General features: G+C 43.5%; 47 protein-coding genes and 1 tRNA gene (2 of these 48 cut by a window edge). 40 read left to right on the forward strand and 8 right to left on the reverse strand.

The window, feature by feature from the left end; translation table 11 throughout:
* From pflB to BAU14_RS08290, 5 genes are all read left to right on the forward strand, one after another.
* A protein-coding gene (gene pflB / locus BAU14_RS08270; protein ID WP_161899614.1) for a formate C-acetyltransferase crosses the window boundary here: on the forward strand, nucleotides 1–961 show its 3' portion. It extends 1,319 nt beyond the left edge of the window; 961 of the gene's 2,280 nt are visible here — the last part of the coding sequence; its start codon lies beyond the left edge, outside the window; its stop codon occupies nucleotides 959–961.
* A 185-nt stretch (nucleotides 962–1,146) separates the two neighbouring features.
* Nucleotides 1,147–1,929 carry a pyruvate formate-lyase-activating protein gene (gene pflA / locus BAU14_RS08275; RefSeq protein WP_161899615.1) on the forward strand — a complete coding sequence of 261 codons (783 nt, stop codon included), beginning with the start codon at nucleotides 1,147–1,149 and terminating at the stop codon, nucleotides 1,927–1,929.
* Between the two features lie 91 nt (nucleotides 1,930–2,020).
* Nucleotides 2,021–2,950, forward strand: coding sequence for a manganese-dependent inorganic pyrophosphatase (locus BAU14_RS08280; RefSeq protein ID WP_161899616.1), 930 nt, complete (start codon nucleotides 2,021–2,023; stop codon nucleotides 2,948–2,950).
* A 209-nt stretch (nucleotides 2,951–3,159) separates the two neighbouring features.
* Nucleotides 3,160–3,993, forward strand: a complete 834-nt coding sequence (locus BAU14_RS08285; RefSeq protein WP_161899617.1) for a DUF1803 domain-containing protein — start codon at nucleotides 3,160–3,162, stop codon at nucleotides 3,991–3,993.
* A 210-nt stretch (nucleotides 3,994–4,203) separates the two neighbouring features.
* Nucleotides 4,204–4,653 carry a hypothetical protein gene (locus BAU14_RS08290; RefSeq protein ID WP_237580433.1) on the forward strand — a complete coding sequence of 150 codons (450 nt, stop codon included), beginning with the start codon at nucleotides 4,204–4,206 and terminating at the stop codon, nucleotides 4,651–4,653.
* Nucleotides 4,654–4,772: 119 nt separating this feature from the next.
* Here the strand turns inward: BAU14_RS08290 and BAU14_RS08295 are convergent, their stop codons facing one another.
* A complete protein-coding gene (locus BAU14_RS08295) occupies nucleotides 4,773–5,408 on the reverse strand; it encodes a hypothetical protein (protein ID WP_161899618.1) in 636 nt (211 codons plus the stop codon).
* Between the two features lie 123 nt (nucleotides 5,409–5,531).
* Complete coding sequence (locus BAU14_RS08300; protein ID WP_202622195.1) at nucleotides 5,532–6,068, reverse strand: DUF2179 domain-containing protein; 537 nt, start codon at nucleotides 6,066–6,068, stop codon at nucleotides 5,532–5,534.
* Between the two features lie 528 nt (nucleotides 6,069–6,596).
* Here BAU14_RS08300 and glgB point away from each other — a divergent pair.
* From glgB to BAU14_RS08340, 8 genes are all read left to right on the forward strand, one after another.
* A complete protein-coding gene (glgB, locus tag BAU14_RS08305; RefSeq protein WP_161899620.1) occupies nucleotides 6,597–8,528 on the forward strand; it encodes a 1,4-alpha-glucan branching protein GlgB in 1,932 nt (643 codons plus the stop codon).
* A gap of 64 nt (nucleotides 8,529–8,592) precedes the next feature.
* On the forward strand, nucleotides 8,593–9,735 hold the full coding sequence (locus tag BAU14_RS08310; protein WP_161899621.1) for a glucose-1-phosphate adenylyltransferase: 1,143 nt from the start codon (nucleotides 8,593–8,595) through the stop codon (nucleotides 9,733–9,735).
* A complete protein-coding gene (gene glgD, locus BAU14_RS08315) occupies nucleotides 9,725–10,870 on the forward strand; it encodes a glucose-1-phosphate adenylyltransferase subunit GlgD (protein ID WP_161899622.1) in 1,146 nt (381 codons plus the stop codon). Before BAU14_RS08310 ends, glgD begins: the two co-directional genes overlap by 11 nt.
* 1 nt (nucleotide 10,871) lies before the next feature.
* Nucleotides 10,872–12,302 (forward strand): glycogen synthase GlgA, encoded by a 1,431-nt coding sequence (glgA, locus tag BAU14_RS08320; RefSeq protein ID WP_161899623.1) that lies wholly within the window; start codon nucleotides 10,872–10,874, stop codon nucleotides 12,300–12,302.
* A 284-nt stretch (nucleotides 12,303–12,586) separates the two neighbouring features.
* A complete protein-coding gene (locus BAU14_RS08325; RefSeq protein WP_202622196.1) occupies nucleotides 12,587–14,998 on the forward strand; it encodes a glycogen/starch/alpha-glucan phosphorylase in 2,412 nt (803 codons plus the stop codon).
* 5 nt (nucleotides 14,999–15,003) lie between these two features.
* Entirely contained in the window at nucleotides 15,004–16,827 is a 1,824-nt protein-coding gene (locus BAU14_RS08330) for a glycoside hydrolase family 13 protein (protein WP_161899625.1), read from the forward strand.
* Nucleotides 16,828–16,903: 76 nt separating this feature from the next.
* Nucleotides 16,904–17,713 (forward strand): hypothetical protein, encoded by an 810-nt coding sequence (locus BAU14_RS08335; RefSeq protein ID WP_161899626.1) that lies wholly within the window; start codon nucleotides 16,904–16,906, stop codon nucleotides 17,711–17,713.
* A gap of 49 nt (nucleotides 17,714–17,762) precedes the next feature.
* Entirely contained in the window at nucleotides 17,763–17,948 is a 186-nt protein-coding gene (locus BAU14_RS08340) for a hypothetical protein (RefSeq protein ID WP_161899627.1), read from the forward strand.
* Nucleotides 17,949–18,056: 108 nt separating this feature from the next.
* Here BAU14_RS08340 and BAU14_RS08345 read toward each other — a convergent pair whose 3' ends face one another.
* Entirely contained in the window at nucleotides 18,057–18,248 is a 192-nt protein-coding gene (locus BAU14_RS08345) for a hypothetical protein (protein ID WP_161899628.1), read from the reverse strand.
* Nucleotides 18,249–18,423: 175 nt separating this feature from the next.
* On the opposite strand from BAU14_RS08345, the gene BAU14_RS08350 reads away from it, so the two are divergent.
* Together BAU14_RS08350 and BAU14_RS08355 are read left to right on the forward strand one after the other, a co-directional pair.
* Nucleotides 18,424–18,507 (forward strand) — tRNA-Leu (locus BAU14_RS08350).
* Nucleotides 18,508–18,774: 267 nt separating this feature from the next.
* Nucleotides 18,775–19,989, forward strand: coding sequence for a pyridoxal phosphate-dependent aminotransferase (locus BAU14_RS08355; protein WP_161899629.1), 1,215 nt, complete (start codon nucleotides 18,775–18,777; stop codon nucleotides 19,987–19,989).
* Between the two features lie 93 nt (nucleotides 19,990–20,082).
* Here BAU14_RS08355 and BAU14_RS08360 read toward each other — a convergent pair whose 3' ends face one another.
* The gene (locus BAU14_RS08360) at nucleotides 20,083–20,262 is read right to left on the reverse strand and encodes a DUF2187 domain-containing protein (protein WP_161899630.1); all 180 of its coding nucleotides are present in this window, start codon (nucleotides 20,260–20,262) and stop codon (nucleotides 20,083–20,085) included.
* 553 nt (nucleotides 20,263–20,815) lie between these two features.
* Here BAU14_RS08360 and BAU14_RS08365 point away from each other — a divergent pair.
* The 15 genes from BAU14_RS08365 (at nucleotide 20,816) to BAU14_RS08435 (ending at nucleotide 40,217) form a co-directional block, all read left to right on the forward strand.
* Nucleotides 20,816–21,649 carry a helix-turn-helix domain-containing protein gene (locus BAU14_RS08365; RefSeq protein WP_161899631.1) on the forward strand — a complete coding sequence of 278 codons (834 nt, stop codon included), beginning with the start codon at nucleotides 20,816–20,818 and terminating at the stop codon, nucleotides 21,647–21,649.
* 137 nt (nucleotides 21,650–21,786) lie between these two features.
* Nucleotides 21,787–22,935 carry an N-acetylglucosamine-6-phosphate deacetylase gene (gene nagA, locus BAU14_RS08370; RefSeq protein ID WP_161899632.1) on the forward strand — a complete coding sequence of 383 codons (1,149 nt, stop codon included), beginning with the start codon at nucleotides 21,787–21,789 and terminating at the stop codon, nucleotides 22,933–22,935.
* Between the two features lie 333 nt (nucleotides 22,936–23,268).
* A complete protein-coding gene (locus tag BAU14_RS08375) occupies nucleotides 23,269–23,970 on the forward strand; it encodes an ABC transporter ATP-binding protein (RefSeq protein ID WP_161899633.1) in 702 nt (233 codons plus the stop codon).
* 12 nt (nucleotides 23,971–23,982) lie between these two features.
* Nucleotides 23,983–27,384, forward strand: a complete 3,402-nt coding sequence (locus BAU14_RS08380) for an FtsX-like permease family protein (RefSeq protein WP_161899634.1) — start codon at nucleotides 23,983–23,985, stop codon at nucleotides 27,382–27,384.
* 54 nt (nucleotides 27,385–27,438) lie between these two features.
* The gene (locus BAU14_RS08385; protein ID WP_161899635.1) at nucleotides 27,439–27,576 is read left to right on the forward strand and encodes an OadG family protein; all 138 of its coding nucleotides are present in this window, start codon (nucleotides 27,439–27,441) and stop codon (nucleotides 27,574–27,576) included.
* Entirely contained in the window at nucleotides 27,569–28,699 is a 1,131-nt protein-coding gene (locus tag BAU14_RS08390) for a sodium ion-translocating decarboxylase subunit beta (RefSeq protein WP_161899636.1), read from the forward strand. Before BAU14_RS08385 ends, BAU14_RS08390 begins: the two co-directional genes overlap by 8 nt.
* Nucleotides 28,700–29,171: 472 nt before the next feature.
* The gene (gene truB / locus BAU14_RS08395) at nucleotides 29,172–30,104 is read left to right on the forward strand and encodes a tRNA pseudouridine(55) synthase TruB (protein ID WP_161899637.1); all 933 of its coding nucleotides are present in this window, start codon (nucleotides 29,172–29,174) and stop codon (nucleotides 30,102–30,104) included.
* Complete coding sequence (ribF, locus tag BAU14_RS08400) at nucleotides 30,104–31,063, forward strand: riboflavin biosynthesis protein RibF (protein WP_161899638.1); 960 nt, start codon at nucleotides 30,104–30,106, stop codon at nucleotides 31,061–31,063. The genes truB and ribF overlap by 1 nt, the downstream gene beginning before the upstream one ends.
* 217 nt (nucleotides 31,064–31,280) lie before the next feature.
* Nucleotides 31,281–32,312 (forward strand): polysaccharide deacetylase family protein, encoded by a 1,032-nt coding sequence (locus tag BAU14_RS08405; protein WP_161899639.1) that lies wholly within the window; start codon nucleotides 31,281–31,283, stop codon nucleotides 32,310–32,312.
* A gap of 174 nt (nucleotides 32,313–32,486) precedes the next feature.
* Entirely contained in the window at nucleotides 32,487–33,644 is a 1,158-nt protein-coding gene (gene hemW / locus BAU14_RS08410; protein ID WP_161899640.1) for a radical SAM family heme chaperone HemW, read from the forward strand.
* A 384-nt stretch (nucleotides 33,645–34,028) separates the two neighbouring features.
* Nucleotides 34,029–35,078, forward strand: coding sequence for a heat-inducible transcriptional repressor HrcA (gene hrcA / locus BAU14_RS08415; protein WP_161899641.1), 1,050 nt, complete (start codon nucleotides 34,029–34,031; stop codon nucleotides 35,076–35,078).
* Between the two features lie 27 nt (nucleotides 35,079–35,105).
* Entirely contained in the window at nucleotides 35,106–35,654 is a 549-nt protein-coding gene (grpE, locus tag BAU14_RS08420) for a nucleotide exchange factor GrpE (protein WP_161899642.1), read from the forward strand.
* Between the two features lie 76 nt (nucleotides 35,655–35,730).
* Nucleotides 35,731–37,569: a molecular chaperone DnaK gene (gene dnaK / locus BAU14_RS08425; RefSeq protein WP_161899643.1), complete on the forward strand. Its 1,839-nt coding sequence runs from the start codon at nucleotides 35,731–35,733 to the stop codon at nucleotides 37,567–37,569.
* Nucleotides 37,570–37,908: 339 nt separating this feature from the next.
* Nucleotides 37,909–39,072, forward strand: a complete 1,164-nt coding sequence (dnaJ, locus tag BAU14_RS08430; RefSeq protein ID WP_161899644.1) for a molecular chaperone DnaJ — start codon at nucleotides 37,909–37,911, stop codon at nucleotides 39,070–39,072.
* Between the two features lie 80 nt (nucleotides 39,073–39,152).
* A complete protein-coding gene (locus BAU14_RS08435) occupies nucleotides 39,153–40,217 on the forward strand; it encodes an iron-containing alcohol dehydrogenase (protein ID WP_161899645.1) in 1,065 nt (354 codons plus the stop codon).
* A 61-nt stretch (nucleotides 40,218–40,278) separates the two neighbouring features.
* On the opposite strand, the gene BAU14_RS08440 is transcribed toward BAU14_RS08435, so the two are convergent.
* A complete protein-coding gene (locus BAU14_RS08440; protein ID WP_161899646.1) occupies nucleotides 40,279–41,016 on the reverse strand; it encodes an amino acid ABC transporter ATP-binding protein in 738 nt (245 codons plus the stop codon).
* 3 nt (nucleotides 41,017–41,019) lie between these two features.
* Entirely contained in the window at nucleotides 41,020–42,450 is a 1,431-nt protein-coding gene (locus BAU14_RS08445; RefSeq protein ID WP_161899647.1) for an amino acid ABC transporter substrate-binding protein/permease, read from the reverse strand.
* 399 nt (nucleotides 42,451–42,849) lie between these two features.
* On the opposite strand from BAU14_RS08445, the gene uvrB reads away from it, so the two are divergent.
* The 7 genes from uvrB to BAU14_RS08480 all read left to right on the forward strand — a co-directional run bounded on the left by uvrB (nucleotide 42,850) and on the right by BAU14_RS08480 (nucleotide 53,762).
* Nucleotides 42,850–44,844 carry an excinuclease ABC subunit UvrB gene (uvrB, locus tag BAU14_RS08450; protein ID WP_161899648.1) on the forward strand — a complete coding sequence of 665 codons (1,995 nt, stop codon included), beginning with the start codon at nucleotides 42,850–42,852 and terminating at the stop codon, nucleotides 44,842–44,844.
* A gap of 144 nt (nucleotides 44,845–44,988) precedes the next feature.
* Nucleotides 44,989–47,817 carry an excinuclease ABC subunit UvrA gene (uvrA, locus tag BAU14_RS08455; RefSeq protein WP_161899649.1) on the forward strand — a complete coding sequence of 943 codons (2,829 nt, stop codon included), beginning with the start codon at nucleotides 44,989–44,991 and terminating at the stop codon, nucleotides 47,815–47,817.
* A gap of 159 nt (nucleotides 47,818–47,976) precedes the next feature.
* Nucleotides 47,977–48,711 carry an amino acid racemase gene (locus BAU14_RS08460; protein ID WP_161899650.1) on the forward strand — a complete coding sequence of 245 codons (735 nt, stop codon included), beginning with the start codon at nucleotides 47,977–47,979 and terminating at the stop codon, nucleotides 48,709–48,711.
* A 244-nt stretch (nucleotides 48,712–48,955) separates the two neighbouring features.
* On the forward strand, nucleotides 48,956–50,389 hold the full coding sequence (locus BAU14_RS08465; RefSeq protein ID WP_161899651.1) for a glycoside hydrolase family 1 protein: 1,434 nt from the start codon (nucleotides 48,956–48,958) through the stop codon (nucleotides 50,387–50,389).
* 282 nt (nucleotides 50,390–50,671) lie between these two features.
* Nucleotides 50,672–51,325 carry a DUF1648 domain-containing protein gene (locus tag BAU14_RS08470; RefSeq protein ID WP_161899652.1) on the forward strand — a complete coding sequence of 218 codons (654 nt, stop codon included), beginning with the start codon at nucleotides 50,672–50,674 and terminating at the stop codon, nucleotides 51,323–51,325.
* Nucleotides 51,326–51,783: 458 nt separating this feature from the next.
* On the forward strand, nucleotides 51,784–52,944 hold the full coding sequence (locus BAU14_RS08475) for a nucleotidyltransferase (protein ID WP_161899653.1): 1,161 nt from the start codon (nucleotides 51,784–51,786) through the stop codon (nucleotides 52,942–52,944).
* Nucleotides 52,945–53,042: 98 nt separating this feature from the next.
* Nucleotides 53,043–53,762, forward strand: coding sequence for a YebC/PmpR family DNA-binding transcriptional regulator (locus BAU14_RS08480; RefSeq protein ID WP_161899654.1), 720 nt, complete (start codon nucleotides 53,043–53,045; stop codon nucleotides 53,760–53,762).
* A 101-nt stretch (nucleotides 53,763–53,863) separates the two neighbouring features.
* Here BAU14_RS08480 and BAU14_RS08485 read toward each other — a convergent pair whose 3' ends face one another.
* Nucleotides 53,864–54,469, reverse strand: a complete 606-nt coding sequence (locus BAU14_RS08485; RefSeq protein WP_161899655.1) for an FUSC family protein — start codon at nucleotides 54,467–54,469, stop codon at nucleotides 53,864–53,866.
* 137 nt (nucleotides 54,470–54,606) lie between these two features.
* Between BAU14_RS08485 and BAU14_RS08490 the strand changes: the two genes are divergently transcribed.
* Nucleotides 54,607–55,575 (forward strand): aromatic acid exporter family protein, encoded by a 969-nt coding sequence (locus tag BAU14_RS08490; RefSeq protein WP_161899656.1) that lies wholly within the window; start codon nucleotides 54,607–54,609, stop codon nucleotides 55,573–55,575.
* Between the two features lie 68 nt (nucleotides 55,576–55,643).
* On the opposite strand, the gene BAU14_RS08495 is transcribed toward BAU14_RS08490, so the two are convergent.
* Nucleotides 55,644–56,594 (reverse strand): Gfo/Idh/MocA family protein, encoded by a 951-nt coding sequence (locus BAU14_RS08495; RefSeq protein ID WP_161899657.1) that lies wholly within the window; start codon nucleotides 56,592–56,594, stop codon nucleotides 55,644–55,646.
* Nucleotides 56,595–56,890: 296 nt separating this feature from the next.
* Here BAU14_RS08495 and BAU14_RS08500 point away from each other — a divergent pair, with 296 nt between their 5' ends.
* Both BAU14_RS08500 and BAU14_RS08505 read left to right on the forward strand, forming a co-directional pair.
* Nucleotides 56,891–57,406 (forward strand): hypothetical protein, encoded by a 516-nt coding sequence (locus BAU14_RS08500; RefSeq protein WP_161899658.1) that lies wholly within the window; start codon nucleotides 56,891–56,893, stop codon nucleotides 57,404–57,406.
* Nucleotides 57,393–57,671, forward strand: the 5' portion of a protein-coding gene (locus tag BAU14_RS08505; RefSeq protein WP_161899659.1) for a M15 family metallopeptidase. The gene runs 687 nt beyond the window's last position; the window shows 279 of its 966 coding nt (coding positions 1–279); its start codon is at nucleotides 57,393–57,395; its stop codon lies off the right edge, out of view. The genes BAU14_RS08500 and BAU14_RS08505 overlap by 14 nt, the downstream gene beginning before the upstream one ends.

The raw sequence follows: 57,671 nt of genomic DNA on the forward strand, positions 1-57,671 counted from the left end.
GGCAAAAGCTTTGTTGTATGCGATCAACGGTGGTGTGGATGAAAAGAGCAAAACACAAGTTGGTCCTAAATATCGTGGAATCACTGGTGACGACGCTTTGGACTTTAATGAAGTCATGGAAAAATATGACGACATGTTGGAATGGTTGGCAGGCATGTATGTAAATACATTGAACTGCATCCACTACATGCATGACAAATATTACTATGAAGCTGCGGAATTGGCATTGATGGATAGTAATTTGAAACGGACGTTTGCAACGGGGATTGCCGGATTCTCTCACGTAGTAGATTCATTGGCTGCTATCAAATACGCAAAAGTTTACCCAGTTCGTGACGAAAATGGCTTGGCAATTGACTACAAGATTGAAGGAGACTTCCCTAAATACGGTAACGACGACAATCGTGCCGATGACTTGGCAGTTTGGTTGTTGAAGACCTTCATGGAAAAATTGGAACACTACCACACTTACCGTAACTCAGAACCGACAACTTCGATTTTGACAATCACTTCAAACGTGGTTTACGGAAAAGCAACTGGTGCATTGCCTGACGGACGTCCTGCTGGTGAACCATTGGCACCAGGCGCAAACCCTTCATACGGAGCAGAAACTCACGGGTTGTTGGCTTCATTGAACTCTTTGACTAAACTGCCTTATGAATTGGCATTGGATGGTATTTCAAATACTCAAAGTATCAACCCTGACGCATTGGGTCATGATGAAGATGAACAAATCGAAAACTTGACTCACGTTTTGGATGGTTACTTCGATCAAGGTGCTCATCACTTGAACGTGAACGTCTTCGGTAAAGAAAAACTGATTGATGCGATGGAACATCCGGAAAAAGAAGAATATGCAAACTTCACAATTCGAGTATCCGGTTACGCAGTTAAGTTCATTGACTTGACTCGCGAACAACAATTGGATGTTATCAGCCGTACATTCCACGATCACATGTAAGCTGATTTAACGAACAAGCCCATAAAAGGCGGATGGACATTGTTCATCCGCCTTTTGTTATAATGGTTGTGCGGGACTTCACATTTTATTGTTTGTCGCGCTGAGAAACCTTGCATTTCACTGAAACCTTTAATTTCAAGCGCTGTTGCCGTGTTTGAATCACTATATATAGGAGGATCAGATCGATGTCTGAGAAAACCAATCAAGAAGAGGTCTATGGAATCGTACATTCTACCGAAAGCTTCGGCTCTGTTGATGGCCCCGGCGTGCGCTTTATCGTCTTTTTACAAGGATGCAAGATGCGCTGTCAATTCTGTCACAATCCGGATACCTGGATGCTGCAAAATCCCAAAGCTCGCAAGCGTACGGCTGACGATGTCCTGGAAGAAGCGCTGCATTATCAAAGCTACTGGGGAAAAAAAGGCGGAATCACGGTCAGTGGTGGCGAACCCTTGCTGCAAATTGACTTTTTGATCGATCTCTTCAAAAAAGCCAAAGCTCAAGGAATCAATACAACTTTGGACACTTGTGGCCAGCCTTTTACCAGAGAAGAACCTTTCTTCTCCAAGTTTAATGAGTTGATGACATACACGGACCTGCTTTTGTTTGACATCAAACAAATTGATGAAAAAGCCCATAAAATGCTGACTCGTCAATCCAATAAAAGCATTCTGGATATGGCACAGTACTTATCTGAAATCAATAAACCAGTCTGGATCCGCCACGTTTTGGTACCGGAACGCAGCGATTACGACGAATACTTGATCCGTCTAAATACATTTATTAAGACATTGAACAATGTCGATAAGGTAGAAATTTTACCTTACCATACGATGGGAAAATACAAATGGGAAGAACTGAATCTGGATTATCCTTTGGAAGGTATCTTGCCACCGACAGAAGATCGGGTAGACAATGCGAAAAAACTGCTTCATACCGAAGATTATGTCGGCTATTTGACCCGCTGATAAAACGACAAGAGAGGGAAAGAATGATTTCTTTCTTTCTCTTTTTTTGTTATGATAATTAAGAATTCAACTAAAGGAGCGAACTTAAATTATGTCGAAAGTTTTGATTTTTGGTCACCAAAATCCTGATACCGATGCCATCGGGGCTGCCATCGCATTTGCTCAGCTGCAAAAAGCTATGGACGTGGATGCTGAAGCTGTTGCGTTAGGTACCCCTTCAGAAGAAACGCAATTTGCACTGGATCATTTCCAGTTAACTGCCCCACGAGTAATCACTGCGGTTAAACCTGAAACCAGCGATGTTATGCTGGTGGATCACAATGAATTCCAGCAGAGTGTTTCTGATATTGCCGAGGTGAATATTTTATCTGTAGTGGATCATCACCGCATCGCTAACTTTGAAACTGCCAATCCATTGTATTACCGTGCGGAACCAGTGGGCTGTACCAGTACAATTATCTACAAAATGTATCGGGAAATGGAAGCAGAAATCACAAAAGAGATTGCCGGGATCATGTTGTCAGCCATCATTTCAGATACTTTGCTGTTCAAATCACCGACGTGTACCCCTGAAGATGTCAACGCTGCTGAAAAACTAGCTGAAATTGCTGAAGTTGACTTGGAAAGCTATGGTCTGGCTATGTTGAAGGCAGGGACTAATTTGTCTGATAAATCAGCAGAAGGATTGTTGGACTTAGATGCTAAGAGTTTTCCAATGGCAGATAAGACGGTCCGGATTGCGCAAGTGAACACTGTTGACTTGAAAGAAGTCTTTGATCGCCAATCCGAGCTGGAAGCTGCTATGAAAGCTGAAAGTGAAGAGAAAGGCTATGACTTGTTCTTGCTGATTGCTACGGATATCTTGAACAGCAATTCTGAATTGCTGGTAACTGGCGAACCGGTTGCCAAAGTTGAAACAGCTTTTAACACCACGTTAACGAATAATCGTGCGCTTTTACCGGGCGTTGTTTCTCGCAAAAAGCAAGTTGTCCCACAATTAACAGCGGCTTTTAACAACTAATCAAGCTATTTTAAGCTGTAAAGTAAAGCAGAGAGTCGATCCTGTGAAGATTCTGCCAAACGCTGCTGCCTGCTTTTCTCATTAGAGTTTAGGCAACAGCGTTAGAACCGGACAATCCACCTATCCTTAATTTTGGGTAGAGGGTTGCAGTGGTTGCGGTATGAAGCTAACGGGAGCGGCTTTTTTTACTAGAAAAGGAGTCAATGATCGTGATATTGATCTGTGAAGCATCTGATAAACAAAAGATTCGCCTATCTCGCCAGCACTATTTTGACAGTTTAAGTGATTATTTGTATCAGCATCCGCAAGTGACTTTGCGGGATCTGGTGAAAGTTTTTTCTGAAGCGGGATTTTCCAGGTACTTGGAAGCCTGCATCGAAGCTGGGTTAATCCTTCGTGAAGAACGGCGTTATCGTTTGGCACTGCCGGTCTTCACTCGAGAAGAACAAGAGCAGATTCGTTTAAGTGAAGCGGTTCAAAGTACTCTTGGTGCTTGGGGAAAAGAAGCAGAAACCATCGCGGGAATCTTCGAAGAAAAGCGCATCGCATTGACAGAAAACTTTGCCCCTTACTTTGTCGAAAACGGGACAACGCTGCTTCGTTATAGTCGTGTGGCTGATGAGGACTTGGCGTTGTGTTCTGCAAGTGTGGGAGATCTGCAGGAAAAAGATCTGGCAGGTTATTTTTCAGCTAATCGAATAGTGTCTGAACCAGAAGTTTATGCTCCTTTACGCCGACTAATTGGAGATGTGGATGAAGATTATTTCATGCAACAAACCGGCTGGATTGTCAGCCGTGTGCTGCGTGGTAAAAAGCCACGAGATTCAATTTTTCTAAATGCTCTTTTAATGACAGAAATTGTTGCAGAAAGTGATGGCTTTTTTCTTAAAATCCCGCATTTAATAAAAACTGACCTGTTGGAATCACCAATAAATAGAGAGAGAGTCACAGCAAAATCTCATTTTGAAAAAATATGTATGTATAGCGAGCTGTGTAAAGCTTATGCAGGAGGCCTGCAACAGTGGTTGGTCAAAATAAAGTAGGCTTTTGAAAAAGAATGGTGATAAAAATGAGAAAATAGTAAGTGTTATTGTTGTTAATCTAATAAATGCGTGATAAACTTTAATTAGTGAGTGAAGTGCAAGAGAAAACGAGCCGATACAATTTATTTTGGAGCAGTGAAAGCAATAAGCTGACCAACAATCACTGTTTTCTTTGCAGGATCGCAGAGACGAATCAAAGGAGGCATTTATTTGGAAAAGCTACAGAATAACTCAGTTGAAATGCAAGGGAATAAACGAGAACAAGGTGATTTAATCACTTTTGTTTCGATGGTGGAAGTGGAAAAGGCTCGCAGAGAATTGAAATTGAGCCAAATTGATGAGTCGAATTTTTCCGACGCAGAAATTGTGCTGGCCATCCAAAAACAAAAAGAAGTAAATGCATCAACCGTAGTACCTATTGTGCTGGATTGGCTAGTAGAGGCCAACTTTATCGTTTCAGGCTCTCAGGCGGCGGCCTACATTCGTAAAAATGGCAAATACGCTGTCGAAGGTTTCCAATACAAGACAATTGGTGAAATGGATTTTGACAGCAACGGCAATTACTACCTGGTAATCGCTTCAAGTACTCACAAAAAGATGGAGTGCATCTACAAGGTCTATACAAATGGTGAAATCAAAGAATTAGTTGTAGAGGCATAATACTTCTCTACACGCAAAAGGCTGAAACGAGTTGTGATTACAAAACAACTACTCTAAAACAGACTACAGTTTTGAAATAATTTGCGCCGCCAGCAATTATCGAGAATATAGTTCGTTTATCAGGAGATGTGGGGATGAGTAAAAACTTTTTTCTCTTTACGGATTTGCACTAAAGTAAACAAAGTCAAAAAGCTGATATTGAAGACCGCCGACAGGATGCTGCCAAAATTCGGTAAGATGAATTCAGCAGTGAAGACGCTGTAAATCACACTGGCTAGATACATCATCATATTGACTGCCATTAAAAAGGCTAAGAAATAGTATCGGCGATTGTTCAAAAAGGAAATTAAAAAGAACAACATCGCAATCAGAGTAATCAAAATTTGTAGTCCCGCTGCCAATATATATGGAAAAGATTCGGGATTGAAGACAAACAGAAACGTCCGTAACAGCAAGATGACGTATGCAAAAAAGTAAAACGCTGAAGCTTCCTGAAATGAATCGTTCTTTGTGGCTTTGTAATATCGCCACAAAAAACCGCTGAAAATCGTGGCAAACAAGATGAAGAGGTGATTGAAAACTAACGTCAAGGCACTCTCATCGAAAAAATTATGCTGCAATAGTTGTATTTCCAAAAAATCGACGGCATAGCGGTTAGCCAGTATTAGATAGAGTACAAAAAAAACGACAGCAACAAGACCGCTAGTCACTGTGAGTAAGCCAAGCTTGCTATCAGATGTGGATGGTTGTTCCATTTTATGACCTCAGTTCCTGAGAATTTTATATCAAAATAATAACAAAATGATAAGTTAATGTCGATAGCATCTAATAAAAAAGTGGAAAAAGTATTTCAGATCCCGAAAAAAATGCATATTTTGTTATTTTACAGCATTTTTATCACGATTGCGGACTTTCTTTGTCCAAAAACCACCGGAAATATATTTTGGCTCATAGGAGATGACAAAAGCCCGAGCTTCAATATCTTTAATCAATCGATAAAGCTCCTGTTCATTTTTTCGAGAAGAGAGGATCTCCAATAAAATCCGTTCCCCCTCCAATCCCTGGGCGACACTTTGCGTAACACCATAACCGTGGTCTCGAAGTGTTGCGGGCATTTGGCGGTCGACTTCGCTATCTGAAGGAAGGATGACGGTCACCATAATATAGCCAAGCGCTAACCGGTCTTCAATTTTAATTCCAACACTGATTCCAACGGCATAACCAAGAGCATAAACTAAAAGATTCAGCGGATCATCTAAGCGATCCAGCACTAACGAAAGTCCCAAAATGTAAACGGTAATCTCAACCATGCTCAAAAGCGGTGCAATGATTCGGTACCCTTTCATCGTCAATAAAAATCGTAAAGTGTTCAAAGTAACGTAAACAAAGTTGATTCCAAAAATCATGCCTAGCATTTTTATATCCAAAACAGCCACACTCCTTTATTTCTACCTTACCTTATGGTGCAGGGGAAAACAATCAAAGCGTCTTTTTCAGAAAAAAGGTATGGACATTACAGTAAGATGATTGAAAAATCTTATAAATCGCTATTGTTGTTGAATTACAACGTTTTTCACTGAGATAAAGTCAATCTATGTTATTTTCTTAATGAATAATGGCTTTTCCTACATAAATTTTAATTAATTAGCACAAGTTTGAAAAAACGTCAACAAGAAATATTCTGAAAAGTGATGAAACTTGATAAAACCCGTAAATTAACATGTAAGCGGTTTATTTACGAAGGTTTGAAAACGAGAATAAATAATGCTTTTGAGTCAAGTGAACAATTTTATCTTTTTTGAAGGTTTATACTTTCCAATGATTAAGATTATGTTATTATTATATTAGAAAACGTTGGTTCCCGCAGTTGAAGGTGCTGTTGCTACCTTTTTTAGGGAAATGGATGTTTTGGACAGAATTACGCAGAAAGAAAGGGAAATGGTATGGTTGAAGAAGTTGAAGGACAAGTACTCGAAGCAGAAGCCAGGTTTTTATCCGGTGAAAATTTCTATGCCCAGCATTTCTTAGGGTGTCACAAGCTTTCCTCCGGTGAGTATGTTTTCCGAGTATGGGCACCGAATGCACAACAAGTTTGGCTGGTGGGTGATTTCAACGCTTGGGATGATTCTTTGCCAATGCAGCGGCGAAACGACTCCGGCATTTGGGAGATTGTTACAGCCGTTGCCGTGACAGGACAGTTGTACAAATTCAAAGTTCGTCAAGCAAATGGACGCGAGATTTTTAAGATTGATCCTTTTGCAGTCTTTTTTGAAAAAAGACCCCACGATGCTGCGGTAGTTTATGATATTCCTGAAAAGAAATGGAAAGACGGTTTGTGGATGGGGCGTAAAAAGCGCTCGAATCAGTTTAAACGACCGCTGAACATTTATGAAGTCCATGCCAGTTCTTGGAAGCATCATGATGATGGCACACCATATTCCTTTGCTGATTTGACTCGCGAATTGGTTCCCTATGTCAAGGAGATGGGCTACACCCACATCGAATTCATGCCGCTGATGGAGCATCCTTTGGGAATGAGTTGGGGATACCAGCTGATTGGTTACTTCGCGCTTAGCTCTTATTACGGCACGCCAGAAGAATTTCAAAATTTTGTAGAAGCCTGTCATCAAAACAATATCGGTGTCTTGGTCGATTGGGTGCCTGGTCACTTCTGCATTAACGATGATACCCTCCCTTATTACGACGGGACACCGACATTTGAATATGAAGATCCAGATCGGGCCAAAAACATCCGCTGGGGCTCCATCAATTTTGATTTAGGTAAGCCACAAGTCCAGAGTTTTCTGATTTCAAGTGCCATGTTTTGGATCGAGATGTATCATTTGGATGGGATTCGGGTAGATGCTGTTTCTAACATGCTCTACCGGGATTACGACGAAGGGCCCTGGACCCCCAACCACGAAGGCGGTAATCGCAATTTTGAAGGTTTCTATTTTCTGCAAAAGCTAAATGCGGTTGTGAAGCTGGCCCATCCCGAGACAATTATGGTTGCCGAAGAGTCTTCTTCTGAAACAAAAGTGACAGGGATGATTGAAACGGGTGCGTTGGGCTTTGATTACAAATGGAATATGGGCTGGATGAATGATGTGCTCCGCTTTTACGAAATGGACCCCATCTATCGCAAAGATCACTTTAATCTGCTGACCTTTTCTTTCATGTATATGCTCAATGAAAACTATATCCTGCCATTGTCTCACGACGAAGTAGTCCACGGGAAAAAGAGCCTGATGCATAAAATGTGGGGAGATCGCTACAAACAGTTTTCACAGCTGCGTAATCTCTTTACCTATATGATTACACATCCCGGCAAAAAGCTGCTCTTTATGGGAAGTGAATGGGGGCAATTTTTGGAGTGGAAATATGATCATGGCCTGGAGTGGGTCGATCTTAAGGATCAGCTGAATAAAGACATGCAGCACTTCACTGCCACATTGAATCAGTTGTATAAAAATGAAAAAGCGCTGTGGGAACAAGAAGACAGTTGGGATACGATTGAAATTATTGATGCCGACAATACCGATGATTGTGTGCTTTCCTTTATCCGTAAAGGTAAGACCAAGAAGGATTTTCTGGTAATCGTCTTAAATCTGGCACCGGTGGAACGGCAAAACTTCGCGGTTGGAGTCCCTTATCCAGGAACTTATACCGAGGTGTTGAACACTGAAATGAAAGAATTTGGTGGAACCTGGACTAAGAATAATCCAGATTGTGTCACGGAAAATATACCTTTCAAGCAATTCGACCATCAGATTCAAACGATTCTTCCCGCTCTGGGCGCATTGATTATTCGACCGCAAGAAGTGAATACTCGCAAACCGGCACAAAAAGCAACGACGAAGAAGATAAAAAAGTGACTGCTAAATCAGCAGATAACGAATAAAACGAGAGGGGGAAAGGTGAGAACTCATCACCGAAGAAATGAAAACAGAAATGTTAGCTATGATCCTGGCGGGAGGTCAAGGGACCCGCTTGGGAAAACTTACCAAAAATATTGCCAAGCCGGCGGTGCCGTTTGGAGGACGTTACCGGATCATCGACTTTACTCTGAGTAATTGTGCCAATTCCGGCATCAAAAATGTTGGCGTCGTGACCCAATATCAACCACTGGCGTTGAATAGCCATATTGGAAATGGCGCCAGCTGGGGATTGGATGGCATTAATTCCGGCGTGACAATCCTGCAGCCTTATTCCAGTTCAGAAGGAAGCAAATGGTTTGAAGGAACAGCCCATGCAATCTACCAGAACATTGCTTATATCGACCAAATGGATCCGCAGTATGTGCTAGTCCTTTCTGGCGATCACATCTATAAGATGGATTATGAAGAAATGTTGGAGAATCATAAAAAGAACAACGCTTCATTGTCAGTGGCAGTTATCGAAGTACCAATCCATGAAGCTTCCCGATTTGGGATTATGAATACGGATGAGAATGATCGAATCATCGAGTTTGAAGAAAAACCTGAAGAGCCTAAAAACAATTTGGCCTCCATGGGGATTTATATCTTTAATTGGGGCCGTCTGCGCAATGTCTTGATGAATAGTTACAGTAAAGATGGACAGATGATTGACTTTGGTAAACACGTAATTCCATCTTATTTGGAAAGTGGCGAAAATGTCATTGCTTATCGTTTCCAAGGCTATTGGAAAGATGTAGGGACCATCGATTCACTTTGGGAAGCCAATATGGAATTTATCGAACAAGACATGGAATTGGATATCCGTGATAAATCTTGGCGTGTTTATTCTAAAAATCCGATCTCACCACCGCACTTTTTGACTGCAACGGGTTCAGTAAAAGACTCTTTGATTACTGACGGTTGTTATATTGCGGGAGATATTTCCCACACGATTCTTTCCGAAGATGTTCAAGTTAAAGAAGGATCACAAATCAGTGACAGTGTCATCATGCCGGGAGCGACAATCGGTAAAAATGTTCGGATTCACCGGACGATTGTGGGAGAAAATGCCATTATCGGGGACAATGCCGTGATCGACGGAACGGATGAAATCGCCGTAGTGGGTTATTCAGAAGTGATTGGAGTGACTGTTGATGAGAACTAATAAAATGTGTGCGATTTTGGGGAATTTGAACCGCTTTAAAGGCTTACTTCCTTTAACTGACAAGCGTCCTTTAGCGACCTTGCCCTTTGATTGCAAATACCGTTTGATTGATTTTAATCTGTCCAGTATTGTCAATGCGAATATCAATACTGTTTTCATGGTTTTTAACGAAGATGAAACGCAATCGGTATTCGACCATATCGGCGGCGGGAAAGAGTGGAATCTGGACGGGGTTCAAAACAGGTTCTTCATCCACGTTTATCAAGACTTCCTTAAACGTAAAGCAGAGGACAAACACTATTACGACACTGTGATTGACTACTTGCAAAAGTCTAAGTCTGAATACACGGTCTACATGGGCAGTAAAATGCTGTGCAATATCGATTTGCGAGCATTGTTGAAAATCCATCAAATGCAAAACAACGATATGACAGTCGTGTACAAACGAGTTGGGAAAGAGAACATTCACCCAAGCGATCTATTATTGGATGTCGCTGAAGACGGTACGATTCAAAAAGCCATTTCTGCTCAGGATACAATCTTAGGCGAAGTGAATAATTTGTGTGCGGATATTTATATTGTCCAAACACAAGCTTTGATCGATGCATTGCGTAAAGGGCAAAATGAAGGGGAGTCCGTCAACATGGAGAGCTTCCTGCGTTCCAAGATTACTGAAGTTGACAGCTCGAGCTATGAATATACTGGCTACCTGAGCAATATTTACGATATGAAGACCTATTATCAAGCCAATATGGATATGTTGGATACGCAAAAGTTCAATTCTCTGATGTATTCCAGTCAAAAAATCTACACCAAATTGAAAAATGAAGTCCCGACCTATTATTCTGAAGCCTCCGATGTTGAGAACAGTCAGTTTGCCTCCGGAAGCGTAATTGAAGGCAGCGTCAAAAACTCATTGGTTTCCCGCCAAACACAAATTAAACCACAGGCACAGGTAGATTCATCAATTCTAATGGCTAATAATCAGATTGGCGCAGGCGCTGTCGTCCGTTATGCAATCTTAGATAAAAATGTGGTTGTAGAACCGGGTGTGAAAATCATTGGAACAAAAGAAGAGCCAATCGTCTTGAAAAAAGGCAGCCATGTCATCTCGGATATTTATGGAGGCGAATAACGTGAAGGTATTGTTTGCAGCAGCAGAATGTGCCCCTTTTTTTAAAACCGGCGGCTTAGGGGATGTGGCTTTTGCCCTGCCAAAAGAACTGGTCAAAAAAAAGGTGGATTGCCGAGTAATTCTACCTTTTTATCAAAAGATGCCTGAGGTGTATCGAGAAAAATGTGAAGACCTCTTCAACTTTACAGTGGCGGTAGGCTGGCGCAAGCAATATTGCGGGTTGAAACGTCTCATTTTGAACGAAGTCACCTACTATTTCATCGACAATCAGTATTATTTTGGACGTGAGGGAATATATGGTTATGGAGATGACGGGGAGCGCTATGCTTTCTTTCAATTAGCGGTAATTGAAGCGATGGAGCGTTTGGAATTTGTGCCGGATATTCTACACAGCAATGACTACCACACGGCGATGCTGCCATTTCTTCTCAAAGAAAAATATCGTTGGATAAAAGCATACTCCGGTATCAAAACAATTTTGACAATCCACAATATCGAGTTTCAAGGTTGGTATGAAGGTGGCAAGTTAGCTGATTGGTTTGGTGTCGGTATGGAGCGCTATGAAGACGGCACTGTGCGGATGAATAATTGTTTGAACTTTATGAAAGCGGGCATTTTGTACGCAGACCGAGTCAATACGGTAAGTCCCTCCTATGCAGAAGAAATCAAAACACCGGAATTTGGTGCGGGTCTTGATATCATCTTGCGAATGGAGTCGGGTAAGCTTTCAGGAATCTTAAATGGGATCGACTATGATCTAAATGATCCGGAAACCGATCCGCTGATTACCCATCATTTTTCCGCTGACGATCTCAGTGGCAAAGCAGCAAACAAGGCGGAGCTGCAACAAACGATGGGCCTGCCAGTAAGGGAGGATGTGCCATTGATGGCAGTCGTCAGTCGTTTGACTCGCCAAAAAGGGTTCCATCTGCTTTTAGAAGAACTGCCGAATTTATTGCTGCAAGATGTCCAACTGGTGCTTTTAGGGACTGGTGATCCGGATTTTGAAGAAGGCTTCCGTTATTTTGCAGCCCAGCATCCGGATAAGCTGTCGGTGAGCATTTCCTTTGATGTCAAATTGGCACAACAGATGTATGCCGGAGCAGATATTTTCTTAATGCCTTCTGCTTTTGAACCTTGTGGGTTGTCGCAAATGATGGCGATGCGCTATGGTACATTGCCGGTTGTCCATGAAATCGGCGGGTTGAAGGATACCGTAATTCCTTTCAATCCCGTCACTGGTACTGGAACTGGTTTTGGTTTTAGTGATTTCTCCAGCTATCAATGCATGAAGGCGATGGAAAAAGCAATCACCTTGTACCATCAATCACAGCCTGCGTGGATGCGGCTGATGAAACAGGCGATGAGAACAGATTTTAGTTGGCAGACTGCCAGTGAAGAGTATTTAACACTTTACCAAAGTGTCAACTAACACATTAAATGAAATAAGCGAATAATGGCGACGGGTCCATTGTGCTGTAAAACAGCAGTGATTTGTTCGGATCAGATGAGAAAAGAGCTGTGGCATTTGCTGCATGCAGCGCTTTTGTTACTCAATGATCCGAATACTTCTGCTACAGCACAAGTGAGGACCTTGTCACCATTTTTTCGAAAACAAGTACGTTTATAAAACAACCGAAAGTGGCCAACGTTGTGCTACTTTTGGCAATGGGCCAAAACGGTGATTCTCGGACAATTGGAGTGGTGAAAATGACAATGACGGTTAAAGGTTTTCAAAAAGAGTTGAAGCAGCGTTTAAGAGAAAAATATGCAATGGATATCAAAGATGCCTCCCCCCAGGAATTGTTTTACGTATTAGGTAGCGTGGTAAAAAAATACTATTCCAACGCTTGGACAGATACCTGGAAAGATTATCTGACGGCTGAGCAAAAACAGGTTTACTATTTTTCCATTGAGTTTTTACCTGGAAAAATGCTGAAAAGTAACTTGTTGAATCTAGGAATCCTTGACACAGTAACAAAGGGTTTGGAAGAGTTGTCGATTGATTTAAATGATCTGGTGGCAGTAGAAAAAGATATGGCCTTGGGAAATGGGGGCTTGGGTCGTTTGGCTTCCTGTTTTATGGACTCCATCGCTTCTTGTGGACTGCCCGGCAATGGCAACGGCATCCGCTATGATTATGGCCTGTTCAAACAGCGCTTTGTTGACGGTTATCAAGTTGAGTTGCCGGATGAGTGGCTGCGAACCGGTAATATCTGGGAGGTGCGGAAAGATTCCAAGGCAGTAGATGTTCGTTTTGGTGGCAATGTTTGGATGCAGGAAATGGCAGACGGCAGCTTGAAGCCGGTTTACGAAGATGTTCGTACCTTACGGGCAGTTCCCTATGATACAGCCATTTTGGGTTATGAAAATCAGATTGTTAATACATTGCGCTTGTGGAGCGTAGAGATTCCTGCATCTGAAGAAGACAAATACCGCAGCATTGAAGATCGACGACAGTTTGAAGACTTAACAGCTGTCTTGTATCCAGATGATTCCAACGAGCGGGGGCGACTGGTACGTTTAGCTCAAGAATACTTCTTTGTCTCGGCCGGGGTACAAAGTATTATGCGCTACTTCAAAAAATTGAATAAGCCTTTGACTTTGTTAAATGAGTATATCGCGATTCACATCAATGATACCCATCCGGCTTTATGTATTCCGGAGATGATGCGCATTTTGATGGACGAGTATGACATGAGTTGGGAAAAGGCTGTTTCGGTTACCACCAAGGTCATGAGCTATACTAACCACACCATCATGGCAGAAGCTTTGGAAAAATGGTCAGTGGAGCTGATGAAAACCACCTTGCCGCGTATGTATCAGATTATTGAAGAATTGGATCGCAGGTTTGTGGAGGAGTACAGTCGCTTCCATGATGATGAGCTGATTCAGCGAACCCGCATTATTCAAAATGGTCAGGTACACATGGCGCATCTGTCGATTATTTATAGTCACAGCACCAATGGCGTGGCGAAACTTCACTCTGATCTGTTGAAAGAAGTCGTCTTGCACGATTTTTATGTCCTGTTTCCGGAGCGCTTCAATAACAAGACTAATGGCATTGCGCAACGTCGCTGGTCCCAATTAGCCAATCCAGCCCTGTCAACAGTTTTGGATGAAACAATCGGTACCAGCTGGCGCAAAGACAGCGATGACCTGAAATTGCTGAAAAACTATGCCGATGATGCCAGTGTCTTACAAAAGTTGGCAGATGCAAAATTGGTTAACAAAAAAGCATTGGCCCGCTATATCAAAGACACAACGGGAATCGAGGTTTCAGCAAATGCCATTTTTGATGTCCAGATCAAAAGGCTCCACGCTTACAAGCGGCAATTACTGAATCTGTTGCATATCTTGAAGCTTTACTTTGATTTGAAAGAAGATCCCCAAAAAGCAATCAATCCTCGGGTATTCATCTTTGGAGCCAAGGCTGCACCAAGTTATACCTATGCTAAGTCAATCATCAAGGTCATCAACGAATGTGCAAATCTGATCAACAATGACCCGGACATCGACGGCAAACTCAAAATTGTCTTTTTGGAAAATTACAATGTGACCTTGGCGGAGCACATTATCCCGGCAGCAGATGTCAGTGAACAAATCTCATTGGCTTCTAAAGAGGCTTCTGGAACCAGCAATATGAAGCTGATGTTAAATGGCTCAATTACCGTCGCTACTCTAGACGGAGCCAATGTCGAAATTCGTGATGCAGTAGGTGACGAAAATATCGTAATTTTCGGTCTGACAGAAGAAGAAGTGTATGCCTACTATGAAAACAACGACTATTCTGCGCTGAAAATTTATGAAGACTCTCCTATCCTGCAGCGCGTCTTGAATGCCTTCATTGACGGCTCCATTCCCAACATTCATTTTGAAGGACAGGAAATTTACGACTCTCTTTTGAAGTACAATGATGAGTATTTTCTGCTGCGGGATTTTCAGTCGTACGTTGAAGCACAGGAAAAGATCGATTGTTTGTATTCGGACAAAACCCGTTGGCAGGAAATGAGTTTGATTAATATCGCCAATGCAGGTCGCTTCTCCTCAGACGACACAGTGATGCGCTATGCTGATGATATTTGGCAGATTGAACCCGTGGCAACCTTCACGAAGAAAAAGAGGTAAAAAAGATGGGGAAAATCTATTTCAATCCATGGCAAAAGCAATTCAAAAGTCCTTTCGGTGCAGTTGCCGAAGGGGCCTTTGTCCGCTTTGCTATCCAAGCAGACGACCCTGGAATCGCCCGCGTTTTTCTAATCATCACTCCTGAAGGAAAGCAGACCCATCGCATTCAAATGGAACCAGCTGAAGAAGGATTTTACGAGTTTGAATTCTTTTTCAATGATGGCAAGGGGCTGTACTTTTATCATTTTGAGTTGGAGTATTTGGCTCACAATCAACAGCGCTTTATTCGGTATTATTGTTGGAGTGGCGAAAATGGTCATGGCCATTTGGTAGACCACTTGGAAGAAATCAAAGAGTATCAGGTCACCTGCTTTGAAAAGGCAGAAACTCCGCCAGCCTGGTATCGGGAAGCAGTGTTTTATCAAATTTTTCCTGACCGTTTTCGAAACGGAAATCCAGACGGGAGCATCAACTCACCCAAGTCAAACACGTTTATATATGGCAAGGTGACTGATGAACCACTGTATGTCAAAGATACACAAGGTGAAATTTTACGTTGGGACTTTTACGGAGGCAATTTTGCCGGCATCAAAGAGAAGATTCCTTATCTAAAGGAATTAGGCGTCAATGCCTTATACTTGAATCCTATCTTTGAGGCCCGCAGCAATCATCGCTATGATACAGCCGATTATCTGAAAGTCGACGGAATTCTTGGTACTGAAACGGAATTTTCTGAGCTGTTGGAAATTCTTCACAACGAAGGGTTTCATGTGATCTTGGATGGTGTGTTTAGCCATGTGGGTCGCAATAGTCGCTATTTCAACTACGACGGTACTTATGGCGAAGACGTCGGTGCCTATCAAAATATCCACAGTCGTTATTTCCCATGGTTCACGTTTACCTCATACCCGAATGATTATCGCTCTTGGTGGGGGGTCAAAGATCTTCCAGAAGTAGATAAAGACAATGAAGAGTTTCAGGAATTTATTTATGGAAAAGACGGTGTTTTAAGCAAGTGGAACAACTTGGGGGTGGACGGATGGCGTTTAGATGTAGCCGATGAACTACCCGATGGTTTTATCGCTGGGATTCGCGGAAATCTCGACTCTTTTTCAGACCAGATTTTGTTGGGAGAAGTTTGGGAGGATGCCTCAAATAAAATTTCTTATGGTGTGAGACGGCAATACATTTTAGGAAATCACCTGCAAGGGGTCATGAACTATCCGCTGCGAACCGCCACGATTGCCTTGTTGACAGAACAATGCGCGCCAAAAGATGTCGCGCTGGACTTTACACGGCTGCAGGAGAATTATCCCAAAGATGTCTTTTACAACAGCTTGAACAATGTCGGGACCCACGATACCGAGCGCATCTTGACCCAGCTGGGCGGCAATCGGGACAAATTGTCTTTGGCTTTTGCGTTATTGGTGCTTTTTCCGGGGGTTCCTTGCGTCTATTACGGAGATGAAGCTGGCCTGACTGGCGGTAAAGATCCTGATAATCGCAAATTTTTCCCCTGGGAGACCATCGATGAGGTATGCTATCAAGCTTGTCAAAGCTGGCTGAAACTGCGACGAGAGAATCGGCTCTTGCAAACTGGTGAATTTGATTTGATCTTCAGTGAAAAACTGTTTGGTATTTTGCGTTACGATAAAACTGATTTTGTTTTGGCGGTATTGAACCCATTGGATGTCGATGTTGTTATCAATGCAGCTGACTTTGCCAGCTACCGTCAGTTACCTCTGGACCAGGAGCGCTTAGAGGAGTTGCTGGATGGGCAGTTTATTATGGCCAATCATTCATATGTGATTACCGGGAGATTCGATTGAAGATTTGCGCTAAAAGTCCGCGAATCGCGAAGTTTTGTGATAGAATGAGGGAAATCAGAAACAAAGGATGACGAGCATGAGCAACTATTCAGATATCAGACGGAAGCACTACCGCTTTCCTGCCTATAATGATGACGAGGGAGTCAAGATCCAGCGAGAGGAAAAGCGCAATCTCTTTGCTAACGATCGGAGCTGGCTGATCACGGATGAAAAAGACTTCGATCGTCAACCAGACCCAGTTGAACGCAAACGGGAAAGTGCGTTTTCAAAACGCTCCGAAGCACCAGATCGTACATTGCGGCGTTCGCGACGAGAAACGATGGATAAACGTGGACTGACGATTAATCAGAAAAAAGAGCTGAAAAAGCACCGTGACAATTTGCCGGATTATAGTCGGAAAGCGCCAGTAGAGGTCGATGCAGTAGGCCGCACCTCGCTTTTTGGCAAAGAGCCTCGTACGTCTTCGCTACGAAATCCCACGACCAGGGCGGAACGCAGTGGAGCAGATGGTTCTTTGAAGCGGCAATATTCTGGGCGCTCCTACTTTGTACCGAAGTATATCCCGGCTTCAGTGATTCCTGAGAAAAAAGAAGGGGAAGTCTCTAAAGCGGAATTGCTCGCTTCAATGGAGAAGCCTAAGGAAAACTTTTTGACTTTTGATACCGAAGTAGCTGCTTACCAGGAAAAAAAAGAAGATGCTCCTTCTGTCAGTAAGTTTCCTGCTGAAGAAGTTGTAAATACGAAAAACACTTCAGCTGATAGCAAGCAAGAAACTGTGTCAAGTGATGAACGACGACGCAGTGTATTGGATCGTAGTCTTTCGGGAATGATTGAAGAAGCCGACAATTCCGATAAGAACGGTTATTTTTCGAGAAAAGATCGCTGAGAAGATGGCTATCTCGAAAGTGGAATCTTGAAAAAGGCAGGGAAATGTTATGGAATCCTACGAAACGCAGTTGGATAAACTGAAATCCGGTGAAATCGATCAAATTGAAGTTTCCCATGAGCAGTTTATGCTGTTTCGAGAAGCATGGTTGAAAAGAGAAGACCGCAAGTATTTTGTTGGTGAGGCTCACCACGATGGCGCGGTGACGTATCGTTTCGATCCAACCGTCTTGTAAGAAAAAAACAGACAGGTGCGCCCACAGTTCAAACTATGGGAAAGCACTTGTCTGTTTTTTCTTTTTTAATTGGCTGCTATTTCATTTTCTTTTTGATCAAAGGGTTCTTCAAGAGTTTTGATTTTTGTCATTTCTTTGGTCCAGCCATAAAAGGATGATATTTGCAAGCCAATCCAAAGCAATCCCAAGAATGATGCCTGTCATCAGACCATAAAGCAAATTCTCACAAATCAAGCCGATTCCCACTCCGGCTAAGATACCGATGAAGTTGAACTCTCCGTCAAATTGTTTTTTATCCAAGGGACAATCCTCCTTTTCACCATCTTATGACTTTTGTCTATAGTGTAACACATCTGTTTCTTAGTAGTAGTCTGGCTCGTTAAGAGAAAGTAGTGGGCTTTTTGACAGTTATCCTTGACAAAGACTGCCGCCATTGGTAAGATTATGAAGTCGCTGAGATAACAGGGACAGTGTTGCGGAAGTGTTGGAATTGGCAGACAAGCAAGACTAAGGATCTTGTGGGCGCAAGCTCGTGTGGGTTCGAGTCCCATCTTCCGCATAATGATCAGATAACGACTTTGCCATTAGAGCAAAGTCGTTTTTTGTCGACAAGAAGAACAATTGGAAATGCTTGTTGCAATTTTGCGACAGCTCGATTAAAGTTGGTATAAGCTACGATTAGCGGGAAGATATCAGCAACCGCTATTATTGTGCTTAGTGAATTCGAAGACAGCAATCGACGTATCGAGGGATTTTTCTTGATAGAAAACTTAGTAAGACAGCATCAGATTTAAAAGTAAAACATAACTGTTAAGGGGGATTTCAGATGAAGCATTTTGAAAAGTCAACTAAGCTGGATGGTGTCAGCTATGATGTTCGTGGACCGGTTTTGGAAGAGGCCGAACGGATGCAGGAAGCCGGAATCAGCATTCTGAAACTGAATACCGGAAATCCGGCACCCTTTGGATTTGAAGCACCAAACGAGATTGTACGAGATTTGATCATGAATGTTCGAGAATCAGAAGGCTATTCTGAGTCAAAAGGAATCTTTGCCGCTCGCAAGGCAATCCAACAGTATTGTCAGCTGAAAGGCTTTCCAAATGTTGGAATCAATGATATTTATACAGGTAACGGCGTCAGCGAATTGATCACGATGTGTATGCAAGGGCTTTGCAACAATGGTGATGAGGTTTTAGTGCCGACACCAGATTATCCGCTGTGGACGGCTTCTGTGTCATTAGCAGGAGGAAAACCAGTACATTATATCTGTGATGAGCAGAGTGAATGGTACCCTGACATCGAGGATATTCGCAGCAAAATAACCGCCAAAACGAAAGCTATCGTTGTGATCAATCCCAACAATCCTACCGGGGCTCTGTATCCAAAAGAAATTTTGGAAGCAATCGTGGATGTCGCCCGCGAACACGATCTTTTGATTTTTTCTGATGAAATCTACGACCGCTTAGTGATGGATGGGCTGGTGCATATCCCAATCGCTACCTTAGCACCGGATCGCATGGTCGTTACGTTAAACGGTTTATCAAAATCCCATCGTGTCGCAGGGTTTCGGGTGGGCTGGATGGTGCTTTCCGGTGATAAATCTGGTGCCAAGGACTATATTGAAGGGCTGAACATGTTGTCTTCCATGCGCCTGTGTTCGAATGTTTTGTCGCAACAGATCATTCAGACTGCCTTGGGTGGCTATCAAAGTGTTGATGAGTTGCTGTTGCCTGGAGGCAGGATTTATGAGCAGCGGGAATATATTTACAATGCGATCAATGATATTCCGGGTCTTTCTGCGGTTAAACCGAAAGCCGCCTTTTATATTTTTCCCAAATTGGATATCAAGCGATTCAATATAACAAACGATGAACAATTTGTTCTTGACTTCTTACATGAACACCATATTTTATTGGTTCATGGGGGCGGCTTCAACTGGCAGCAACCGGACCATTTTCGAATTGTTTATCTGCCGAAGTTGGATGATTTAAAAGAGACAGCCCAAAGCATGCGGGCGTTTTTGGCAGATTATCGTCAATAAGGACTAGATTGAAAAAACCGTTTTTTCTTGATCTTGTAGCTGTAGAGCAGCGAGGATCAGAAAAAGCGGTTTTTTTGATTTTTTCGATAGGTATCAGTCAATGTTTCGACAAGCTTTTTTGCTCACGACGACGCGGTTGGCGAACTTCTCGGCAATTTCTTTGTCGTAAGGTTCAATAACATTGATTAGAAAAGCATTTTGATATTCTCGTTCCACCTGTCCTTTAAATGTTTGTTCATGCCATTTAAAAATAACGTTCTCTTTTGCTTCCATACAAACCCCCCATAAACATACAAGTCTCTACTTAAAATCCCTCGATAAAATGAAGAACTTTTCGATAGTATGTGTGAAAAGTCGTAAAAGAGCAAATGCGAATACACATAAGTGAATCTGATCGTTTTGTATTGGAACTATTAAAAAGGAGTTAAAGTGGTGCGACTAGTCAAATCCCGGATTTTCCTTGGAAAATAAGTATTCTCGCGTTGATGATACTTAAAAGCGAGGATATTACAAATGTGTAAGTGGTTACAAATGCAGTGCAATAGTATACTGGGCTTGTAAGCAGAAGTAAAACATCCTGTCTTGAAAAGTTGTATGAGCAGGGGGAAGTTTTAAAAACAGAAACTATCACTCCCTCGACAAAAAGGCTAAGCGAAGGGACCTTCATAAAAACGAGGACTCTACGCTCTTATGTGGTACAGGTTGATTGAAAAATTTCTAATAGTCGTTCTACTTAATAATGACTATCAAAAGCACATTACTATGTGATAAAATGAACAAAGGAAACATGTAATTTTTACATATTTTTGGGGGAGGCGGCGTAACTGTGGAAAAGGAAAAATTATCTTTCGGTGAAGTGATTAAAACAATCCGTAAACAACGGAAAATGACCCAGAAAATGTTGTCACAAAATATTTGCTCACAAAGTGTTTTGAGTCGAATAGAAAATGACGGTGAAATTCCGAATGTGTTGGTCATGGCGCAATTGTGCCAGCGAATGGGTGTGACTATCGATCAAGTGATGTCGATGCATTCAACAGAAGTCCAGCACCTCCATGAACTCTTGGAACAAATGGCATATTGCTTTTTTCATAAGGATTATGACAAGCTGCAGCACTTGTTGGAAAAGCCCAATCTCTTAAATCATCTGTATTTGGATACGGATCTACAACTTTACTATTACTATCTGGGGAGTTGCCGCTTTTTTAAAGACCAAGATCACGAACTAGCGCTAGAGGATCTCAAACAAGGACTGGCTTATACTTTTCGCCTAGAAAAAGCCAACGTGTCTGCCACTGAAATTCAACTGATCAGCTGCATCGGGCGGGTATATGAGGAACTTGGTCAAGAACAGACGGCCAGAGAAAATCTAGCCTATAGTTTGCAGCTTTTTTATGAGCTTCCGCCGGAACGAATGTCCAATATGGCGGCCAAAGTTTTTTATAACTATGCCCATTTTTTACATAATCAAGGGGAGTACTCACAAGGGTTGAAAATTGCCAAAGAGGGGATCGAGGTTGCTCGAAAACAGAAAAGCTACTATTATTTAGATGAACTTTTTTTACTAGCAGGGTTGATCTATGAAAAGCTGGGAAATGACGGAGAAGCAAAAAAATACTTTGAGGCTTCTGGGGATGTGCATTATATCAGAAGCATTTAAAATTTCAAAAGTGGTGTAGACCTTTCTTGACTTAAAAAAAAATTAGGAGTACCTTTAAGAAAGAAGGACGGACCGGTTAGAGGAAATATTTTCTGCCGGTTATCCCAACAGATTTTTTATAAAGGAGCGGTTTACTCATGAGACGTTTTGTGTATGCAGACAAATTTTTTATGAATTCTGATACTCGCGGAGCCGGCTATTTGGAATTGGTAGACGGAAAATTCGGTGACTATTTTAAGGAATTACCAGAAGCAACGAGCGAAGTAATTGATAAATCCGGTTACTGGATCGCACCAGGACTAGTAGATACCCATATTCACGGGTATAAAAACCACGATGTGATGGATAACGATGCAGACGGTTTGAAAGTCATGTCTGAAGGATTGTTAGAATGTGGTGTTACATCATTTTTGCCGACTACATTGACTTCAACAAAAGAACGTTTGAAAGATGTTGCAGCTACTATTGGTACGGTTCAAAACGACGTAACAGGTGCTAAGATTCAAGGAATTTATTTTGAAGGCCCGTTCTTCACTGAAGAACACAAAGGCGCTCAAAACCCTTCTTATTTCAGCGATCCGGATTTGGCTACTTTCCATGAATGGCAAGAAGCTTCTGGTGGTATCATCAAGAAAATTGCTTTGGCTCCAGAACGAAATGGTGTCAAAGAATTTGTCAAAAGTGTGACAGATGAAGGCGTCGTTGTGGCATTGGGTCACAGTAATGGGACGCTGGAAGAAGCAACTGAAGCTGTCGAAGCCGGGGCAAGTGTATTTGTTCACGCCTACAATGGTATGCGGGGGTTGAACCATCGGGAACCGGGAATGGTTGGGGCGTTATTAACATTGCAACACGTTTTCAGTGAACTGATTTGTGATGGGCACCATGTACATCCACAAGCTGCAGAAGTTCTGATGGAAAAAGCTGGCCACGACCATGTCGCATTGATTACTGACTGTATGATGGCTGGTGGTATGCCAGATGGAGACTACATTCTTGGTGAATTCCCTGTTGTTGTTAAAGACGGGACCGCTCGTCTGAAAGAAGGCAATCTGGCAGGTTCAATTCTGCGTTTGAAAGAAGCTGTGAAAAACGTTGTTGACTGGGGGATTGCAACGCCAGAACAAGCAGTGATGATGGCTACTTGGGTACCCGCAGTTAGCTGTAAGATTGACCACCGTTGTGGGAGTATCGCTAAAGGCCGTGATGCAGATTTCATCGTCTTGGCTCCTGATATGACATTGACTGAAACTTATTTAGACGGTGAAAAACGTTACGAAGCATAAAATTTACAATTGAAAGCAAGCCTTTCGACGCGCTGTCGGAAGGCTTTTTATATTGTCTTCTTTTGAAGGCTGGTATTACTAGCGAAAAAAGAAATTTGACGACTCGATACAAAAGAGTTTGTGAAGGAATCCATTAAGAAATTTGGTGCATGACAGATTCCTCGCTGAAAGTAAGAACTGATTTAGTTATTTTCTTAAGCGAGCTGTATCAAAAATTGCAAGCTTCTTGAATAAGGTGCATTAAATAACGATGGAGGAGTTTAGGTTAGCGCTATCATAAAAGGGTATGTTACACTTATAAGTAAGAGAATAAACAGATTAGAGGGTATTTGAATGAGTTATATCGAAGTGATTGACGAAGTAAAAAAATATCATATGGGAGATACAGTTATCGTCGCCAATGATCGAGTGAGCTTTGGCATCGAGAAAGGGGAAATCGCTGTAATCTTAGGTCCCAGCGGTGCAGGAAAATCCACTGTCTTGAATATTCTAGGGGGAATGGATACCTGTGATTCTGGAACAGTCGCGGTTGACGGCACGGATATTTCCCATTTCAATGATCGACAATTGACTGAATACCGGCGCAATGATGTGGGATTTGTCTTTCAATTTTATAATCTGGTGCCAAACTTAACAGCAAAAGAAAATGTCGAACTGGCGGCTCAAATCGTAGCGGATGCTGAAAATGCCGAAGACACCTTGCTGAAAGTTGGCCTGGGAAAACGAATGGATAATTTTCCTGCGCAACTTTCCGGTGGAGAGCAACAACGGGTGACGATTGCCAGAGCTTTGGCGAAAAAGCCAAAACTGCTGTTGTGTGACGAACCCACCGGTGCCTTGGACTACGAGACAGGAAAACAAATCTTGCAACTATTAGAGGATGCCTCGCGTCGGATGGGAACGACCGTAGTGATCATTACTCATAATTCGGCAATTGCTCCCATGGCAGATCGTGTCATCCGTATCAATGATGCAAAGGTCCGCAGTATTGAAGAAAACCCAAATCCGACGCCCATCTCGGCGATTGAATGGTAGGTGTTGGCTAAAATGAAGAAACGTGCCTTATTAAAGACTGCTATAAGAGAGGTTCGCAACTCTCCGACTCGTTTTCTATCAATTTTAGGGATCATCTTTTTAGGTGTCGCCTTTTTTGTTGGAATCGGAGCAACCGGACCGGATATGATTAATGCAGCAAACGACTATTATCAAAGGCAGCAGTTGGCAGATGTTTCGGTCATTTCGACGCTGGGTTTGACGGACACTGATCAACAACTTTTAGAAGCAAATCCACAGGTTGAACAGGCTCAGCCACAGTATACGCTGGATTTGAACATGACGAAGCTGAACAAAGTGATTCGCTTTTTTGGTTATGAAGCCAAGGATTCGTTGAATCAGTACAAAATCGTCGCCGGTCGTCTCCCTGAAAAAGCTGGCGAAGTAGCGTTGGATCAGGTAGCCCAATTACAAGGAGATTATCAGATTGGTGATACGCTAACAATTGAAAAGGCAGACGATTTGCCAAATCAGTTGAAAGAGCACCAGCTGAAAGTTGTCGGGTTCGTGAATTCGCCGGAATTTATTGAAAATCTGAACCGGGGCAATACGACTGTGGGGAGTGGGACTATTGACTATTTTGCGGTAGTTCAAAGTGCGGATCTTGACCTCGAAACCTACAGTAGGATCTTAGTGTCATTCAAAAAGGCTGTGGCGGCAACTGCGTATTCAGAAGATTATCAAACAGCCGTGGATGACGGAATCAAAAGCTTGAAACAAACACTGAAACAGCGTCCCCAAGCTCGGTTAGAAGAAGTGAAGGCAACCGCTGAGGAAAAATTAACGGATGTCAAAAAGCAGATTGATGAAGGCGAAAAGGCGCTAGATACCGGTGCAGAAAAGCTTGAAGCAGTTCGCAAACAGTTGGATGATAGCAAGACGCAACTAACAGAAAAAGAGCAAACGCTGCAAGAGGCGCTTGCCCTGGGACAAGAACAACTGGATTTGGCCCAGACACAATTGGAGCAACAGCAGAGTCAGCTGAAGAGCCAACAAGAGGAGCTGACCAAACAGTGGCAAGCGCTGGATCAAGCCAATGAACAGTCACAAGCGTTTTTCGAAAAGCAAGGTGACATCGACAAAGTTACAGAAGGCGCCGAGCAGTTGCAGCAAGAATTGAAACAGTTGCAAAGTTTGCTGGCAGACATTGTGACTACCAAAAAGGTTGCCGCTAGCCAGATGGAAAAAACCATCGCCGCTAAACAGAGGGCTTGGACAGAAATTGTCAATTCACTTCCTGATAATGCTGCGCTGCAAGCAGCATTGGCAAAAGTGAGCCATTCCGGTAAGGCAGCAGATCTATCAACTTTTGAAACCGTGGTTGGAGAATACACGAAGACCACCGCTGCCGAAGCAGAAAAATGGCAAAAAGAAGCAGCGGAATACGCCGAAGAAGCAGCAAAACTAAATCCCGAAGTGCTGGCAGAAAAAGGACAGCAGCTAAAGCAAGTGGAAGAGCAGTTGCAAGAAGCGGACAAACAGCTGCAAGCTGGCCGGGAAGAGTTAGCACAGCAACGTCAGACTCTGCAAGAACAACAAGCCGCCGGTGAAGAGCAGTTGGCAGAAGCCAAACAGGAGTTGGCTAACGGCGAGGCAGAATACCAGAAAAATGTTGCTCACTATCAAGAGCAAACCTCTGAAAATATGCCCAAATTGTTGGATGCTCAGCTGCAGTTGAAAAATCAAACCCGCCAGCTTGCGGAAATGAAACCGGCGGATTATCTCTATTCTGATCGGGATACCAATCCCGGGTATACGGAATACAAACAAAATGCCAATCGAATCTCCAGTCTAGCTACAGTTTTTCCGGTGATTTTCTTTTTGATTGCTGCATTGGTCAGTTTGACGACGATGACTCGAATGATTGAAGAAAAGCGCAGCGAAATCGGCACCTTCAAAGCGCTGGGTTATAAAAATACGGAAATCGCACAAAAGTTCATTTTGTATTCACTGACAGCCGGACTATTAGGAACCCTCGCCGGTTTGGCACTAGGCTTTTACCTGTTTCCAACAATTATCGTGAATGCTTATGGCCAGCTATACAATATGAAAGAATTCACTACTCCCTGGTATTTGTCGTATACCATTGTTGCAACTGTTGTAGCGCTCATTTGTACGGTTGGTATTGCGCTTTTGACGTTGCGGTTGGATCTGCGCAGTTCCGCTGCAGCTCTTTTAAGACCAAAAGCCCCTAAAGCAGGGCGTCGCGTTTGGCTGGAAAGGCTCACACCGGTCTGGCAGCGCATGAGCTTTATTCAAAAAGTAACGGTTCGTAATCTATTTCGCTATAAATCGCGGATGTTGATGACGATTTTTGGAATTGCCGGTTGCACCTCTATGATCGTGACTGGTTTTGGTCTGCGAGATTCCATAGGGGATATGGTGCCGCTTCAGTTTGAGAAGCTCTGGCAGTATCAGGGAGTGGTTACCTTTAATGACCACAGCACAGATGAACAGACACAACACTATGAAGAGGCATTAAAAAAATTGGATGGGTTCAAAGAGGCATTGCCAATCTCTGCTCAAACACTGACTTTATCTGGCGAAGGCCAAAATCCTCAAGATGTTTCAGTTTATGTACCACAAAAGCCTGAGGATGCCGGTAGTTTCCTGCTTTTCAACGATCGCAAAACCGGTGAAAAGTATCAATTAACAGACAATGGCGCCATCATTGATGAAAAATTAGCCGCTCTTTTTGCCATTGAAGTGGGAGATAAGCTTCAGCTGAAGTCTTCTGAAGGTAAAGAATATTCATTAAAAGTTTCCGCTGTGGTTGAGAATTATGTCGGACATTTTGCTTATGTGACACCAGAATACTTCAAAGAAATCTTTCACGAGGAACCACAATATAACAGTGAGCTTCTATTGTTTGACCACCCACATGCAAGTAAGCAGCAAACGGCGATTGCTAACCAACTGATGGCCAATCCAAAAGTTGTAAATGTGACCTTCTTATCGGATTCTTCTGATGCATTGGACGATACGGTGGGCGTGTTGACAATCGTAGTCTGGGTTTTAATTATTTCTGCAGGTCTTCTGGCATTGATCGTATTGTATAACTTGAATAACATCAATATTTCTGAGCGAATTAGAGAATTGTCCACGATTAAGGTTTTAGGATTTTATAATAACGAGCTGACGATGTACATCTACCGGGAAAATATCATTTTAACAGTCTTGGGGATCGTGGCAGGACTTGTATTAGGCTTTTTCGAACATCGGTATGTGTTGCAGACAGTAGAACTTGATATGCTGATGTTTTCTCCGGATGTTCATCCGTTGAGCTACCTCTATGCGACCTTAATCACGCTGTTCTTTACCTTAGTAGTCGGTATTGTAGTGTATTTCAAACTGAAAAAGGTGGATATGATTGAAGCGTTGAAGTCAAATGAATAATGTTTTGCGTAAAAATGGCAAAACATTTAAAAAGCAAAGAAGGAGTGAGAAAAGATGAAGATGGATCTGCTAGAAGCCGGAATGGTCACGATTGTCTCGATGGGTATCGTCTTTCTGGTACTAATGGCGCTGTGGGGAGCGCTGGAATTGATTCATAAATTGGTAACGGGCGGGGGGACTTCAGATGGGTGATATCTTGCGAAACATGGTGGAGACTTCTGGATTTGCCGGATTGACTTGGCGCCATCTGGTAATGATTGCCATCGCACTGATTTTTATGTATTTAGCGATTTTCAAAGAATATGAACCTTACCTGCTTTTGCCAATTTCATTTGGAATCTTACTGGTGAACCTGCCTTTTACCGGGATTTTTGCTGGGCCCACAGATGTAGAACCTGGTGGCTTGTTGTATTACTTGTATCAAGGAACCAATCTGGGAATCTATCCACCGTTGATCTTCCTCTGTTTAGGAGCATCAACGGACTTTGGGCCGCTAATCGCCAACCCCAAGACACTGTTATTGGGGGCGGCGGCCCAGTTTGGAATTTTTGCTGCATTCTTTGGTGCTATTGCCTTGGGAATGACTGGATTGGAAGCTGCTGCAGTTGGAATTATCGGTGGTGCAGATGGGCCAACTGCTATTTATTTGACGACTCGGCTGGCTCCTCATTTACTGAGTGTCATCGCCATTGCGGCTTATTCCTACATGGCATTGGTACCGATTATTCAACCACCGATTATCAATGCCTTGACGACTGCTGAAGAGCGGAAGATCAAAATGACCATGCAACGGACCGTGACTAAAAAGGAGCGAATTTTATTCCCTATCTTTACTACGATTTTTGTGGCATTGGTGGTTCCTGCCGCCACGACATTGATTGGTTGTCTGATGTTAGGCAATCTGGTGCGAGAATCGCAAGTGGTTCCTAAGATTACCGAAACGCTGCAAAATGCAATGATGTATATCATTACGATTATTTTGGGGTTGACAGTTGGGGCAAAAGCAGAAGCGGACATTTTTCTTTCTGTCACCTCATTGAAGATTATTTTCTTAGGGTTAGCCGCCTTTGCGATTGGAACGGCAACCGGCGTATTGTTTGGCAAACTCATGTGTAAACTTACCAAAGGACAAATCAACCCGATGATTGGTGCCGCGGGGGTCTCGGCAGTTCCAATGGCAGCGCGAGTCGTGCATAAAGAAGGACTCAAAAATGATCCTTCCAATTATCTCTTAATGCATGCCATGGGTCCCAACGTTGCCGGGATTATCGGATCGGCAATCGCAGCTGGAACGCTGTTGGCCTATTTCCAGTAACGGTCGCTGGATAAGTAATAAAGGGAATGTGAATAAGTAATTTCCAGTTGCTAAACAGCGGATGTTTAACCACAATTAATAAAAAGTATACAGATGGGAAAAATTTGTGACCCTCTTTATGTCTTAGTCCGAAGAAAGAACATGACTATACGTGTCAAGAAAAAGTGAATTAGGCTGACTTCCCTTAATGAAATCAAGGTTAGTCAGCCTTTGAAATTTTTAGCGATGAAAAGCCGACGATCTTCCAATGGTGTTAATGGAAGATCGTCGGCTTTTGAGGGCTCACGTTTGGTATTGTTCGCTTTGTAGGACGGTGATTCAACTATTGTCACAGACCCTTTTCAGTTTTGCAGAAAAGGATTTGGGGAGAGTTTTCAAAAAAAGTTAAATATCCAGGTTTAATAGAAAGGAAAGCCGGTTTATTTTTGAATTTTTCTGTTATAATAGCAAGGTTGAAAGGAAGGTGCTACCGATGGACGGTATCTTGGCTTTGTGGAAAGAGCGGGGCATGACCAGTCATGACTGTGTCTTTAAGTTGCGTAAAATATTACATATGAAAAAAATCGGACACGGAGGGACCCTTGATCCGGAAGTGGATGGTGTGTTGCCCATCTGTGTTGGAAAAGGGACCAAAGTGATTGAATTTTTGCAAGACAGTGGCAAAATCTACGAAGGGGAGATCACATTGGGCTATGCGACGGATACCGAAGATCGTTATGGACAAGTGATTGACGAGACGCCGATTAAGGAACCTTTTTCTGTGGAAGCAATTGATGAGGTGATGGCAGGTTTTCTGGGAGAAATCACTCAGATTCCGCCGATGTACTCTGCAGTCAAAGTAAATGGTCGCCGACTCTACGAATATGCCCGTGCCGGCGAGAGTGTGGAAAGACCGCAGCGCAAGGCAAATATCGCCGCCTTTGAACGAATCAGTGAGCCCGTTTATGATCAGGAAAGACAGACTCAGTCGTGGCGTTTTCGTGTCGAATGTGGCAAAGGGACTTATGTCAGAACGTTAGCAGTGGATACCGGGGCTAAGCTAGGTGTTGCGGCCTGTATGACAGATCTCACACGACTTGCCAGTGGGGGCTTTGATCAGAGCCGTGCAGTTACTTTAGAAGAAGTTGCCCAGGCAGTTGAGCGTGGGGAGCTGGCAGAAATTTTACTGCCTTTGGAATATGCACTGAAGGATATGCTGCGAGTGGACATTGATGAGTCTCTGTGGCAGCGAGTTAAAAACGGTAGCCGACTGACCATCACTGAACTGCAACTGCCGGAAATGCCTGCAGGACCAATCGCAGTGTTTTACAAAGAGACTGCGGTCAGCATTTATGAAAAAAATCCCAAAGAAAAAGAGGGGTTAAAACCCTTGAAAGTATTGCGAACGGAGATGGAGAACAACTAATGGAAATCATCAAAATCCGACACCCATATGATCAAAGTGAAATTCCCAAGGAGAAAGTCGTTTTGGTTCTAGGCTTTTTTGACGGTGTTCACCGAGGACATCAAAAGGTCATTCAAGCTGGGAAGAAAAAAGCAGACGAACTAGGTGTGAAATTAGCCGTGATGACGTTTAACCACCATCCTTCTGTTGTTTTCAAAAAGATGGGAAAAGAAGACTTGAAATATCTCACCAGCCTGTCGCAAAAAGAACGACTGATGGCATGGCTGGGCGTCGATTACTTGTATGAAATTGAGTTTACTTCTGACTTTGCCCATTTGCCACCTCAAGATTTTGTCGATCAATACATCGTGGGGTTACACGCACAAGCGGCAGTCTCTGGGTTTGACTATACTTATGGACCCAAAGATATCGCTGATGTGGCCCATTTGCCAGGCTATGCCAAGGGGCGCTTTGATGTAATCACGGTCGCTAAAGAAACTGAGGAAGGCGATAAGATCAGCTCTTCTCGGATTCGGGACTTGTTGGAAGTCGGTGGGATGGAAGAAGTTAACCACTTATTGGGTTATCCTTACAGTATCGATGGGGTTGTCGTTCATGGGGAAGCTCGCGGACGAACACTGGGTTATCCCACTGCCAATATCAAATTTAGTCATTACGCCCGATTGCCCATGGAAGGTGTCTATGTCTGTGAAATGACTATCGCTGGGAAACGCTATCCAGCAATGGGCTCGATTGGCCATAACGATACGTTCGGTGAAGGTCGTCAATTGACGATGGAGATCTATGTTCTGGACTTCAATCAAGATATTTATGGCGAACAGGTCAGCGTGAGTTGGCTGCACCTGATCCGCGGGCAAGTTAAATTCGACGGCGCCCAAGGACTGATCGACCAACTACAAGAAGATGAAGCAGCGACTCGTCGTTACTTTATCGAAAATCCGATTGAAGAAATAGAATAAGCTTAGACCAAAAACCGAGTGTGCTAATGCACCTCGGTTTTTTGGCTGCCATCAGTTTCTACCAAACAGGCTAAAGGCGGGCTTTTTTAAGACCTTGCAAAACTGTTAGCCGATTTTGGGGGATATTGAGGTGATTTTCGGCTGTTATCGGTTGACCCGAGTCTAACCCGAGTGGTAGGTTCAAGATACTTGAGTTACATGAAAGTGGGGAGTCGGGATGTCGGAAAACAAACGCAATGGCAGACATGGAAAAAAGCAGAATTTATTTCAAAAAGCAGCGCCAGTTCTGATCGGCACAGTAGTTTTATTGCTGGCCGCAGTCGCATTATATGGCGTTTTTCAAGCAAATCGTGGCAAATTGTCTGCAAATCAGACAGGAAATGCCCAAGTAAAAAAAGAACAAGCGCCATCCTCTGATACCACCAAGGATCAAGAAGAAAAAACAGCTGCCTCCGAAACCACAACGTCAAAAACAAATGACAATGATGAAGATGTTGAGGCAGCAACAAAAGATTCGAAAAAATTACGCGTGGCTAAAGGAAAAAACCATAACGAGGCTGCAAAAGACTATGCTTATGATCCTAAATGGGTTCAAGATGTTGTCGATGGACGAGCAGTCAACGACGGTCAACGCCTTTGTTTTTTAACCTTTGATGATGGAGTCAATCATGAAGTTACGCCACAAATTCTGGATGTTTTGAAAAAAGAGCAAGTCCACGCTACTTTCTTTGTTGTTGGCAATACAATTGGTGACAAGACGAAGGATATTCTTGAGCGGCAAATTTCAGAAGGCAACAGTATTGGTATCCACAGCTTTGATCATGACTATGATAAGTTGTATCCTGGCAGGACAGCAGATTCTTCCCGCATCGCAAAAGAAGCCGAAGATACACAAGCAGCGTTGAAAAAACAGCTGGGACAAGATTTTCAAACAACTTCATGGCGCTATCCTGGAGGACATATGTCTTGGCATAATATGGTGCAAGCTGATGATGCGCTGGCTGCTCAAGGGCTGCACTGGGTGGATTGGAATGCAATGAGTGGGGATGCAGAACCGGCGAGCACCCGACCTAAAACGGCAGACGAAATGGTTGCCTACCAGGAAAAATCAATTACGGAATATCCGGATGTCAAATTGCGAGTAGTGCTGATGCATGATGCTGCAGATAAGCAGGTAACTGTTGCAGCGTTACCGCGAATCATTCAATTTTATCGAGACAAAGGATTTAAATTTGGTATCTTGGAATGAAGAATTGTCACATGTGTCTTTATCAAAAAGATCGGATTCATTTCCTAAAACAATGCACTGCCTGTAAAATTCAGGAAGTTTTTAGATAGGTTTGATGAGCTGCCGGCAGATTGCTATTTGTCTGAGATAATGCTAGACTGAACTGCAAATCTTTTGGACTGCGAGGAACATTAAATGAGCCATGACACAGGGCAGGATATCTCAGCTTACATCCACATCCCTTTTTGTGAACATATCTGTTACTACTGCGACTTCAACAAAGTTTTTTTGGAAGGTCAGCCAGTGGATGAATATATCGAAATGCTATTGCGGGAAATGACACTGCAACTGGAAAAGACGCCGGTCAAAAGTGCACCAACTCTTTATGTTGGTGGAGGCACACCTACATCATTGACTGCAAAACAACTGGAACGGCTGTTGTCGGGAATTGTCGAGCGTTTTCCGATGGAGACTGTGACAGAATTTACAGTTGAAGCAAATCCCGGGGACTTGACTGCTGATAAGCTTGCGGTAATGCAAAATTATCAGGTTAACCGCCTCTCAATGGGAGTCCAAACCTTTGATGATCGGCTGCTGAAAAAAATTGGTCGCCGCCATACCTCAGCGGATGTTTATGAAACAATGGCCTTTTTGGAAAAAGCTGATTTTCGCAATGTCTCCATTGATTTGATCTATGCGCTTCCGGGTCAGACCTTAGCAGGCTTTAGAGAGACACTGCAGCGGGCAATTGAGCTGGATCTACCCCATTATTCACTATATTCGCTGATTCTGGAAAACAAGACGATGTTCATGAATTGGGTAAGGCAAGGGCGGTTGACACTGCCAGATCAAGAAGAAGAAAGCCAAATGTTCGAAGAAACGATTTTGGCGATGGAAAAGGCTGGTCGCAAGCAATACGAAATCAGTAATTTTGCATTGGCTGGCAAAGAATCTGAGCATAACAAAGTCTACTGGCACAATGAGCACTATTTTGGTTTTGGAGCGGGTGCTAGTGGTTATGTAGGGGATACACGGTACAAAAATTTTGGGCCAATTCAGCACTATTTGAGTCCCCTTAGAGAAAACAAGTTGCCGGTATATGACAAAGAAACCCTCACTGTAAAAAGTCAGATGGAAGAAGAAATGTTTTTAGGGTTGCGACTCAAAGAAGGGGTCTCTGCCAGCCGCTTTGCTGAAAAATTTCAGCGTTCCATTCAAGAGGTTTACGGAAAGGTTTTGGCTGAAGAACAACAAGCTGGTTTATTGGAAGTAACTGGCGACCGCATCCGCTTGACCGAGACGGGACTTTTGATTGGAAATGACATTTTCGAACGTTTTCTGATAGATGAATAGAGGTAGTTCAAAAAGACCGAGCTGATGATGGCCCGGTCTTTTTTAGCCTTTTAAAGGCTGTGTCGGTTGTAGACGTGTTGGGGAAGAATTGCACGTTAGTTGCGGGTCGTGAAAGTGGGCTTTAAATTTGGAAAGCGACAACAGGACAGATAGGATTTTTCCGGTAAAAAAATATGAATTCTTCTTGAATTACCAGTGGAACCAAAATCTGAATCGCAGAAAAAGGTTGCTATTACAAGGTATTTTAGGTTGTTTAGGGATTAGCACTCGGGCATCCAGAGTGCTAATTTTTGAGTTGTCTTTCTTGACTTCTGTGTCAGATATGGTATATTTATAATCGTGTTAGCACTTAAAAGAGATGAGTGCTAACGAGAGGTGATAGAAATGTTGACAAACAGGCAACAAGATATTCTACGTCTCATCATCCAGCATTACACACAGACCGGCCAGCCGGTAGGTTCGAAAAAACTGATGGAAGAGGGCATCGAAGCCAGTTCTGCGACAATCCGCAATGAGATGAAAGCTCTGGAGGAACAGGGCCTTTTGCAAAAAACGCATTCTTCATCGGGACGGGTTCCTTCTATTGAAGGGTATCGGTTTTATGTGGACCACCTGCTGAAACCTGGACGCGTTGAGAAACGGGAGATGCAGACAATCCGCCGATCATTTGGCGGTGAGTTTCATGAAATCGATGAAATCATTCAACAGTCTGCGGACATTCTCTCGCAGCTGACCAGTTACACGGCCTTGTCGCTGGGTCCGGATGTCAAAGAGCGTAAGTTGACCGGTTTTCGAATCGTGCCTCTTAACAACCGTCAGGTGATTGCCATCATTGTGACGGACAAAGGAAACGTTGAGAGCCAAGTCTTCACGATACCAGTCTCTGTCTCTGGAGAAGATTTGGAGAAGATGGTTCGGATTATCAATGACAAACTGGTGGGAGAATCACTAATCACCGTTTATCATCGTCTGCGGACCGAAATTCCAATGATCCTCCACAAATACTTTCAGACGACGGAAGGAATTTTGACCTTGTTTGATACGATGTTGGGTCAAGCTTTCGAAGAAAAGGTATTTGTTGGCGGGCGGATGAATCTGCTGGATTTTGAAGGATCCAATGATGTTACGCAATTCAAATTGATGTATACATTGATGAAAGATCCGGAAGAGCTAAACCAGCTGTTACTGCCAGAAAGTCAAGGCATTCAGATCCGTATCGGCAACGAGCTGGGCAATCAATTGTTTCAAAACATGAGCTTGATTCAAGCGTCTTATGAGATCGACGGACATGGTCAAGGAACGATTGCTTTGTTGGGACCAACCAGCATGCAATATTCCCGAATGTTTGGCTTGATCGACGCATTTCGTCATGAGCTGGCTTCAAAACTAGGAGATTATTACCGTTCCTTAGAGGGTGACCCTGACTGGAGCTGACGAAGACTTAAGAAGGGAAGTAACGACGTGTCAGAAAAAGAGCAAGAGTTTAACGAAGAAGTCGCTGAACTAAAAGAGTTAGAGACAGCTGAAACTGAAAATGACGAAGCTGTAGAAGAACAGTCAGAACTGGCTAAAGTGACGGCTGAAAAAGAGGCATTAGAAGATCAATACTTGCGAGCGCAAGCGGAAATCGCCAATATGACAAAACGGAATCGTCTGGAGCGAGAAACGTTACAAAAGTATCGTTCTCAAGACTTAGCCAAAAAACTCCTCCCTTCAATTGATAATTTGGAACGGGCGCTGATGACTGAGGTCTCAGATGACCAAGGTGCCGGATTGAAAAAAGGAGTAGAAATGGTACTTGAAAGCCTGCTGAACGGGCTGAAAGAAGAAGGAATCGAAGAAGTACCTGCTGAAAAGGGAACCCCTTATGATCCTAATATCCATCACGGGGTACAAATCGTGCCTGCATCAGAAGAAACTCCTGCTGATACAATAGTAGAGGTTTTCCAAAAAGGGTACAAACTCCATGATCGCGTATTGCGCCCAGCGATGGTCATCGTCGCTCAGTGAGGAACTAGAAAAAGCAGATCCAAGTAATCTGATTACTTTTCAAAATTAAACTTTATTTACAAAGGAGATTATTACTATGAGCAAAATCATCGGTATCGACTTAGGTACAACAAACTCAGCAGTTGCTGTTTTGGAAGGCAGCGAAGCTAAAATTATCGCCAATCCAGAAGGCAACCGGACAACACCATCTGTGGTTTCTTTCAAAAATGGTGAAATTCAAGTGGGGGAAGTTGCTAAACGTCAAGCTGTAACGAACCCGAATACAGTCGCTTCGATTAAACGTCACATGGGTGAAGCAGGCTACAAAGTTGAAGTGGAAGGCAAGTCTTACACACCACAAGAAATTTCTGCTATGATCTTGCAATACCTGAAAGGTTTTGCAGAAGATTACCTCGGTGAAAAAGTTGAAAAAGCGGTTATCACAGTACCTGCTTACTTCAACGATGCCCAACGTCAAGCAACCAAAGATGCTGGTAAAATTGCCGGTTTGGAAGTTGAACGTATCGTCAATGAACCTACTGCCGCAGCGTTGGCATACGGGATGGACAAAACCGACAGAGATGAAAAAATCTTAGTATTCGACCTTGGTGGCGGTACCTTCGACGTTTCCATCCTGGAATTGGGTGATGGGGTCTTTGATGTCTTGTCTACTGCTGGTGATAACCACCTTGGTGGGGATGACTTTGACAACAAGATCATTGATTACATGGTTGCAGAATTCAAAAAAGAAAACGGCATTGACTTGTCACAAGACAAAATGGCCTTGCAACGGTTAAAAGATGCAGCGGAAAAAGCGAAAAAAGATTTGTCCGGTGTAACATCAACTCAAATTAGCCTGCCATTTATTACAGCTGGTGAAGCAGGACCATTGCATTTGGAAATGACATTGACTCGTGCCAAATTTGATGAAATCACCGCCGACTTAGTTGAACGTACGAAAGTTCCTGTACGGCAAGCGCTGAAAGATGCCGGCTTGTCACAATCTGAAATCGACGAAGTTATCCTGGTGGGTGGTTCGACTCGTATCCCAGCAGTGGTGGATGCAGTGCGTAAAGAAACTGGCAAAGAACCAAATAAATCTGTGAACCCTGACGAAGTTGTTGCAATGGGTGCTGCCATCCAAGGTGGCGTAATCACTGGTGATGTTAAAGACGTGGTACTGTTGGATGTTACGCCGTTGTCATTGGGTATTGAAACAATGGGTGGTGTCTTCACTAAATTGATTGACCGCAATACGACAATTCCAACTTCTAAATCACAAGTATTCTCAACCGCCGCTGATAGCCAACCAGCCGTAGATATTCATGTGTTGCAAGGGGAACGTCCAATGGCAGCTGACAACAAGACGTTGGGACGCTTCCAACTGACGGATATTCCACCAGCACCTCGTGGTATCCCACAAATCGAAGTTACATTTGATATCGACAAAAACGGGATCGTGAATGTTTCTGCCAAAGATTTGGGTACTCAAAAAGAACAAAAGATTACCATCAAATCTTCTTCAGGTTTATCAGATGAAGAAATCGAACGGATGGTCAAAGATGCAGAATCCAATGCGGAAGCTGATAAGCAACGCAAAGAAGAAGCAGATTTGCGTAACGATGTAGATGCCCTGCTCTTCTCAGTTGACAAAACATTGAAAGAGTTGGAAGGCAAAGTGGATGCCGATGAAGTCAAAAAGGCTGAAGATGCCCGTGACGAATTGAAAGCTGCTGTTGAAGCCAACAACTTGGAAGAAATGAAGACCAAACGGGATGCCTTGAATGAAATTGTACAAAATCTGACCGTGAAACTTTATGAACAAGCGGCGCAACAACAAGCGCAAGAAAATCCTGAAGCTGCCCAACAAGCACAAGGTGGCGCAGATGATGTGGTTGATGCCGACTTTGAAGAAGTTGACGGCGACGACAAGTAAGCAGCAAACCGGTCCCAAGCTAGTCTTTAATGAGTAGCAGTTATTGTGTTTGATGAACATTTTCATACGGCTTTTGCCGAAAGCCAGAAAGCCAAAGTTTTTGAAACTTTGGCTTTTTTGCGGGAGAAATCAGATGACAGGAAGCATTAAAACTTTGCAAAACGGGTTCAGCTTACGAGTCGAATATGTTAGAATACACGAGTGCAGAAACAAAGCAGTGGTCAGTTTTTGTGGCAATACCTGGCTGTCTTTTCGTCAAGGTGCCAGATGTAACGAAAGTGAGCAGATTAGTTTGTATGCTGACTGTCGCAAGCTGATAAAGAAGCAGGAGGAAAGCCAATGGCAGAGAAACGAGATTATTACGAAGTCCTGGGAGTCGCAAAAGGGGCAACGGATGATGAAATAAAAAAAGCATACCGCAAGCTTTCCAAACAATACCATCCAGATATCAACAAGGAAGCGGACGCTGAAACAAAATTTAAAGAAATTTCAGAAGCATATGAGATCCTCAGCGATCCTCAAAAGCGGGCAGCCTATGATCAGTACGGCCACGCCGGGACAGACCCTAACTATGGTGGTGGCGGTTACGGCGGTGGATACGGCGATTTCGGCGGCTTTTCTGGTGGGGGATTCGGTGGTTTCGAAGATATTTTTGAGTCCTTCTTTGGTGGGAGCGGTCGTACGGCGAATCCAAATGCTCCTCGTCAGGGAGCGGATTTACAGTATTCCGTCAATCTAAAGTTTGAAGAGGCGATTTTCGGCGTTGAAAAAACCGTGAAATACAATCGGGAAGAGACGTGTCATACTTGTGGCGGGAACGGTGCCAAACCTGGAACCCAGCCAGTGACTTGCTCTAAGTGTGGCGGTTCCGGTCAGATCAATGTTGAACGACAAACTCCTCTTGGACGCGTCATGAGCCGGCAAACCTGTGATGTCTGCCATGGGACAGGGAAAGAAATCAAGGATCCTTGCGAAACTTGTCACGGGACTGGCCATGAAAAACGGGCCCATGAAGTCAAAGTAACTGTACCTGCTGGTGTAGAAGAAGGTCAGCAGATGCGTCTTTCCGGTCAAGGGGAAGCTGGTATGAACGGCGGCCCTTATGGCGATTTGTATGTGGTATTCCGGGTGGAAGAAAGTGATATCTTCGATCGTGACGGTGCCGAGATTTATTACGAGCTGCCGTTGAACTTTGTGCAGGCGGCTTTGGGAGACGAGGTCAATGTACCCACTGTTCATGGAGATGTGAAGCTGAAGATTCCGGCGGGTACTCAAACAGGTACCAATTTCCGCTTACGAGGCAAGGGTGCTCCGAAATTGCGGGGAACCGGTAACGGGGATCAGCAGGTCAAAGTGAAGTTAATCACACCGAAAAACTTGAGTGAAGAACAAAAAGCAGCGTTACGGCAGTTTGCTGAGGTTTCCGGCAGCAAGATTGACGAGCAGCATGCAGAAGGTTTTTTTGACAAAATGAAGGATGCATTTAGCGGTAAGAAGAAATAAAAAGTAGACGGCCACCCAAATTTTTCTTGGGTCGGGCGTCTTTTTTTGCTATTCTTGAATAAAATAAAGGAGGCGATGATGTGATACGCAGGTTTTCTAGTCCGCAAACTTATATTCAAGGGCCAGATGTCTTCAAAACTCAACTAGGACAACTTCGACGTTTAGGAAATTATGGAATCATTGTGACGGACGGCTTTGTCAAAGCGCACTTTGGCGACACATTGGCTGGCGATCTTGCAGCAAACGGCATACAAAGTGACTTCTATCTGGTGGATAGCTTGGATGCAGAAAAAGCAAGAAAACGAGCGCTGAACTATCAAAAAGAAGGATGTTTTGTTATCGGACTGGGTGGTGGTCGAGGGATTGATTTGGCCAAGTCCTTAGCATACGAAGCAGCTCTACCCATCGCAGTATTGCCAACCGCCGCTTCTATGGACGCGCCGACTTCTCGAATTTCAGTAATTTATGATGACAAGGGGATTTTTCAAAGATATGACTATTACCCGACTAATCCCGAAATTCTGCTAGTGGACACGAAGGTGATTTTGGCAGCACCTAAAAAGATGCTGGCACAAGGCATCGCTGATGGGTTGTCAACTTATATTGAGGCGCGAGCTGTCTTTAAGGATGGTGGCAACAATACGACTGGTGATAAACCGACACTAGCATCATTGGCAATTGCTGAAAAATGTCGAACTGTTCTTTTAGAGAGTGCACAGCAAGCGTTGGCAGATCACAAGCAGGGTTTGTTGACCCCAGCTTTTGAAGCAGTCGTTGAAGCGAACATATTGTTGAGCGGTCTCGGCTTTGAAAACGGTGGACTGAGCCTTGCCCATGGTTTTCATAACGTCATAATGGGAGATGTTCGTTATGGCGTCAAGGCTGCGCATGGCGAGATCGTCTCGGTGGGGTTACTGCTTCAGTTAGCGGCTGAAGGTAGTGTAGATGAGTTTGACAGTTATCGAGAGTTGTTGAAAACGATTGGGATGCCGGTTACTTGTGATGAAATCGGCCTGCGTTTATCAGAAATCCCAGTAGCAGAAAAACTGATACCGGCTATCCTGGCAACAGCACAAGCTGGAAATCACATTCCAGTTAGAGTCGGAGCAACGGAATTAGTGACAGCATTCGAGACAATACAATAAAAGAGCTTGCAGCCTAATTCGGTTGCAAGCTCTTTTGTTGTCTAACTATCGTGAAAGAAATTTAGATGTTTAAGACCTTGTCCAAGAAGTCTTGTGTACGAGGATTGGTAGGGTTATTAAAGACTTCATCTGGAGTCCCGTCTTCTAAAAAGACACCACCATCGCAAAAGAGAACTCGGTCGGCCACTTCCTTGGCAAACCCCATTTCATGGGTAACAATCACCATGGTCATGCCTTTATGAGCCAGTTTTTTCATGACATTTAAAACATCTCCTACCATCTCAGGATCCAGTGCCGAAGTAGGTTCGTCAAAGAGCATAATATCCGGATTCATTGCTAAGGCACGGGCGATAGCCACCCGTTGTTTTTGACCACCGGAGAGGCTGCCGGGCTTTGCATCCTGCTTATCTGCCAAGCCAACAGTTTCCAGTAGTGAGAGAGCCTTTTGTTCAGCTTTTTCTTTACTCATTTTGTTGAGATCAGTCGGAGCCAGTGTGATATTTTCAAGAACTGTCAAATGGGGAAACAAATTGAAATGTTGGAAGACCATACCAATGTGCTGACGAACTTGATTGATGTTGGTCTGTTTGTTCATCAAATCCGCACCGTCAATAATAATTTGGCCGCTGCTGGGCTCTTCCAGCCGATTCAAACAACGCAGAAAAGTACTTTTACCGGAACCGGATGGGCCGATAATACAGACGACTTCACCTTCTTGAATATCGATGGAGATGTCATTTAAAACCGTGTTGCTGCCATATTTTTTTACAAGGTGTTTCACTGCGATTTTTTCAGTCATAACTCAGGCTCCTTTCTTTTCCAATTGTCTGGCCAGGCGGGTCAAACTAGTAATGACCACCAGATAAATCAAAGCGATGATTAAATACGTATAGGTACTTTGAGAAGTACGGGCGACAATGATTTTACCTGTTTGCAGCAATTCTGCGACCCCGATGACAGAAATTATTGTAGTGTCCTTCAGTGTGATGACAAATTGATTGACGAAGGAGGGGATCATAATTTTGACAGCTTGAGGCAAGATGATCTTCTGCATGGTACGAGTGTAAGAAAGACCCAAACTGCGGGAAGCTTCCATCTGTCCTTTAGGCACCGCGTTGATTCCGCCTCGTACCAATTCAGCGATATAGGCACTGGCATTCAATGTCAAAGTGATGACTCCGGCAGTGAAATCAGGGATGTTGAAGGGGAGTCCGAAGAAGATGAAAATTGCCAATACCATCATAGGAATACCTCGGATCAAATCGACATAGAGTCCGGTGAAGGTTCGCAGAGCTTTGACTGGCGAAACGCTGAACAGACCAAAAATGATTCCTAAGATAGTTGCTAAAGCAAAGGAAATCAGCGCCAATGCGATAGTTTTACCCAATCCTTTTAAGAGCGCTTGCCAATTATTTTGCAATAATCCGAAAAAAGTAGATTCGTCTGCTTTTTTCTCAGTCGAGCTAGTCGAGCCAGAAGCAATGTATTTATCGACAATTTTTTGATACGTGCCGTCGGATTTCATTTTTGCTAAACCAGCATTAAACTTTTTCAGCAGCTCCTGATGGGTACCTTTTTTGACGGCAAATCCATAGGCATTTCCTTTTTGAGGATCACCCACTAATTTGAGGGGTTGGCCATTGCTGATGGCGTAGCCCAAAACCGGGTAATCATCGAAGATTGCTTGCACTTTATTACTGGTCAAAGCGTTATACAACGCATCGGCAGCGTCGTAGTTTTTGACGGTATAGCCATATTTTTCTTGATTGTCCTGTAAGAACGTTGCGCTTTCAGTTCCGACTTTGGCAGCTACTGTCTTGCCTTGTAAATCCTCATAAGTCTTGATGGTATCGTCTTTACTTGCAACTGCCATCTGAATCCCACTGTCAAAATAAGAATCCGAGAAATCAAAGTTGTTCTTGCGCTCTTCGGTGATGCTCATGCCGGCAATCATTCCATCCAACTGGCCGGATTGGACGCCCTGGATAGAACTGTCAAAGCCTAAAGGGCGCAGGTTCACTTCGAATCCCTGATCTGCAGCAATGGCTTTCAATAAGTCGACGTCAATTCCGACGTATTCATTGTCTTCGTTTTGAAATTCAAAAGGTGGGAAGGTGAGGTCCGTGCCGATCTGATAAGTTTCTTCCGCCTGGACTGAAAGTGACCCCCAACCGAATGTCAGGATTCCTGACAAGAATAGCAATGTTGTCAGAAAAGCTTTCTTTGGTTTCATAACACAACCTCCGTAGTTTAATTTGCGATGCTTTCTCCCTGGTGCGTGCTATAGCAACGTTTTTTCACGGATATCACTGAAAGTATAACGTAAAAAAACTGTCCCAAGAAAAAGAATCTAATGAGTATTATAAATTCTGTGACAGGTTTTGTGCAAGGTCTGATCCTAAAAAAGGAAAGAAAAACGAGGAATCCTCACTGTTCGTGTAACAAAACATGACACTAAGCTTGCAAGTGTCACTTAAAAAAACTCTAAAGACAGGTGACGGGAAGATTGTAAAAATAGCGAAAATATGTTCGGTATGGTACAATATTTTAGTTGAAGTGCTCTTGTTTTGTTTTCCACAAAGAAGAGCTTACACTTAAGTAGAATCCAATGAATTTAAAGGAGTGTGTTGGGATGATCGACAGAGATACGACCAGACGGTTTGAACTGGTTTCCAAGTACCAGCCTGCCGGCGATCAACCGGAGGCCATTCATCAATTGGTGGATGGGGTAGTGGCGGGAAAAAAAGCTCAGATACTCTTAGGTGCTACCGGGACAGGGAAAACCTACACGATTTCCAATTTGATTAAAGAGGTCAATAAGCCGACACTGATTATCGCCCACAACAAAACATTGGCGGGACAACTCTATGGTGAGTTCAAAGAATTCTTCCCCAATAACGCAGTCGAATACTTTGTCAGCTACTATGACTACTATCAACCAGAAGCCTATGTGCCTTCTTCTGATACTTATATTGAAAAAGACTCCAGTATCAATGATGAGATTGACAAGCTTCGTCACTCGGCTACCAGTGCGTTATTGGAGCGCAATGACGTGGTGGTTGTCGCTTCTGTTTCTTGTATTTTCGGGTTGGGCTCACCGATGGAATATCAAAAACAAGTGGTTTCTTTGCGAGTGGGTATGGAAACGAGTCGCGATCAATTGCTGCGTCAGTTGATTGATATTCAATTTGAACGTAATGACATTGATTTTCAACGGGGGCGCTTTCGGGTTCGCGGCGATGTGGTAGAAATTTTCCCAGCTTCTCGAGATGAACGTGCCCTGCGAGTAGAGTTCTTCGGTGACGAGATTGATCGAATTCGCGAAGTGGATGCGTTGACCGGCGAAATTCTCGCAGAAACCGAACATGTTTCTATTTTTCCGGCTACTCACTTTGTGACAGATGAAAATCACTTGGAACACGCCATCGAAAGTATTCAAAATGAGCTGGCCTTACGTTTACAAGTGCTGCGCAGTGAAAACAAACTGTTGGAGGCCCAACGACTGGAACAGCGGACCAATTATGATATCGAGATGCTGCGGGAGATGGGCTACACGTCCGGCATTGAAAACTACTCCCGCCACATGGATGGCCGCAAAGAAGGGGAACCCCCTTATACACTGATTGATTTCTTTCCGGAAGACTTTTTGATTGTTATCGATGAATCCCATGTAACTATGCCTCAAGTGCGGGGAATGTATAACGGCGACCGGGCCCGCAAACAGATGCTTGTGGATTATGGTTTCCGCTTGCCTTCTGCTCTGGATAACCGGCCATTGCGTTTGGAGGAGTTTGAAGAACACGTCAACCAGATTGTCTATGTATCTGCAACACCGGGACCATATGAAGAATCCCAGACAGATACGGTTGTTCAGCAGATCATCCGACCAACTGGATTATTGGATCCAGAGATTGAAGTCAGACCAATCATGGGGCAAATTGATGATCTGGTCGGTGAGATCAATGAGCGGACAGAAAAAGATCAACGGGTCTTCATCACTACTCTGACGAAGAAAATGTCAGAGGATTTAACGGATTACTTGAAAGAACTGGGAATCAAAGTCAAATACTTGCACAGTGATATCAAGACTCTGGAGCGAACAGAAATCATCCGCAATCTGCGTCTAGGAGAATTTGACGTTTTGGTGGGGATCAACTTGCTTAGAGAAGGTCTCGATGTGCCGGAAGTATCGCTGGTAGCGATTTTGGATGCTGACAAAGAAGGATTTTTGCGAAGTGAACGTTCCTTAGTGCAAACGATCGGCCGGGCTGCCCGTAATTCAGAAGGCAAGGTTATTATGTATGCAGATAAAATCACAGATTCCATGCAACGAGCGATGGATGAAACGGCCCGACGTCGCAGTATTCAACAGAAATACAATGAAGAGCACGGGATCGTGCCTAAGACGATCATCAAGGAAATTCGTGATTTGATTGCCATTACCAAAGTTGCTGAAGATGAAGAAAACTACATGACTTTGGCAGACTATGAAGACATGAGTAAAGAAGATCGGGAAACTTTGATCTTGAAGTTGGAAAAAGAAATGAAAGATGCTGCCAAAGCATTGGACTTCGAAACTGCCGCGACCTTGCGAGATACTATTTTGGAGTTGAAGGCAGCATTGTAAAGTGTTCATCATAAAAAAGACAATAGACCCAGAAAGCGACTAGCTAAGGTGAAAAGAGTTGCTTTGGGTCTGCTTTCTGCCGACAGTTACGGCTAGTGACACATCCATAACTGTCGCGACAGCTATTTTTAAAGGAGGCCCCACATGGCAAATGATAAAATAGTGATTCACGGTGCCAGAGCACATAATTTGAAGAACATCGACGTGACGATTCCAAGGGACCAATTAGTCGTTGTGACTGGTTTATCCGGATCAGGAAAGAGTTCATTGGCATTTGATACATTGTACGCAGAAGGGCAGCGACGCTATGTAGAGAGTCTCTCTGCTTATGCTCGACAGTTTCTGGGACAGATGGACAAACCTGATGTGGACAGCATTGATGGCTTGAGTCCGGCAATCTCCATCGATCAAAAAACCACCAGTAAAAATCCTCGTTCTACCGTCGGAACAGTGACTGAGATTAATGATTATTTGCGGCTGCTGTATGCCCGGGTCGGCCACCCAATTTGTCCTAACGACCATATTGAAATTACCAGTCAATCTGTCGAACAAATGGTTGATGCTGTAATGGCACTGCCGGATCGCACGAAAATCCAGATATTGGCGCCAGTTGTTTACCAGAAAAAGGGGCAGCATAAGAAAGTTTTCGAAATGATTCAACGAGAAGGTTATGTCCGCGTGCGGGTGGATGGTGAGATTTATGAAATTACAGAAGTACCTGAGTTGGAAAAAAACCGCAAGCATGAAATCTCCATTGTAATTGACCGGATTGTTGTGAAAGAAGGCATTCGTTCACGTTTGTTTGACTCTTTTGAAACCGCACTGCATTTGGCAAAAGGATATGCTGTAGTCGATGTGATCGGGCATGAAGAAATGCTTTTCAGTGAACATTACTCTTGTCCTTATTGCGGATTTACCGTTGGGGAATTGGAACCGCGTTTGTTTTCTTTCAATGCTCCATTTGGGGCCTGTCCTGAATGTGACGGGTTAGGTATAAAATTGGAAGTCGACGTGGATCTCGTGATACCAGATCAGACGAAAACATTGAAAGAAGGCGCCATTCTTCCCTGGAATCCTATTAGTTCTCAGTATTATCCGGAATTGCTGCGGCAAGCGTGTGACAGCTTTGGTATTGACATGGATATGCCCTTTGAAAAGCTTCCAGAAGAGCAACGTGAAATTGTTTTATACGGCTCTAATGGGGAGGTCTTCCATTTTCACTATGAGAATGATTTTGGCGGAGTGCGAGACGTTGAAGTGCCTTTTGAAGGAGTTTTAACGAATATCAAACGCCGTTATCATGAAACCAACAGTGACTTTACTCGAGAACAGATGCGTTTGTACATGACAGAGCTGACTTGTCAGGCTTGTCACGGGTATCGTTTGAATCCGCAAGCTTTGTCTGTTCAAGTGAACGGCAAAAATATTGGTGAAATCAGTGAGTTGGCGATCGACAATTCATTGGCCTTTGTGTCCGGCTTGAAATTGACAGAGCAAGAGCAAACCATCGCTTCACCAATTGTTAAAGAAATCAACGATCGGTTGAATTTCTTACGCAATGTTGGTTTGGATTATTTAACCTTAAGTCGCGCTGCGGGAACCTTATCAGGTGGAGAGGCACAGCGAATTCGGTTAGCAACTCAAATTGGTTCAAATTTGTCGGGGGTACTGTATATCTTAGATGAGCCTTCCATCGGGTTGCATCAACGAGACAACGATCGCTTGTTGGCTTCCCTGAGAAAAATGCGGGATCTCGGCAATACGCTGATTGTAGTTGAGCATGACGAAGATACGATGCGAGCGGCTGATTATCTAATTGATGTGGGTCCTGGTGCGGGTGCTCAGGGCGGGCAAATTATTGCTGCGGGGACGCCAAAAGAAGTCGAACAGGTACCTGATTCGATCACTGGTCAATATTTGTCAGGGAAAAAGCAGATTCCGATTCCTAAAGAGCGGCGTAAAGGAAATGGTGAGAAGGTTACTGTTACTGGGGCGACAGAAAATAACCTGAAAAATATCAGTGTTGATTTCCCTCTTGGAAAATTCACTGCAGTAACGGGCGTATCCGGTTCTGGTAAGTCTACTTTGGTCAATGAAATCCTAAAAAAGGCATTGGCGCAAAAGATCAATCGCAACTCTAATAAGCCTGGACGCTTTAAGAAAATTAGCGGCTATGAAAAAATTGAAAAAATCATTGATATCGATCAAAGTCCTATCGGGCGGACCCCACGAAGTAATCCAGCGACTTATACCAGCGTTTTTGACGATATTCGCGATTTGTTCGCTAAGACCAATGAAGCCAAAGTACGTGGTTATAAGAAAGGACGTTTTAGTTTCAACGTCAAGGGCGGCCGTTGTGAAGCTTGTAAAGGTGACGGAATCATCAAGATTGAGATGCACTTTTTGCCAGATGTCTACGTACCTTGTGAAGTTTGTCATGGGAAACGATACAATTCTGAAACGTTAGAAGTCCATTATAAAGGGAAGAATATTTCCGAGATTTTGGACATGACTGTAGAAGATGCGGTGGAATTTTTCAAACATATTCCTAAAATCCACCGAAAGCTCCAAACCATCGTGGATGTTGGTTTGGGTTATGTTACTTTGGGGCAGCCTGCGACAACGTTATCCGGTGGGGAAGCCCAACGGATGAAATTAGCCAGCGAACTTCACAAAAACTCCAATGGCAAGAGCTTTTACATTTTAGATGAACCGACTACTGGTTTGCACACCGATGATATCGCCCGACTGTTGAAAGTGTTGGAACGATTGGCCGATGCCGGCAATACTGTGTTGGTAATCGAACACAATTTGGATGTAATCAAATCTGCGGATTGGGTGATCGACCTTGGACCGGAAGGCGGGGACGGTGGTGGAACCATTCTTGGGACTGGAACGCCGGAAGCAATTGCCAAACTGCCGGAAAGTTATACGGGACAATATTTGAAGCGTGTTTTGAAAAAAGCTGAATAGGCCTGAAATTTTTTCTAAGGGAAGATAAAGGTCACCTGGTATAAAGCGTAAAGCCTTGCTTTGCGCTTTTGCTATGGTATGATAGCGGTATTGAAAAAACGATAAAGAGTAAGATACATGGGTACTCTTTGTGACTTTAGCAGGAAAGAGGAATGTCAGGTGGAAAACTTTTTTAGTATTTTAGGTGGGATGGGTACGCTGGCTACCGAAAGTTTCGTAAGGATCCTGAATCATCGGACTGTGACTCATAAAGACCAGGACTATTTGAACTATGTGTTGTTTAACCATGCAACGGTTCCTGATCGAACAGCGGCTATTTTGGATCCGCAGCATGCAAAGGATCCCTTGCCGTTTTTGTTGGACGATATTGCTAAGCAGAATCTGCTGCAGCCTAATTTTATCGTGTTGACCTGTAATACGGCTCACTATTTTTTTGACACGCTGCAAGAAGCGACGGGGATTCCAATTTTGCATATGCCGCGAGAGGCCGCTTTAGAGCTGAAACGCCAACAAAAAGGCGGCAAGGTGGCATTTTTGGGAACAGAAGGCAGTGTGAAAGCTGGTGTGTACGAACGTGAGTTGAAGCAGGCTGGCTTTGAAGTGATGATTCCTAAGCCGCAGTTGCAAAAAAAGGTCAACGATTTAATCTACCGTGACATTAAAGAGCAAGATTTCCTGAATAAGGATCTTTATTATGAGATTTTATTTGATACAGTGGAAACCTACGGCTGTGACAGCGTGGTTTTAGGCTGTACGGAATTGTCTTTGATGGAAGAGTTTGCCGCCGGTCATCCGTATCATGTAGTAGATGCACAATCCATTTTAGTGGATCGCACAATTGAGCGGGCAATGGCAGACCGCAAAAAGGATGGGACGTTTTCTAAAGAGATTTAGTCATTTTTTTAGTAGTGGAGGTTATCGGAGCGGCGCGGCTTCGGTACCTTTTTTATTTGCAGTTTCTATACTTGACTAATAGATGGGGATTTTTTAGAGAAGAGCATTGAAAAGGGTGAAATAGTCAACCAGAATTTGTCTACCAAAGGTTTTTGAGTGCCTTTCAGCCTAGTTATTTGTTATACTTCTTAATGATGGCAGGCAGCGATTGCCTGTCGAAGGAATCATTTAAGGAGGGGTACTCTTGACAGAAAAATCTGTTTTTCCAAAGGACTTTCTTTGGGGCTCGGCATCTGCAGCTTACCAAGTGGAAGGTGCTTGGGCTGAAGATGGCAAAGGGCCGTCCGTCTGGGATGAGTTTGTGCGGATTCCCGGAAAGACTTTTAAAGCTACAAATGGTGACTTGGCGGTAGATCATTATCACCGGTACAAAGAAGATATTGCCTTGATGAAGGAACAAGGCCTGAAAGCTTATCGCTTCTCAGTTGCCTGGACACGAATCTTTCCAGAAGGTCGCGGAAAAGTTAATCGAGCAGGGTTAGATTTTTATATTCGATTAGTGGATGAACTGATTGAAAACGGTATCGAACCAGTCCTGACTTTGTATCATTGGGACCTGCCAAAAGCATTGCAGGAAGAATATGGCGGCTGGGAATCTCGTAAAATCATTGACGACTTTGTTAATTATGCAACCGTTCTCTTTGAAACCTTCAAAGGGAAAGTTCACTATTGGGTAAGTCTGAACGAACAGAATGTCTTTATTCAATTGGGGTATATGCTGGCTGCGCATCCGCCTGGTGTGACTGATGAGAAACGGATGTATGAAGCCAATCACATTGCCAATCTGGTCAATGCTTCAGTTATTAATAAATTCCACGAGATGAAAATGCCTGGTCAAATCGGGCCGAGTTTTGCTTACACGCCAAACTATGCTTTCGATAGTGATCCCCAAAATGTGTTGGCGGCTGAAAATGCTGAAGATTTGATGGCTCATTTGTGGATGGACATCTACGCTTGGGGTGAATATCCTATCGCTGTGATGGATCTGCTGGAAAAACGCGGCGTGGCTCCGACGATTGAAGAAGGAGATATGGCGCTTTTGCGTTCAGCTAAACCGGATTTCATGGGAATGAACTACTATCAGACAGCCACGAACAAATTCAACCCAATCGACGGTGTTGGTCAAGGAAAGATGAACACTACCGGTAAAAAAGGCAGTTCCGAAGAGTCAGGGATTCCCGGACTCTACAAAAAAGTCCAGAATCCTTATGTCGATCGTACCAATTGGGATTGGGAAATCGATCCGATGGGTATCCACATTGCCTTGCGTCGGATTACCAGCCGCTATCGTCTGCCGATTCTGATCACGGAAAACGGCTTAGGGGAATACGATAAGATTACCTCTGAAAACGAGATCCATGACGAGTATCGAATCAAGTACTTGAAAGATCACGTAGCGGCTGTGGGTGACGCTATTGCGGAAGGCTGTAATGTATTGGGGTACTGCACTTGGTCTTACACGGACTTACTCAGCTGGTTGAACGGTTATCAAAAGCGCTATGGTTTTGTCTATGTTGATCAAGATGAAACACAAGAAGGCAGTTTGAAACGTTACAAAAAAGACAGCTACTACTGGTACCAACGTGTGATTGCTTCAAACGGTGCCGACCTCGATTGACAAGGGAAACCTGCTTACCTGCTGTTCCATCATAAAAAGTAAGCAAATTTGATGATTTTCTTGACTACTCACCAATTCTGGTGGGTAGTTTTTTTGTCAATTCTGAAAAATCCACAGCGATAAGGAGTTTTGTTCAGCAGGAATTCTGTGCTGTTAAATATTTTCTAAAGGTCTTTCTTTTTGGGGCGTGGTGCATGAAAGAGATGGAAAATCACTTTATAATTTTAATTAATAGAAAAATATTGAGTATTTTGAATAAAAAAATGAGGGAGGGGAGCTGTTATGAAGAAAATGTTGAAGTTTTTAACGGGTCTGCCACTGCTAATCAGCATTTTTATGTTGCCGCTGCTTTCAGATCAAGTGGTCCTTCATTATCGATTAGTAGGCAATTATGAAAGTTTTGGCAGTAAATATCACCTGCTTTTTCTACCTGTGATTGTATTGATTATTGGTACAGTATTGGAAGCTGCCACGGCAAGAGCGACAAAACAACCAACAGAAGAAGTCCCAGTTCTCAGAATATTGATTCTGTTAGTATTGAACGGTATGAGTGTAACGGCGGTGTATGTTGCGGGAACCGGAGTTCAAGACCTTTATCAGCTTCCCGTCGGAAAAAATCACCTGCTGTTTGTCTTTGTGTCATCGGTATTCATTTTCTTAGGGCTTTTATTGCCTTATTTGCCGGTGGTGACTGGTGGTCGGAATAAAGAAGCTTGGAGCTTGTCTCGGTATACGATGGTAAAAGAAAGTCGAAAATATGAAAGCTACGCATTCTCAGCATTGGGGATTATTGGCTTGATTCTCGGCGGACTTCCTGTCAGTAATCAGCTGAGGTGGCTGCTGCTATTTACCTTGTTGTTGACAATCAGCGGAATCACCGTTGGCTGTGTCCTGACGATCCGTCGCAGACTTTTTCGAGCTCACGAACGAAGCTGAGTAATTTTCTCAAATAGAAGATAAAAGGCAAGGAAAAGAGCGGCGATATCAATCATTTTCAAGTGTTAATGGCGAACAGTTCATCGTGTTCAGCACGAAAATATATGGTACAAATCGGTGGGACAATTTTGTGTTAGTTTCCATAGAAGGAACATTGCTCTGGGTATAAGGAGAGTCAGCGTTTGAAATTTTTAACAACGAAAAACCAAGGCCTTTCCGCTATTTTTTAATGGAAGCGCCTTGGCTTTTTTTGCTTGTGGCTCACCTTGAGTAGTGTTCGCTTGGGCAGAAGGTGAGCAGAGGATTCTTATCCCCCTTTTGGTGATATGGACCAAGGACTGTTTGAGATGGAAGTAGATAGGGATTTTCTCAGCCAATCTTTGAAAAAAACAGACTTTCTGGAAAGGTCCTGTACCCTAATTGAGGCAACTGCTATAATTCAAGAAGAGGTGTAAAAAATGAAAGCATGCGGAGTGATCGTAGAATACAACCCGTTTCATAACGGACATAGATACCATGCCCAACAAGCTCGTAAACGCTCAGGAGCCGAGGTGGTGGTGGCTTGTATGAGTGGCAACTTTTTACAGCGGGGCGAGCCGGCTATTATTGACAAATGGTTGCGAACAGAAGCCGCTTTGAAAAACGGTGTCGATTTGGTTATTGAGCTGCCTCTCTGTTGGTCATTACAGGCTGCCGATTTTTTTGCTCGGGGCAGTATCAAGCTGCTTCAAGGAATTGGTTGTGAGAGTCTTTGCTTCGGGACAGATGCAGAAGACCGTTTTGACTACCAGGAGTTTGGCAATCTGGTCACGGGAAATCAGATGCTCATTGACCAGACTTATCAGCAATTACAGGATGAAAAACTCAGTTATCCGCAAAAAATGAATCAAGTGTATTCACAACTTTTTGCAGATATGCAGCTGGCAGGGGATACCCCAAATCATATTTTGGGATTAGCTTATGCCAAAGAAAATGCAGCCTATCCTCATCCCATGAAGTTAATTTCGGTACCACGGATTGGCTCAGGATACAATGAAAGCAATCTGCGACAAGGACAACTTGCCAGCGGAACCGGAATCAGAGAAGGAGTACGCAGTGGTGCCGATATTTCGAGCTTCGTTCCACCGAAGACTGCTTGGGGATTGACGCAACAATCTGCAAGTTGGGAAGGGCTCTGGCCATACCTGCGCTATCGACTATTATCAGCCAAACCGGAAGAGCTTCGACGAATCTATCAGATGACAGAAGGGCTGGAGCATCGCTTGATAGAAGCTGCCAAACAGGCGCTGGATTTTCAGCAATTCATGGCGCAAGTGAAATCTAAACGCTATACGTGGACGCGACTGCAACGTCTGTTTTGCTACGTATTGCTGGATATTAACAACCAAGAGATGCAAGCAGCCTGGCAGGAGAACCAGTTGCGGGTACTGGGCTTTACTGAAATTGGTCAGCGTTATCTCAGCCAGCAGAAGAAAAAATTGACGTTTCCTCTTGTGACTCGTGTCGGAAAAGCACAAAACCGGCAGCAAGAGTTAACATTGCGATCAGATGAGATTTATCGGTTGGCAGATCCCCGCATTCCTGAACAAGCCGTGGGACGGATTCCAATTCGTGTATGATCTGATAGAAAACTCTTCACAGATCGCGATCAGACAAGTATAATGGACAAGGACATTTTTATTGAATTTACAACAACTACAGAAAGCGAAGTGTAATTATGGGTCGTAAATGGGCAAACATCGTTGCAAAAAAGACTGCCAAGGACGGTGCGAACAGCCGGGTCTATGCCAAATTCGGTATTGAGATCTACGCTGCCGCAAAATCAGGTGATCCTGATCCCCATTCAAACCAGAAATTGCGTTTTGTCATTGAACGGGCGAAAACATACAATGTGCCTCGACATATCATTGATCGAGCTATCGAAAAAGCGAAAGGATCCGGCGATGAGACCTATCAAGAATTGCGCTATGAAGGGTTTGGTCCCAACGGCTCAATGGTAATCGTGGATGCTTTGACCAATAATGTAAATCGGACTGCTGCTGATGTTCGGGCGGCATTTGGTAAAAACGGCGGCAATATGGGTGTATCCGGTGCGGTTGCTTATATGTTCGACAATACGGCATTGTTTGGCTTTGCCGGTGATGATGCTGACGCTGTTTTGGAATATCTGATGGAAAAAGACATTGATGTTCGTGATGTGGAAGAAGAGGACGGGCAGATCATCGTTTACGGTGAGCCAGACGACTTCAGTGCTATCGATGCAGCTCTCAAAGAAAACGGAATCAACGAATTTTCTGTGGCTGAACTGCAGATGATTCCACAAAACGAAGTGACTTTAAGTGGCGACGATTTAGAAAAATTTGAAAAAATGATCGACGTATTGGAAGATTTGGAAGATGTCCAATCTGTCTACCATAACGTTGCTTTGGAAGATTAAGAAAAGCCAAAAAAACAACACCGCAGCCGACGGGAGAATCTCCAGTGGCTGTGGTGTTGTTTTGATATAGCGTGCTGCAAGACTCGCCTTGCGAGGGTTATCTAAGGCTTGTTTTTTTCTTCTTGTTGATCGGCAATCTCGTCTTGGACTTTTGCTAACATCTGCTGTAATTTTTGTTCCTTACGCTGGAGAACCACCAGATCTTCTTTGATTTCGGAGGCTTTTTCGTGTTCTGGTGGCCGAATCAAAAAATTCAAAGCGATGGCCACAAAAGTACCGATGAATGTATCAATGACCCGCTGCAAAGCAAAATAGATTGACTCATTACGGCTGACACTCAATGTAATCAAAAGCATAGTAGCGATAGCCGAAATGATGCCTGCGTTGTTGTTGATGCCATCGGAGACGATGATTAAAAGAGCCACCAATAATGGTAAAAGAAAGACTTCCAATAAAAAATCTTCGTGGAAAAACTGTTTGACAAAAAAGTAAAAAATCGCAAAGGCGCCTCCGAGACTATTCCCTAAGATACGGGATTTACCGAAGGATACCGTCGTAGTCAGGTCTTGCCTCAAAGAAAAAACGGCTGCCAATGCGGCGATTAGAGGTTCACCGCGGTTGGTGAAGTGAAAGAGCAGGATGCAGATCATAACGGCAATTGCTGTTTTTAGTGTTCGCATACCGATTCGAAACCGACCCAAATGCATGGACATCACTCCCTTTCTTCGTTGGTAGGTCCATCCTTATCCTTACCTTTAATGATAGCGGAAAAGATCTTAGATTGCCAATTTTAGGCGATTTTCAGTACAATGGAGAAGAAAACTGATGAAAAGGAAGATGCTTGTTGAAAATAGGATTACGTACAGTTAAAACCGCACTTTGCGCGGTATTGGCGATGATTATTGCACAAAGTTTGAATTTGCTTTATGCGCCGGCAGCTGGGATTATTGCTGTTCTAAGCGTGGGGAACACCAAGCGTTCTTCGTGGGAGATTGCCCGCAATCGGGTACTATCTCTGGTGATGGCAACTGGCATTTCATTTGTCTGTTTTTCCTTGGTTGGCTACAATCCAGTTGCTTTTGGCGTTTACTTGCTGTTTTTTATCCCTTTGTCCGCCAAGTTTGGGCTGGAAGATGGGATTGTTGTCAATTCAGTATTGATTACACACTTTATGGCTGAAGCTTCGTTTGCATCGAGTATGCTGCTCAATGAGTTTTTGTTGATGGTAATTGGTGCGGGTCTGGCCTTGACGGCTAATTTATATATGCCTGATCTTGAAAAGTCATTGCGGCAAGATCAGACCGTGGCTGAAACGATGTTTGCACGTTTGTTGCTGCTGCTTTCAGAAAGCTTGAATCATCCGCAAAAGGCGGCGCAGCTGGAACAGCGCTGCCAAAATCTACTGGAATTTTTACGAGAAGCGCAAAAGAAAGCAAGTCGCCATCGAGACAATCGCTGGAGCAGTGGGGATGAGTACTTTGAAGCATATTTTTCCATGCGACGTTCTCAATTACGCCTGCTCAATGACATGATTGGTTTTACGGCTCAAATCAGTGTAGAAGCTGAGATGGTAGCTGATTTGAAGAAACTGCTTGAAGAAACTTCGGAAACTTTTTCTGAAGAAAATGATGGTCGGGAAATCTTGGCTAAGATTATGATAATCTATGAAAATTATCGTTTGGCTCCTTTACCAAAAGATCGGGAAGAGTTTGAAAGTCGAGCGCTGTTGTTTCAATTTTTACAGAGTTTTACGAGTTTTATCGAAATCAAGGCAGAATTTGCTGAAGTCAATCAAAAACCGGCTGCCCTTTAAGGCAATTAAAAAAGACCGCTGAGTCGAGAAGATTCGACTGGCGGTCTAATTACGCAGGATTTTTTAGCCTATTTTTTCCAAGCAGAAAGCATCTGATCCATTGCCGAGATGGCATCATAGGTCATAGCTAGAGACGTGTTTTCGGCTCCGTTGATAGTAGCGACCATATTGGCGACTTCGTAATTCATCGCCTGGGAGGTTTCGCCGACTTCGATGTGTTCGCGGGTGCCATCGTTATAGAAAATTTCTGCAGCTTGTGCCCGGGGGTATTCTGGAACGGTAATGTAGCCATTTTCATAAGCGACAATGCCGATTTTTGGCATTTTGGCTTGGAAGGTTAATGTGACTGCTGCCATTTCATTTTTCGCATTTTTCAAAATTGTGACAGATTGTTCATCAACACCGGTGGAAAAAGGCAACATATCGCTAGCTACAACTTGCGGCTGGGCATTCATAAAGCGACGAACAAAGCTGACTGCATAGGTACCAATGTCCAACAGCGCACCACCAGCCAAATCCGGATTGAAGAAACGATTGCTTGGATCTGGTTCTTTATAACTGCCAAAGGGTGCTTGAATCATTTTCAGTTTTCCTAATTTACCGGAATCGGCAATCTTCTTTAACTCGGTAAACAAAGGCATGTTGAAAATGGTCATGGCTTCTTGTAAAACTAGATTTTTTTCTTTGGCAACGGCCATGACTTCTTCTAGTTCCGACAGATCCATGGTGATGGCTTTTTCGCAAAGAACGTGTTTTCCTGCGGTCAAGGCTTTTAGAATGTACTCTTTGTGGAAACGATTAGGGACAGCTACGTAGATGATATCCACTGCTTCGTCTGCCAACAGGGCGTCATAAGAACCATAGCTTGCAGGAATCTCATATTGCTTGGCGAAACGATCAGCAGTCGCCTGATTTCGGGAGCACACAGCATAGAGATTGCTTTCTGGGTTGGAAAAAGTCATCGCCAATTGATGGGCGATATCACCAGTACCGGCAATGGCCCAATTGTATTTTTTCATAACGTATAAAACTCCTCTCAAAATAACTTGAATTGACATTATTCAAATCCCACTCCTGCCGATTTTTTCCTTGCTAAGAAGCTCCACTGGTCAAAAATCAAAGAAAGTGAAAAAACAAAGCCAAATCATATTTACAGTGTAACAATCCTTTAAAAAAAAGGGAAGTTCTTTGCAAAACTCTGGTATTTGCAGATAATTTCAGTAAAATAGATTGAGAAGCTTTAGTAAGAGGTTGTTCGTCACAGCCGTGATTCAAGCCACTCTAGACAGAATATTTGGGAAAAGGATGAACGACTATGCATGACGTTTACATTGAAATTTTGGTTTCAACAATTAAAGAACAATATTTGACAGAAAAGAACTTTTTTGACGGGGTTCTCAGTATTTCTGAGGAAACCTGGGAAAACTGGAAGCGAGGAAGTCTCAATTTACCGGGAGAACAGAGCCAGAAAATCAAAAATCTCTTTAGTGATTATGAGTGGATGTTGGTGCAGAAGATTTTGCGTCAGACCATCATCTTTCCTGAAAAGAGAACAACTGCTGTGACAGATTATCGCCATATGAAGACTCAAATTGCCCAGAAATGGCTGAAATCCGGATTAGCAGAGGTTTCCGTAAAACAACGAGAAGAAAATCACAATGCACAGATGGTGGAGCTTTTAGTGGTGATGGATTACGGAAAATGGGGATTTGACGATATTCTGAGCTTCCGCTTGCCGGCTCGTATCCAGCAACAAATCGAAAGCGAACAGGTAGCGCTTTTGGACTGGGTCAACGAAAACCTGGAGGAAACATACCTTGAAGAGCAGTAAAATCCGCAATAAGCTTCCCGTTGGCGTGAGTTTGGGTCTGGTGATTGTTGGGGCGGCCTTAGTGATTTGGTTCTGGCCTTTTTCTGATCTGCCTTTTCGAATCGAGGGCTTTGCTACTGAAAAACAGACAACTTTTGTATCTTTTGATTCAACAGACCCGCTAAGTCAAAAAATTTCCACCGAAGATTCTACCTCAAGTGCAAGCATTGGCAAAAAACAGGTGGCAAATGACGCAGAAAGCTTAAAATCACAGTTGTTGCGCAAC

Origin of the sequence: Candidatus Enterococcus leclercqii (genome assembly GCF_009933135.1) — a bacterium.
Taxonomy (GTDB): domain Bacteria; phylum Bacillota; class Bacilli; order Lactobacillales; family Enterococcaceae; genus Enterococcus_C; species Enterococcus_C leclercqii.

What these genes read in the sequence shown, in the direction of transcription:
- pflA (WP_161899615.1), top strand. Translation starts at nt 1,147, where the DNA reads ATGTCTGAGAAAACCAATCAAGAAGAGGTCTATGGAATCGTACATTCT.
- BAU14_RS08280 (WP_161899616.1), top strand. Translation starts at nt 2,021, where the DNA reads ATGTCGAAAGTTTTGATTTTTGGTCACCAAAATCCTGATACCGATGCC.
- BAU14_RS08295 (WP_161899618.1), bottom strand. Translation starts at nt 5,408, where the DNA reads ATGGAACAACCATCCACATCTGATAGCAAGCTTGGCTTACTCACAGTG.
- BAU14_RS08300 (WP_202622195.1), bottom strand. Translation starts at nt 6,068, where the DNA reads ATGCTAGGCATGATTTTTGGAATCAACTTTGTTTACGTTACTTTGAAC.
- glgB (WP_161899620.1), top strand. Translation starts at nt 6,597, where the DNA reads ATGGTTGAAGAAGTTGAAGGACAAGTACTCGAAGCAGAAGCCAGGTTT.
- BAU14_RS08310 (WP_161899621.1), top strand. Translation starts at nt 8,593, where the DNA reads ATGAAAACAGAAATGTTAGCTATGATCCTGGCGGGAGGTCAAGGGACC.
- glgD (WP_161899622.1), top strand. Translation starts at nt 9,725, where the DNA reads ATGAGAACTAATAAAATGTGTGCGATTTTGGGGAATTTGAACCGCTTT.
- BAU14_RS08325 (WP_202622196.1), top strand. Translation starts at nt 12,587, where the DNA reads ATGACGGTTAAAGGTTTTCAAAAAGAGTTGAAGCAGCGTTTAAGAGAA.
- BAU14_RS08330 (WP_161899625.1), top strand. Translation starts at nt 15,004, where the DNA reads ATGGGGAAAATCTATTTCAATCCATGGCAAAAGCAATTCAAAAGTCCT.
- BAU14_RS08335 (WP_161899626.1), top strand. Translation starts at nt 16,904, where the DNA reads ATGAGCAACTATTCAGATATCAGACGGAAGCACTACCGCTTTCCTGCC.
- BAU14_RS08340 (WP_161899627.1), top strand. Translation starts at nt 17,763, where the DNA reads ATGGAATCCTACGAAACGCAGTTGGATAAACTGAAATCCGGTGAAATC.
- BAU14_RS08355 (WP_161899629.1), top strand. Translation starts at nt 18,775, where the DNA reads ATGAAGCATTTTGAAAAGTCAACTAAGCTGGATGGTGTCAGCTATGAT.
- BAU14_RS08360 (WP_161899630.1), bottom strand. Translation starts at nt 20,262, where the DNA reads ATGGAAGCAAAAGAGAACGTTATTTTTAAATGGCATGAACAAACATTT.
- nagA (WP_161899632.1), top strand. Translation starts at nt 21,787, where the DNA reads ATGAGACGTTTTGTGTATGCAGACAAATTTTTTATGAATTCTGATACT.
- BAU14_RS08375 (WP_161899633.1), top strand. Translation starts at nt 23,269, where the DNA reads ATGAGTTATATCGAAGTGATTGACGAAGTAAAAAAATATCATATGGGA.
- BAU14_RS08380 (WP_161899634.1), top strand. Translation starts at nt 23,983, where the DNA reads ATGAAGAAACGTGCCTTATTAAAGACTGCTATAAGAGAGGTTCGCAAC.
- BAU14_RS08385 (WP_161899635.1), top strand. Translation starts at nt 27,439, where the DNA reads ATGAAGATGGATCTGCTAGAAGCCGGAATGGTCACGATTGTCTCGATG.
- BAU14_RS08390 (WP_161899636.1), top strand. Translation starts at nt 27,569, where the DNA reads ATGGGTGATATCTTGCGAAACATGGTGGAGACTTCTGGATTTGCCGGA.
- truB (WP_161899637.1), top strand. Translation starts at nt 29,172, where the DNA reads ATGGACGGTATCTTGGCTTTGTGGAAAGAGCGGGGCATGACCAGTCAT.
- ribF (WP_161899638.1), top strand. Translation starts at nt 30,104, where the DNA reads ATGGAAATCATCAAAATCCGACACCCATATGATCAAAGTGAAATTCCC.
- BAU14_RS08405 (WP_161899639.1), top strand. Translation starts at nt 31,281, where the DNA reads ATGTCGGAAAACAAACGCAATGGCAGACATGGAAAAAAGCAGAATTTA.
- hemW (WP_161899640.1), top strand. Translation starts at nt 32,487, where the DNA reads ATGAGCCATGACACAGGGCAGGATATCTCAGCTTACATCCACATCCCT.
- hrcA (WP_161899641.1), top strand. Translation starts at nt 34,029, where the DNA reads ATGTTGACAAACAGGCAACAAGATATTCTACGTCTCATCATCCAGCAT.
- dnaK (WP_161899643.1), top strand. Translation starts at nt 35,731, where the DNA reads ATGAGCAAAATCATCGGTATCGACTTAGGTACAACAAACTCAGCAGTT.
- dnaJ (WP_161899644.1), top strand. Translation starts at nt 37,909, where the DNA reads ATGGCAGAGAAACGAGATTATTACGAAGTCCTGGGAGTCGCAAAAGGG.
- BAU14_RS08440 (WP_161899646.1), bottom strand. Translation starts at nt 41,016, where the DNA reads ATGACTGAAAAAATCGCAGTGAAACACCTTGTAAAAAAATATGGCAGC.
- BAU14_RS08445 (WP_161899647.1), bottom strand. Translation starts at nt 42,450, where the DNA reads ATGAAACCAAAGAAAGCTTTTCTGACAACATTGCTATTCTTGTCAGGA.
- uvrB (WP_161899648.1), top strand. Translation starts at nt 42,850, where the DNA reads ATGATCGACAGAGATACGACCAGACGGTTTGAACTGGTTTCCAAGTAC.
- uvrA (WP_161899649.1), top strand. Translation starts at nt 44,989, where the DNA reads ATGGCAAATGATAAAATAGTGATTCACGGTGCCAGAGCACATAATTTG.
- BAU14_RS08470 (WP_161899652.1), top strand. Translation starts at nt 50,672, where the DNA reads ATGAAGAAAATGTTGAAGTTTTTAACGGGTCTGCCACTGCTAATCAGC.
- BAU14_RS08475 (WP_161899653.1), top strand. Translation starts at nt 51,784, where the DNA reads ATGAAAGCATGCGGAGTGATCGTAGAATACAACCCGTTTCATAACGGA.
- BAU14_RS08480 (WP_161899654.1), top strand. Translation starts at nt 53,043, where the DNA reads ATGGGTCGTAAATGGGCAAACATCGTTGCAAAAAAGACTGCCAAGGAC.
- BAU14_RS08485 (WP_161899655.1), bottom strand. Translation starts at nt 54,469, where the DNA reads ATGCATTTGGGTCGGTTTCGAATCGGTATGCGAACACTAAAAACAGCA.
- BAU14_RS08495 (WP_161899657.1), bottom strand. Translation starts at nt 56,594, where the DNA reads ATGAAAAAATACAATTGGGCCATTGCCGGTACTGGTGATATCGCCCAT.
- BAU14_RS08500 (WP_161899658.1), top strand. Translation starts at nt 56,891, where the DNA reads ATGCATGACGTTTACATTGAAATTTTGGTTTCAACAATTAAAGAACAA.